Here is a 56,311-nt window from a genome sequence, read left to right on the forward strand (position 1 = left end):
TGCAAGTATGGGACAACTAGTGAAATTACCGACAAGAAGGGAAAGGGCCTTCCCGAGAGTGGTAAAGGAGAGGCCCTGGAAATACCCCACAGCCCCGAAAAAGAGCCAGTCAGTTGCTTAACTGACTGGCATTACAGCCCTGGTGCTGCGATTTTTTTTTGCAAAGGCTACTGACAGTACGCTGTCAGTAGCCCTGTTCTATGCTCTCTGTGAACTTATCCCTGACCCCGGAGGCTGTATGAACATCATTAACTGGTTTGAAATCCCCGTGTCCGATCTCGATCGTGCCGTCGCTTTTTATGAACCCGTGATGCAGGTGGCACTACGCCGCGAAAAAATGGAAGGCGCGCAGATGGCCGTATTCCCGCATGAAGAGACCGCTACTGGCGGTGCGCTGGTCAAATTCGACCATTTCTCTCCTTCTTCACAGGGCTGTATCATTTATCTCAGCACGCAAAATTTGCCCGCTACGTTAGAACGTATTGCCACGGCAGGTGGTGAGTGTGTGTTTGGTCCGCTGGTGCTGCCAAAGGGCATCGGGACTATCGCCTTATTTACTGACACTGAAGGCAATCGTGTTGGGCTGCATCAGCCCGAGGCCTGACAATCAGGAGTGACTATGTCCCGGCGCGCCGACCGTTTATTTCAGATAGTGCAAATCCTGCGCGGCAGGCGCTTAACCACGGCAGCGCTGCTGGCCGAACGGCTGGGCGTGTCGCTGCGTACCATTTATCGTGATATTCAGGATCTGTCGCTTTCGGGCGTGCCGGTAGAAGGGGAGGCCGGAAGCGGCTATCGCCTGCTGGAAGGTTATCATCTGCCGCCGCTGATGCTCACACCGCAAGAGTCGGAAGCCATGATGGTGGCGATTCGCCTGTTGCGGACCTGGGGCGGTGATTCACTCTCCCTTGCTCTGGAATCTGCGCAAGAAAAAATGCTGGCTATTTTGCCCGCCGAGAGCCGTCGGCGGGCAGAGCAGTCACGTATTTTTGCGCCTGATTTCGGCGAACAAGGCTTTTGTAAAAGCCGCTTCGATCTTATTCATCAGGCCATCTCCCGCCAGGATGTGCTGACGTTGCACTACCGTGACGAAGCCGGCCAACTCTCGTGGCGAGATGTGCAGCCGCTTGGTCTGTTCTTTTGGGGGGAGCGCTGGCTGTTGGTCGCCTGGTGCGAACGACGTGAGGATTACCGCAGTTTTCGCCTCGATCGCTGTCTGACCGTCACCCCTGCCGGAAGGCGATTCAGTGAACGCGCCGATCGTTCGCTGAGTGATTTTCTGCGCAAGGTTCGCTGCGAGGACAGGAACGGGCGTTGAGAGTCAAACTCTGGCACTTTTTTTCGCACAAGCCCCGGAGTTGCAGGTATGGTGAGGGTCTCACTCACAGCTCGGGAGCCACACGGAAATGCCCCACCATCACATTCACCTTCAGAACGTCCCGCAGCCGCAGTGCTGGACGGGTTTGTCTTCAGTCACGCTCAGCGATGCGACCCTTGCGCAGCGCAAGGCGAAAGTCCTCGCCGGGATGCAGCAGCAGAAGCTGGACACGCTGATTGTCTACGCGGATAAAGAGCACGGCGGTAACTTTGAATATCTCACCGGATTTATCCCGCGCTTTGAGGAGGCGCTGCTGGTAATTCACAGCGACGGCGAAGCGGTATTAGTGCTGGGTAATGAAAACCTCAAGCTGGCTGCTCACGCCCGGTTGCCCAGCCGCGTGGTGCATGCGCCGTGGTTCTCTTTGCCTAATCAGCCGATGGACAATACTCAGTCTCTGCCTGAGCTCTTGCAAAGCGCAGGGATCACGGCGAATAAACGGCTGGGCCTGGCAGGCTGGAAACTCTTCACCGGCGTGAAAGACAACACCCGTCAGATGTTCGATATCCCGGCGTTTATCGTTGATGCTATTCGTGAAGCGGCACCGCTTGCGGAGCTACAAAACGCCACCGGGCTATTTATTTCCCCGGCGGTTGGGGCGCGCGTTGTCAACAATGCCAACGAACTGGCGCACTACGAGTACGGCGCGAATCTCGCTTCTACCGCCATTCTCGGCGCCTTAAATGCGGTTGCAACGGGCAAAACCGAAAAGCAGATTGCCAGTTTGTTGGCCGCCGATGGTCAGCCGAATAACGTGGTGACGATCGCCGCGACGGGAGACCGTTTCGCTTACGCCAATCTGTATCCTGGCGATAAAGTCGTGCAGCAGGGGGATAAGTTCTCGCTGACGACGAGCTACAAAGGCGGGCTCAGCAGCCGTGCGGCTTACGTCGTGAAAGAGGCTTCTCAACTCCCTGAAGCAGTCAGGGATTATCTTGATGTGGTGGCGATTCCGTATTTCCGCGCGGTCGTCACCTGGCTGGAAAACATTCGCCCAGGCATGACGGGCGGCGAACTGTATCAGCTGATTGAAGATGTGCTGCCGAAGTCAGAATACCACTGGCATCTCAATCCTGGTCACCTGGTCGCGGACGAAGAGTGGTTATGCTCGCCAGTCGGTCCGGGATCTGACGTTCCATTAAAAAGCGGCATGCTGCTGCAAATCGATATTATTCCTTCTCGTACAGGCTACGCGGGCGCAAGTATTGAGGACACGGTGGCACTGGCAGATGACACGCTGCGTCAGCAATTGGCTGCTGAATACCCGGTGCTTTGGGCGCGCGTAGTGGCGAGACGTGAATATATTAAACGCGAAATTGGGATTCAGCTGCCGGAGTGTGTGCTGCCGTTCTCAAATACCGTGGGGTATTTACGACCGTGGCTGTTGGATCAGAGTAAAGCGTTGAGCGTGAGGTCATAAAATTGCCCGGTGGCGGTTTCGCCTTACCGGGCCTACGGTTTTCTGCATACCGTTGTAGGCCCGGCAAGCTCGCGCCGCCGGGCATTGCATCATCAGAAGTTATAACCCACAACCAGGTAACCACCCCAACCGGTGGAGCGAACGCTGAAGTTGCCGTCGCCGAAGTTCAGGCTGGCATCGTCGTTCCACTGGCCACCGTTGTGCCAGTAACGTGCCACGACAGAGTAGTGCCAGTGATCGTAGTTCAGCGCCAGGATGTGGCTGGAGGCGATGGAGTTGCTGGTGCGCGCGTGCTTCCCGTTCAGATCGTAGAAGTTGTCATCGCCCAGGTCAGAACCCCAGTCAAAGTTGGTGAAGCCGATATAGCTCAGCTGGCCGCCCCACAGTTGGGTGATTGGCACGAAGTACTTCACCTTGAAGCGGTAGCCATCCCACTCGTTTTCGTTGGACGCGCCATAGTTCTGCCACTGGTATTTCGCGTACACGTTCAGGGACAGGCTCATTGGCAAGCCGGTGTCGATGTCGGTGCCCAGACCCATGTACCAGGTGCTCTGCTTGCTGGCATCGTTGCCGTGAGCGCCCATGTCATAGATGTAGTTGTTCGCGAAGTACCACTCTTTGAACGGGCCGAATACCAGGCTGGTGCCGGTCAGTTTGTCGATGGAGAAGCGAGGTTCGATCTCCATGAACATGCGGGAACCGTCGTCCCAGACGCCAGTGTCATTGCCGTTACCCCAACCGAAGGTTTTTGGGATATCGATGTAGCCGTAGAAATCAAACCAGTCTTTTTTGGCAAACGCTTCGTACTCCAGGTACACGTCGTTATTGATTTTTGGTCCGAAGCGGGTGTGGTAGCTGCCTACCACGTTGACGCTCTGGTGCCACCAGTCAGAGACGTACTCTGGCTTAGAGGTTTCGGCAGCGTTTGCCGTGAAAGACGAGGAGAGCGCAAGCACTGCACTGGCTGCAAGTAATGTTTTTTTCATAAAGACGCCACTTTTTTAAAATCCCTTTCGGGGTGTGAAAAGACCCGCCGGAGCGTTTCTAAATGTAACTGTTTTTGCGAGGCCTATTATAAGAATCATTGCTCACAAAAATATGTGGTGTTTCACAGTTTTATCATATACGTAATCGATTGCGTTCACGTTTGCGTACATTAACGGCGGGCATTGTACGGATTCTCATGAATGTTTCCAGGGTTTTCTGGAAAAACAGGAAACATTGCAAAGGGTGTCAAAGCGTGAGGAAAGGGCGGGAAAGAGGCCGGATAACGGGCGTTATCCGGCAACAATCAGTTACTGGGCATTCACCGGTTGAATGTCGTGGATACGCACGAAGACCGGTTGCTTCGGATCGATGCCGTTTAACTGCAACGGAATATCGACATCGCTTGGGGCAAGGATGCTTGCCGGGGCGTTGATGAGCTGGTTTTTGACGTCAACTTCCTGGTAGTTGTCCGTGGTGCCCTGAATCAGGCCCCATTCGACCGTGCCGCTAAAGGCTGGCAACGGATCGTTGGATTCCCCCTGAATACGCAGCGTGGCACGCATTCCGTCAGCGTTTTGCGCAATATTGGTCAGCGACATGCGCAGGGTACCAATCTGGCTCTCGAGGCGTGCCGGGGTATTCGCGCCAGGCAGCAGATAAACACCGCTTGCAGATTTTGCATTCAGGGCATTTTGCTGGGTTATCCTGACCGTTTCCTGATTAAGTTTGGTCATGTCCTGCGAGAGGGCGCTCACGCTCTGCTGCATCTGGTGAACTTCGGTTTGCTGTGCACAGGCGCTAAGGGTAAACAGACTTCCCACGGCCAAAAGGCGTAAATAACGTCGTGTCATTGTCAGGGTTCCTTTCAGAGTTCTTTCGTCTTCAATGGTAGCAGTATCGCGCGCGTTGCCATCGGGGGGTTGTCTCAAAATGACGGCGCCGCCTGGGTCGTGGTAAAATAGGAAAATGTCATTCCCCTTTCGTCAGGACGCGCCATGCATTGCCCATTTTGTTTAGCCGTAGATACCAAAGTGATCGACTCTCGTCTGGTGGGAGAAGGCTCTTCTGTACGCCGCCGCCGACAGTGCCTGGTCTGTAATGAACGCTTCACCACCTTCGAAGTGGCTGAACTTGTGATGCCGCGAGTGGTGAAAAGCAACGATGTTCGCGAGCCGTTTAATGAAGACAAACTGCGCAGCGGCATCCAGAAAGCGCTCGAAAAGCGTCCTGTCAGTTCAGATGACGTCGAAATGGCGCTGAATCACATTAAATCGCAGCTGCGCGCCACCGGCGAGCGTGAAATCCCAAGCAAACAGATTGGCAATCTGGTGATGGAGCAGCTGAAAAAGCTCGATAAAGTGGCCTATATCCGTTTTGCCTCGGTGTATCGCAGCTTCGAAGACATCAAAGAATTCGGCGAAGAGATCGCCCGTTTACAGGACTGAGCCATGCACGACGAACAGTACATGGCGCGTGCGCTGAAGCTGGCGAATCAGGGCCGTTTCACCACTCACCCCAATCCACGTGTCGGCTGCGTGATAGTCAAAGACGGCGAGATTGTGGGAGAGGGCGCGCACTACCGAGCGGGTGAACCTCATGCGGAAGTGCATGCGTTGCGCATGGCGGGCGAAAAAGCCAAAGGGGCCACGGCGTACGTCACGCTTGAACCCTGCAGTCATCACGGGCGCACGCCGCCATGCTGTGAAGCTCTCATTGCGGCTGGCGTGAGCCGCGTTGTGGCAGCAATGCAGGATCCAAATCCACAAGTTGCAGGACGCGGGCTTTATCGCCTGCAGCAGGAAGGCATTGAAGTCAGCCATGGGCTGATGATGAGCGAAGCCGAAGCGCTGAACAAAGGCTTCCTGAAGCGGATGCGTACCGGTTTCCCCTATATCCAGCTAAAACTGGGCGCTTCGCTGGACGGGCGCACGGCAATGGCGAGCGGTGAAAGCCAGTGGATCACATCGCCACAAGCGCGCCGCGATGTTCAGCGTTTGCGCGCAGAAAGCCATGCCATTTTGACCAGCAGTGCAACAGTGTTAGCGGATAATCCGGCACTGACCCTACGCTGGGAAGAACTTAATGCCGACGTGCAGGCGCACTACCCGCAGGAAAACTTGCGTCAGCCAGTGCGCATCGTTATCGACAGCCAAAATCGTGTGTCGCCGGAACACCGCATCGTGCAGCAACCGGGCGAAACCTGGATTGCCAGAACCCAACCAGATCCCCGCGAATGGCCGGAAGCAGTGCGCACGCTGCAAATCCCGGAACACAACGGCCATCTCGATCTGGTGCTGCTGATGATGCAACTGGGCAAACAGCAGATTAACAGTATCTGGGTTGAGGCAGGTCCAACCCTGGCTGGCGCGCTGTTGCAGGCAGGACTTGTGGATGAGCTGATTGTTTACGTTGCGCCTAAACTGTTAGGCAGTGATGCCAGAGGATTATGTGTGTTGCCAGGGCTTGAGAAACTGGCCGATGCGCCCCAATTTAGTTTCAGCGAGATACGCCACGTTGGCCCGGATCTCTGTCTGCACCTGATACCCGCGTAAGTTGCTGTCAATAACCGAAGCAGCGCGCAAATTATTATGATAAAATCCGCCCCCCTCATGGGGTAAGTCGAATCCCAAAAGGAAAAGTATGAACATTATCGAAGCTAACGTAGCGGCTCCTGAAGCCCGCGTCGCCATCACCATTGCGCGTTTCAACAACTTCATCAATGACAGCCTGCTGGAAGGTGCGATTGACGCCCTGAAGCGCATTGGTCAGGTTAACGATAACAACATCACCGTCGTCTGGGTTCCGGGCGCATACGAACTGCCACTGGCAGCGGGCGCACTGGCGAAGACCGGTAAATATGACGCCGTTGTTGCACTGGGCACCGTTATCCGTGGCGGTACGGCTCACTTTGAATACGTCGCCGGTGGCGCAAGCAATGGCCTGCTGCATGTTGCACAGGACAGCGAAATTCCGGTCGCTTTTGGCGTATTGACCACCGAAAGCATCGAACAAGCCATCGAACGCGCTGGCACCAAGGCGGGTAACAAGGGTGCAGAAGCTGCACTGACCGCACTTGAAATGATTAATGTATTGAAGGCCATCAAGGCCTGAATTTTGTAAGGGGAATTCCGTGAAACCTGCTGCTCGTCGCCGCGCCCGTGAGTGTGCCGTCCAGGCGCTTTACTCCTGGCAGTTGTCCCATAACGACATCGCTGATGTTGAATATCAGTTCCTGGCGGAACAGGACGTGAAAGACGTCGACGTCGTGTACTTCCGTGAACTGCTGTCCGGGGTGGCGACCAACAGCGCGTATCTCGACGGCCTGATGAAACCTTACCTCTCCCGTCTGCTGGAAGAGCTGGGTCAGGTGGAAAAAGCCGTACTGCGTATCGCGCTGTTCGAGCTGGCGAAACGTGACGATGTGCCGTACAAAGTGGCCATCAACGAAGCCATCGAACTGGCGAAAACCTTCGGCGCCGAAGACAGCCACAAGTTCGTCAACGGCGTGCTGGACAAAGCAGCCCCGGTTATCCGTCCCCGCAAAAAATAGTCTGCAGGCCGACGAAGCGGTTTCTCCGCTTTTGTCGGCCTTTCTTCTTCCTTTCTCGAGGCCTGACGCATGGCATGCGGTGAATTCTCTCTCATTTCCCGTTATTTCGATCGCGTAAGAAGCTCCCGTCTTGATGTTGAAACCGGAATCGGTGACGACTGTGCGCTGCTCAGCGTGCCTGAGAAACAGACGCTGGCGATCAGCACCGATACGCTGGTATCGGGCATTCATTTTCTCCCGGACATCAACCCTGCCGATCTTGCCCGTAAAGCGCTTGCAGTCAATCTCAGCGATTTAGCGGCGATGGGGGCCGATCCAGCGTGGCTCACATTAGCGCTGACACTGCCTTCTGTGGATGAAGCCTGGCTGGAAACGTTCAGCAACAGCCTGTTCGAACAGCTCAATTATTACGATATGCAGCTGATTGGCGGCGACACCACCAAAGGCCCGCTGTCGATGACGCTGGGCATTCATGGTTTTGTGCCAGAGGGCCGGGCCCTGAAGCGTTCAGGCGCAAAACCCGGCGACTGGATTTACGTGACCGGCACGCCGGGTGATAGCGCGGCGGGTTTGGCGATTTTGCAGGACTGCATGAAGGTCAATGCGAAAGAAGACGCTGATTATCTGGTCAAACGGCATCTCAACCCGACACCACGCATTCTGAGCGGACAAGCCCTGCGTGGGCTCGCAAATTCGGCTATCGATCTTTCTGATGGGCTGATTTCCGACCTGGGGCATATCCTCAAAGCGAGCGAGTGCGGAGCAAGAATCGATCTGGATTCACTGCCGTATTCTGAAGCCATGACCCGCCACGTCGAGCCTGAACAGGCGCTGCGCTGGGCGCTGTCCGGCGGTGAAGATTACGAGCTGTGCTTTACCGTGCCAGAATTGAACCGGGGCGCACTGGATGTGGCGCTGGGGAATTTTGGTATGGCGTATACCTGCATCGGACAGATGACGGCCGATGTAGAAGGACTGCATTTTCAGCGTGACGGCAAGCCGGTGACGCTCGACTGGAAGGGGTACGACCATTTTGCGCAGTAAAGACGTCGCGAAAAGCCGCCTGAGTATGTTCAATCCCTGGCATTTACTCGCCACAGGATTTGGCAGCGGGCTCAGCCCAATCATGCCAGGCACAGCGGGCTCGCTGGCCGCCATCCCCTTCTGGTATCTGCTCACGCTTCTGCCCTGGCAGCTCTATTCGCTGGTGGTCATGCTGGGGATTTGTATCGGAGTCTACATTTGTCACCGCACCGCCAAAGACATGGGCGTGCATGACCATGGCAGCATCGTCTGGGACGAATTTGTCGGGATGTGGATAACGCTGATGGCGCTGCCGACAAACCAGTGGCAGTGGGTCGCCGCAGGCTTCGTGATTTTCCGCATTTTTGATATGTGGAAGCCGTGGCCGATTCGCTGGTTTGATCGCAACGTCCACGGTGGCATGGGGATCATGGTCGATGACATCATCGCCGGGATCATCTCCGCCGGGCTGTTGTATCTGATTGGCCACCACTGGCCGATTGGGATCATTTGATTTTACACAGTAGAGCGCTGCTCCACCCTCTCCCTAACCCTCTCCCTTAGGGAGAGGGAACACTGAAAGTGCGGGCGTTTATTCTCCCTCTCCCTTAGTGAGAGGGAACTCAGAAAGTACGGTCGCTTATTCTCCCTCTCCCCGCGGGAGAGGGCCGGGGAGAGGGGGTGGCACTTACTTAAACCCCACCACCGGATGCGGCTGATAAGGCGTTTCCAGCTCGGCAATCTGCTCTGGCTTCAGCGTAATATCTACTGCATTCAACAGGTCATCGAGCTGTTCTTCTCGCGATGTGCCGATAATCGGTGCAGCCACGCCGGGCTTGCTTAACAGCCACGCCAGCGCAACCTGCGCGCGGCTCACGTCCAACTCTTCCGCAATCGCCGCCAGCCGTTCAGCTATCTGGGCATCGTTCGCTTCGGTGGTGCTGTAGAGCGTTTTACCAAACTCATCAGACACCACTCGCGCCGTCGTTTCACCCCATGGTCGTGTCAGACGACCACGTGCCAGCGGGCTCCATGGGATCACCGCCACCCCCTCCTGATAGCACAGCGGCAGCATCTCGCGTTCTTCTTCACGGTAGATCAGGTTGTAGTGATCCTGCATGGTGACAAAGCGCGCCCAGCCGTGTTGTTTCTGCAATTCCAGGGCCTGAGCAAATTGGGAGGCGTGCATCGAAGACGCGCCGATATAACGCGCTTTCCCGGCTTTGACCACATCATTTAGCGCTTCGAGCGTTTCTTCAATCGGGGTGTTGTAATCCCAGCGGTGGATTTGCAGCAGGTCGACATATTCCATGCCAAGCCGGCGCAAACTGTCGTCAATGGAGCGCAGGATTTGCGCACGGGAAAGCCCTTGCGGCAGGTCGCCCGTCTGGTGATAAACCTTGGTCGCCACCACCACATCCTCGCGGCGGGCAAAATCACGTAAGGCACGCCCGACGATTTCTTCGCTGCTGCCGTCAGAGTAGCTATTGGCGGTATCAAAGAAGTTAATGCCGCCTTCCAGCGCGCGTTTGATGACAGGACGGCTGCTCTCTTCCGGCAGCGTCCAGGCGTGGTTGCCGCGATCGGGCTCGCCAAAGGTCATACAGCCGAGACAGAGCCGGGAGACGTTGAGGTTGGTCGTTCCTAATTTGTTGTATTGCATGGTTCCACTCCTGCGATGAACATAATAGTAAGCATAGCAGGAGCGGAAAGGGGGAAGGATCAGGCCAGCCAGGCGTTGATTTTGGCTTCGATGCCTTCGGCATCCAGGCCAATTTCGGCCCGGGCTTCTTCCTGCGTGCCCTGTGGGATAAAGAAATCAGGCAGGCCGAGGTTCAGCACAGGCACCGGTTTACGGTGTGCCATCAGCACCTCGTTCACACCGCTACCCGCCCCGCCCATAATGGCGTTTTCTTCCAGAGTGACCAGCGCTTCATGGCGCGCGGCCATCTCAAGAATCAGCGTTTCATCCAGTGGTTTGACAAAGCGCATATCGACCAGCGTGGCGTTAAGTTTTTCCGCCACAGTTTCAGCGTCTGCCAGCAAAGTCCCGAAGTTCAGCATCGCGATTTTCTCGCCCTGACGCTTCACAATGCCTTTGCCGAGCGGCAGTTTTTCTAAAGGCGCCAGTTCCGCGCCCGTGCCGCTACCTCGTGGATAGCGCACGGCGCTTGGGCCATCATTGTGGTGATAGCCGGTGAACAGCATCTGGCGGCATTCGTTCTCATCGCTCGGGGTCATGATGACCATATCCGGAATGCAGCGCAGATAAGAGAGATCGAACGCGCCCTGGTGCGTTTGCCCGTCAGCGCCGACAATCCCGGCCCTGTCGATAGCAAATAACACCGGCAGCTTCTGGATGGCGACGTCGTGGATAACCTGATCGTAGGCGCGTTGCAGGAAGGTGGAGTAAATCGCCACCACCGGCTTATAACCGCCAATCGCCAGGCCTGCGGCGAAGGTTACCGCGTGCTGTTCGGCAATCGCGACATCGAAATACTGGTCTGGATATTTCTTCGAAAACGCCACCATTCCGGAGCCTTCGCGCATCGCCGGGGTGACTGCCATCAGCTTGTTGTCTTTGGCCGCCGTTTCGCACAGCCAGTCGCCGAAGATCTTCGAATAGCTCGGCAGGCCGCCGCTGCTTTTCGGCAGCACGCCGCTGGTGTGATCGAATTTCGGTACGGCGTGGAAAGTGATCGGATCTTTTTCCGCTGGCTCATAGCCACGGCCTTTCTTGGTCATGATATGAAGGAACTGCGGGCCTTTCAGGTCCCGCATGTTCTTCAGGGTGCTGACCAGACCGAGCACGTCGTGACCGTCTACCGGGCCGATGTAGTTAAAACCGAGCTCTTCAAACAGCGTGCCCGGTACCACCATGCCTTTGATATGTTCTTCGGTGCGCTTCAGCAGTTCTTTAATCGGCGGTACGCCAGAGAAGACCTTCTTGCCGCCTTCACGCAGCGAGGAGTAAAGCTTGCCGGAGAGCAACTGCGCCAGATGGTTATTCAGCGCGCCCACGTTCTCAGAAATCGACATTTCGTTATCGTTGAGGATAACCAGCATGTCCGGTTTGATATCGCCCGCGTGGTTCATGGCTTCAAACGCCATGCCTGCGGTAATGGCCCCATCGCCAATCACGCAGACGGTGCGACGCTGTTTGGCTTCTTTTTCAGCGGCGACGGCGATGCCAATCCCGGCAGAAATGGAGGTCGATGAGTGGCCGACGCTCAGCACGTCGAATTCGCTTTCACCGCGCCACGGGAACGGGTGCAGGCCGCCTTTCTGACGAATGGTGCCAATTTTATCGCGACGACCGGTCAGGATTTTGTGCGGATAAGCCTGATGGCCTACGTCCCAGATCAGCTGATCAAACGGGGTGTTGTAGACATAGTGCAGCGCCACGGTGAGTTCCACCGTGCCAAGCCCGGAGGCGAAGTGTCCGCTGGAGCGGCTCACGCTGTCGAGCAGGTAGCGGCGCAGTTCGTCGCAGAGCTTCGGCAGGCTCTCTTTTGGCAACAGACGCAGTTCCTGAGTGGACTCCACCAGTGCCAGCGTCGGGTATTTGGCAATATCAAAACTCATCAGAGACTCATCGTGGTGTTTTTTTATTTATCGCGCTGAATAATGTAATTCGCTAGCGCTTCCAGTGCCGTGGTGTCCAGAGACTGCGCGGCCAGAACGGTCAATGCCTGGCGGGCTTCTTCAATCAGATCACGGGCTTTCGTTTGGGCTTGCTCAAGGCCCAGCAGGGCAGGGTAGGTGCTTTTGCCAAGTTGCTGATCGGCTCCCTGGCGCTTACCAAGGGTCGCAGTATCCCCTACCACATCCAGAATGTCATCCTGCACCTGGAAGGCCAGGCCGATGCATTCTGCGTATTTATCCAGTACCGGCAGCGCTGCGAGGCCTTTATCACCCGCACTCAATGCGCCTAAGCGAACGGCGGAGCGAATCAGCGCGCCTGTTTTATGGCGATGGATACGCTCCAGCGCCTGTAAATCAACCTGTTTACCTTCTGCTTCCAGATCCAGCGCCTGACCGCCACACATGCCCGCCACGCCGCTTGCTTGCGCCAGCTCGGAGACCATTTTCAGACGATAGCGATCGCTCACTTCCGGCATGGGCGCATCACTGAGTATAGAAAATGCCAGCGTTTGCAACGCATCTCCGGCCAGAATGGCATTGGCTTCGCCAAATTTAATGTGGCAGGTCGGCTGACCGCGACGCAGATCGTCGTCATCCATTGCCGGTAAATCGTCGTGAATCAAAGAATAAGCGTGAATACATTCCACCGCCGCAGCGGGCGCATCCAGCGTGGACAAACTGACGTTGAACATCTCGCCTGTGGCATACACCAGGAACGGGCGCAGGCGCTTTCCGCCTAAGAGTGCGCCATAGTGCATGGCTTCGACCAGTGGAGTGTTCTGAAACGGCTGCGGGGCGATGAACTGACGCAGCGCTTCGTTAGCTCGCGTCACGCAGGCCTGTAATTGTTGCGTGAAATCCATATTACTCAGCGTCCGGCGTGAAGGGGGTCAGTGGGGCGTCTTCGTTATCAGCCAGCAGGATTTGCACACGCTGCTCGGCTTGTTGCAGCTTCACCTGGCCCTGACGCGCAAGCCCGATGCCGCGTTCAAACTCGTTCAGCGCCTCTTCCAGCGGAAGGTCGCCGTTTTCAAGGCGCGAGACAATCTGCTCAAGTTCAGTCAGTGCGGTTTCAAAACTGGCTGGCGCTTCATTTTTCTTTGGCATGTGAATGGACTCTTAAGTTTTCAGCCCCGTCATGGTAACGGACTCGGGGCAATTATCAAATAACGCGCAATGTGCACAGGAGCCGCGCGAAGGTGGTATACTTGCGCGCCTGGATGCAGCCACCAAAGTGAGCTGCTGTACTCTTTTTCATCACAAGCCTTTGCGGGCTTGCCAAAGAACCATTGCCGCCATGAAGTTTATCATTAAATTGTTCCCGGAAATCACCATCAAGAGCCAATCTGTGCGCATACGCTTTATAAAGATGCTCACCGGGAACATCCGTAACGTTCTGAAGCAGTATGACGAAACCCTCGCCGTCGTGCGTCACTGGGATCACATTGAAGTGCGCGCCAAAGATGAGAATCAGCGCCCTGTCATTCGTGATGCGCTGACCCGCATTCCCGGCATCCATCATATTCTGGAAGTCGAAGATGTGCCTTTCACTTCGCTGCACGATATTTTCGAACAGACGCTGCCGCTGTGGCGTGAGCAGCTGGAAGGCAAATCCTTCTGTGTGCGCGTGAAGCGTCGTGGTAAGCACGAGTTCACCTCTATCGAAGTGGAACGTTACGTTGGCGGCGGGCTGAATCAGCATATTGAAACGGCGCGCGTGAAGCTCACCAACCCGGACATCACCGTACATCTGGAAATCGAAAACGATCGCCTGCTGCTGGTGAAAGGCCGCTATGAAGGCATCGGCGGTTTCCCGATTGGTACGCAGGAAGACGTGCTGTCGCTGATTTCCGGCGGCTTCGATTCCGGCGTCTCCAGCTACATGCTGATTCGCCGCGGTTGCCGCGTTCACTACTGCTTCTTCAACCTCGGCGGTGCTGCGCATGAAATCGGTGTTCGTCAGGTGGCTCACTACCTGTGGAACCGCTTTGGCAGCTCCCACAAGGTGCGTTTTGTGGCGATCAACTTTGAACCCGTGGTTGGCGAAATTCTCGAAAAAGTTGATGACGGCCAGATGGGCGTGGTCCTAAAACGCATGATGATGCGTGCCGCATCACAAGTTGCCGAGCGCTATGGCGTGCAGGCGCTGGTGACCGGCGAAGCGCTGGGCCAGGTCTCCAGCCAGACGCTGACCAACCTGCGTCTGATCGACAACGTCTCTGATACCCTGATCCTGCGTCCGCTGATCTCCCACGACAAAGAGCACATCATCGATCTGGCGCGTGAAATCGGTACCGAAGATTTCGCCCGTACTATGCCGGAATACTGCGGCGTGATTTCGAAGAGCCCAACCGTCAAAGCGGTGAAAGCGAAAATCGAAGCGGAAGAGCAAAACTTCGACTTCGCGATCCTCGACAAAGTGGTGGCTGAGGCCAGCAACATTGATATCCGTGAAATCGCGCAGCAGAGCCAGCAGGAAGTGGTGGAAGTGGAAACCGTCAGCGGCTTCAGCGCCAACGACGTGATCCTCGACATCCGTTCCATCGACGAGCAGGACGAAAAGCCGCTGAAAGTCGACGGTGTCGAGGTGGTGTCATTACCTTTCTATAAGCTCAGCACGAAGTTTGGCGACCTGGATCAGAGTAAGACCTGGCTGCTGTGGTGTGAGCGTGGGGTGATGAGCCGCCTTCAGGCTCTGTATCTGCGTGAGCAGGGCTTTGCGAACGTGAAGGTTTATCGTCCTGAATAATCTGAGCTGACGGTTCCCCCTCTCCCTAACCCTCTCCCTCAAGGGAGAGGGGACTGTTTGGCGCCGGTTTGCTCCCTCTCCCTGTGGGAGAGGGCCGGGGAGAGGGCATCAGATCGCTGAGTCGTGATAAAGCTAGCGCTTCACAATCCGGCAAGGCTGGCCAACGGCAATCGCGCCGCTGGGCATATCTTTGGTGACGACCGCCCCGGCACCCACTTTGGCACCCTCTCCCAGCGTTATCTCACCAATCACAATGGCCCCGGCCCCGAACTCGACGTTATCGCCAATTTTCGGGCAGCTGCCGTCGTCTGTGGCATTCCCGATAGTGACGCCGTGTCGCAGAATGCAGTTGTTACCGATAATCACATCGCGGTTGAGCACAATGCAGTGCGCATGATAGATCCGCAGCCCCGCGCCGATTTGGGTTTGCCAGGGGATCTCTACGCTGAAAAACCACTCGTTAATCACTTTGTTGAGGATCACAAAAGGGAGGCTCAGCAGCTTTAGCAGCGGATTTTTTCGGCGGCGCAGCGTCGCCAGCCGATACAGCACAATGACGATTTTCGCCTTGGCATTGCCATTTAGTTTTAACTCGCGGCGCAGCGAGTATTTTGCGTCAGACATGGTTAATTCTCTATGTTGAAGGTCGCCAGAGGGTACCAGCCGTCGGCGCTTCGCCCCTGATTGGCCAGGGCGATCCGCGGAGTGTCCTTCTCGTCAGTGATGGTTGCTTCCAGCTGCCAGCTGCCTGCTGTCAGGCTGGCTGGAAGGGCAAACTGCACGCGGCTGGGGTGCTCGCCCGGCAGCCACTGACGAAGATCGTCCTGGGTTCGTTGCTGTAGCACGACGTTCCCCCGGGCATCGGTAATTCGCCAGGCGACGTGATAAGGCAGATAGACGGGAGCCACGCCATCATTGCTCCAGGTGCTGTTGAGCACCAGCGTTGTCCCGGCTTTGACGGTACCCGGGAGTTCAAGGCGGCTGACGCGATAGCGATAGCCTATCTTCAGAAGCGCCTTGTCGACGATATCCCGATATTCCTGCGGCACCCGGCGGGATTTCAGGTTGAGCGTGCTGGCGTGCTGCTGGAGCGCCCAGTCGAAGGTGGCCTGCACCTGCTGTCGGGTGTAGTGCTGCACGCTTTGCCATTCGTCCATGTAGCCGCAAATCTCAAGGCTGACGGGCGCATGCTGCCAGCTGTTCGCGAAACCACTGTAGGAGGCCTGTGCCGCAGCCAGCCGCTGCGGGTAGTCATCGCGCATGTGGCTCCACTGTGCCGAAAAGTTGCTCCAGTCGCCCCAGCAGTCGGCTCGCCAGCCAGCACCGTGCTGTGCGGCATACGCCAGCGACTCCCCGCCGCTGATCAGCATGATTTTGGGCGTTTTGGGAAAGGCGGCCAGGTGCATGTCGATATAGCGATTAAGCTGCGCAGGCGTGTATTTCTCCGCCAGCGGCGGCACGTCGGTAAAGTTGGAGTTATGCCATTCTCCCCAGGAGCCCACCATGCCAATATCCACCAGCGCCAGTTCAGGATTGCCGTCATAGCGCTGACCCATCGCGGTCAGCAGCTTTTGGGCATAGCGCAGGAAAATCGGATCGCTCAGGTCCGGCACGAAGGTTTTGCCGTTCGCGACCCATTGGCCTTTGATCCCTTTGGCAATCAGCCAGTCGGGAATTCTGGAGCCGGACTGCGGCTCATCGAGCACCATAAAACGCAGGCCGACGTTCATCGCAGGCTGGTGTTGGGCCGCCACCGCAAAAGCATGATCGATGAGATCGAAGCGGTAAACGCCCTCCTGTGGCTCCAGCTCGCTCCAGTAAAAGCGATCGTACTCGATGCCGGTATCAGGATAGTCCGCCAGCGACAGCTTTTCGCCGTAGCCGTCGTGAAAGCTGGCGATCCCCATGCCCGGATTCGTCAGGAGCCCGTTGAACGCCGGGGGGGCCACGGTCTGGTTTGCGGCCAGCGCTGACGTTGTCAGCAGCAGTGTCGCAAGCGCAGTAAGAAGGCGGGCAGAGGGTAGAGTCATGGTGAGGTCGCTTTGTCGTGAAGATGGATAAACCAGTCCCAGATCCCCACGTGGAAATGTTTAAACACGTCAATGCCCAGCGCGGATTTCAGCATATAGAGCGCCAGCAGCATTGAGAGGATGCAGAACAAAATAAGGACAGTCACGCTGAGGGTGGTAAATATGCGGCTGAATGCCCCTGCTTCGCGCGGGCGTTTTCGCAGGTCCCGGCCAAGCAGGAACACCACAAAATAGCGCCGATGCAGAAACGGAAAACTGCGACGAAAATCGACAGGATGGCGGGTGGCGAGCGTGGCTTGAGTCAGCGCCTGCTCGATGCCGCTTTTCTGCTCTGGCGTCAGGGTCTTCCCGACGTCCGGGTCGAGGGCGGCATAAAAGCGGCCAATAACGAGGTCTGAGGTTGATTTTTGCACTTAGCTGTCCGTCTTCATGATTTTCTGATAAATCCGGAGGGTAGCATCTGCGATATCTGGCCAGCGATATTTTGATAACAAATTGCTGTAGTCCACGGTTTCGTGGCCGCGCCACGCCTGAAGTTTTTCAGCCAGAGCCGGAACGCTCCCGGTGGTGAAATAACAGCTGGCAGGCAGGCCAGGCTCAACGTTTGCCGGAATGTCGCTGACCACCACCGGCAAAGACCAGGACATCGCTTCCAGCAGCGCGATCGGCAGCCCTTCGTGGTAAGACGGCAGGACGAACAGCCCCGCCTGAGAGAAGATGGAATGCAGCGTCACGCCGTTCAGGAAACCGGTCGGAATGACATTTGGGGTATCCATTGCCTGTTTCTTAAGGCGTTCGCTGTAGGCATCAGGATGGTCAGCGTCTCCCACCAGCACCAGCGGCAGCTGGCAGTTGGCTTGCCTGTAGGCAGAGACAAGATCGTGCAGGCCTTTCTCTTCCACAAAACGCGCCACGGCGATGATGTACTCCCCCCGCTTCAGGCCAAAGTTATTGAGCGTCGTGTTGATAGCCTCTTCGGAAGGCAGCTCGGGCACCCGGACCCCGTTGTGGATCACGTGAGCATCGTGGCGGTTATGCTTTGTTTTCACGATCTGATTGATGACATGGGAGATAACAATCACTTCACTGGCGCACTTTACGGCCCACTTCTCACCCAGCTCCAGCATCCATTTGGCGAGCTTGCCCCATTTCTGACGGTCGTAATCTGGCCCATGATGAGTGAACACCACTTTTTTCCCGAGCAGACGCAGAAGCGGAACCACCAGCCCAGGGCCGACCGCGTGGACGTGCACAATCTCAGATCTGTCAAACAGGGTGCTGAAGGCGGCGAGGGTAGAGTGAACGATGGCCTCAAATTTACGGCTTTTCGGTGCCCAAAGGGTTTTCAGGCGCACGCCTTTGTACTCGCCGCGGCGATAGTTAACGTAGGGCGAGCGGGCGATGACGCAGATATCCGCGTCGTGCCGGGCTTTAATTTCCGGATATAAATTCTGGCAGTGGGTTTCCACGCCGCCCTGGACGTCGGGGATCCCCCGGGTGCCGAGTACGGTAATCTTTACTGTCATAATGTCTGACCATTGAGTTGCAAATAGAGCGCCTGCAGCGCCTGCATATGTTGGGAAAGCGAATATTTTTGTTCCAGCCGCAGTCGGGCGCTTTGGCCCATTTCACGCGCCTGCTCGGGATCGCGAACCAGCTGATCCAGAATAGTCGCCAGCGCCCCGGCGTCGCCCGGAGTAAACAGCCTGCCGTCCTGACCGTCGCGGATCTGTTCAGGGATCCCACCGATATTCCCGCCCACTACCGGACGGCCAAACGCCATCGCTTCCAGCACCGACATCGAGCAGTTTTCGTAATATTCGGAAGGAACGATCACCGCGCGGGCGTTGCGAATCAGCGCGTTCAGCCCTTCGCCCTGCTGCTGATAGCCGAGGAACTCTGGTTTGGGGTAGCGGGCGCGTAAATCGTCAAACAGCAGGCCGTCGCCGGCAATTTTGAGCGGCAGGCTCTCCTGCATTTTTTGATGCGCTTCGGCAAGAGTGGCTACGCCTTTCTCGCGGCTCAGGCGGCCGATATAGAGAAAGTAGTCGCCGGGGGTGTCGCCAGGCGTGGATGCGGTATCGATGCCGTTGACGATAACCTCAATGCGCGACTCAGGCAGCTTTCGCAGCAGCGTCTGGCGCATAAATTCGCTCGGGGCGACGATGACATCCAGCATCTGATAGTTGCGGGCTATCTTTTGCCAGAAGGCTTCAAGCGAGAGCAGCAGACTTTTCCCGCGTTCGCCTTCCTGACAGCGGTGTTTGTAAGCATTGAATACCGATCCGGTCAGGCACAGTTCGCACACTTTTCCTTCGCGCAGCATGGTGTAGGAGGGGCAGACAATTTTATAGTCGTGCGCCGTCAGCACCGTTTTGCAACCAAAGCGTTTCGCCACGCCGATAAGCGCGGGCGTCAGCTGGTGGTAGATATTGTGGAAGTGAACCACGTCCGGTTTTTCCGCCAGCAGCAGGGCATTGAACTTCTCCACCGCCCGGCTGTTGTAAATAAAGTCCTTCCCGGCCTGCACTTTATCCCACAGCGAATGGCTGCCGTGGTAGTCCACGTTATGCACGAAAAACTCGCTCCACTCAGACGGCGCGTTTTCAGGGTGCTGCATGCTGAAGTCGATGATCTGATGCCCGGCCTGGGCCATGGCATCGCGCTCCTGAAACAGAACCGTTTCCGCTCCGCCTTTAATAAAGAAGAACTTATTGACGTAAAGTATTTTCATTTTCGTCGTCGATATGTTGAGGGTGAGAGACAGTCACGGCAGGGCGGACCAGAGGATCTTTTGGTGAATTCAGCAGGCCGCGCACCAGGCCCGCAGAGAACAAAGAGAGGTTGATGACGCTCTGCACGCCGTCGCGCAGGGAGCTATTTTTATACGCTTTAGCGGCGATAAACAGCAGCAGCGGTAACAGGGTCACGCCAATCACGGCCGGGTTAAGCGAAACGATCGCCAGCAGCAGGAGCAGCAGGTAAAGAGTGAAGATCAGCTCATTGCGGACAATCTTAAAGGCCGCCGGAAAATGCTTCTTCCCCCAGGCGTTGCGTAATAACTCCCCCGGCGCCCACAAGAAGCCGTGCTTCCAGCGATAGGCCAGCATTTTAAACGTCGGCATGGTGTAAGAGGCATGGCGGAAGTAGGGCACGTCAAGGCGACGCAGCTTATAGCCCGCAGCTTGCAGCCGAATACCCAACTCGGCTTCTTCGTAACCGTGCAGATTCAGGTTGGTCAGGTAGCCGATCTTTTCAATGGCGCTGCGGCGGTAGAGGCCGCCGCCGCCAAGATGATCGGTGTCTCCCAGCGGGTAGATCAGATGGAGCCGCTGCTTACGCGATTTGAACTCATAGTTGGCCGCATCATCCATTTCGACGCTGCCTGCGACGCCCGCATAGTCTGGATTATTTTCCAGAAACGCTATCGCGGTAGTCAGGAAGCCGGGTTCCAGCTCCATGTCGCCATCCAGCAGCAGCAGATAATCCCCTTCGCTGTAGAGCCAGCCGAGCTGGTGGCCAACGCCGCAGCAGCGGTCGGCAGGGTTGTCGAGACACACCACCATCGCGCCTTTCGCCAGCGCCAGCTCGCGGGTGTTATCGGTGGAGAGACTGTCTGCGACGATGATCTGATGCGGGTAGCTCGCCAGTTGCTGACGAACGCTGTCGATGGTTTTTTCAATCCCTTCGGCTTCGTTCAGGGTCTTGATGCTGACAGTAATGGAGGGCAGTGGGGTCATAGTGGAGTACCGGAGTTTAAACGGACAGAGCGATGAATGACGATGAGCGAGCCCAGCGCCAGCCAGAACTGAAATTGCAGCATGGGGATGATCATCAGGATCTGGCTGTAGGGCAGGCTGAGCAAACAGCCGAGGGTAAAGACGTAAAACGCCGGCGCGGCACTGAGGAGCTGCAGATCCTCATGATTTAAGTCATTACGTGAAAAGGTTTCCCGTGGTCGCATGGCCTTCAGGATGCTGACCACGATGGTGGTCAGCAGCAGCAGACCGATAATGCCCACTTCCCACAGCAGCATGCTGAGCGAGGTCGAGTCGAGGATCAGGTTAAACCAGGTGCTGATGTAGCCCGGTGACACGGCGCTGCCGCTGTTGGTGGCGTTTAGCCCGTAGCCAAACAGCACGCTGCCGATGCCGTAGAGATCGTTATGCTTCAGCCAAAAGAAGATTGTCGTGAAGCGGCCGAGTTCACCGCTCGGCATGATGTAGTTGGTGTCGAAGATGTAGCCTAACGAATCCACAAACACCGAAAATGCGCTTTTGGTCGGATCGCCCCCAAAGGCGGAAGAGTAATTGGCGGCGAGGATGGTAATGGCGGCAAAAATCAGCACCACCATACCGACGGCGATAATCAGCAGGGAGCGCAAACTCACCTTGCTGACGCCGCTGACGTAGCCCGGCAGGATCCACAGCAGCGCCAGCAAAAACGGCGACAGCAGGATCACAAACTTCACTTCGCCCACCACGCACAGGACAAAAGCCAGAATGATGTGCAGGGCCATGGATTTAAACGAGCAGATGCCGTGCTTATATTCCGACACCTTCAGCAGCATGATAAGCAGACAGAACATCCCCATCGCTGCCGTGTTGCCGCCGCCCATCGGGTTACCGCCGAAAGTGCCGACCACCGAATCCCATTTTTCGTCTTCGCCGCGAAACGCGACGCGTTTGGGCACCACCACCAGCACCTGATAAATCACGAGCGGGAACTGAACGTAGAAGAACCAGTAAAAGAGCTGGATCAGACGATGAAGCTGGGATTCCCGGAACATGCCGAGCAGCATACAGAGCATGATAAGCGACAGCGCCAGCTCGTTTTTGAACCCCACAATGGTGACGACTGCGCCCCCCAGCAGGAACGTGCCCGCCAGCGTCATGACCAGAAAGGCAAGATAGAGCGTGAGGATCACTTTCTCAGCCGGGGTCATTTCCAGGGGCTGGCTGGACCTGTGCATAATGAGCAGCACGACCATCAGCAGCACCATGAAAAAGGGGATCCACAGCACCGCCAGCACGCCGGTAAAGTACTGGACGGTGCCGCAAATGACCAGGGTCATCAGTGCGAGCACCTCCAGATAACGGCCGGTATTAAGCTGCATCAGTGCTGCTCCTGCCTGGCGAGCGACCGGGCGCGCTTGTTCATAAACAGCAAAATGAACAGATAACGCAGGCTGGTGAGCAGCGAGAAGGTCAGGAGCGACACCTCATAGCTTTGCCCAAGCTTCGGCAGCGCCACAAAAGCCACCAGGATTATCAGCAGTTGCTCAATCTGAATGCGCAGGAAGTAGCGTTTCGAGCCGAAGATCAGCTCAATCACCGTCAGTGGGCTGACCGCCAGCGCGGCAAACAGGTAGGGAAGCATATAGCGTGAAGTGGGAATCGAGTTGAGCCACTCCTGGCTGAAGCCAAGGCGCATCACCAGCGGATAAAAAATCCAGATCCCGGCGATGCAAACCAGCGCCGCGCCCAGCAGCAGCAGGCGCACTTTCTTGTACTCTTCGTAGTTAAAGGTGCTGTGGCGAAAATCCATCGACCATTTGGAGAAAATGGAGTTGCGCACCGCGTTGCCAATGATCATCACCGGCGACAGGCAAAAACGGCTTACGACTGAGAAATAGCCTGCGACCAGCGGCGAAAAAAGCACGTTGATAAGCATCGTCGGCAGGTTGTTGCTGGCCATCGCCAGCACTTCAGCGCTGCCGACGCGGCTCAGATGCTGCCAGTGTTCCCGCATAAAATGCCAGTTTGCCGCCGGGGAAAAGTGGCTGGCCGTCAGGCTGCGGAAAGCAAACAGCCGCAGCAGACAGAGCGAAAGCAGGATCAGGATCCCCACCATCCACGCCAGATAGAACAGCGACGGGTTGGGCATGAGCAGCAGGGCAACGGCCACCACCAGCGAGACCGCAATACGCTGCACCGTGAGAAACTGATAGTTGCCGCCGCGAAGTGACAGGTTTTCGGCAATCAGCACCAGCGCGTAGCCAAAGGTCAACAGGTACAAAAAAGCGATATTCAGGTGGAAAATCAGCCCGGTGATCGCCGCCCAGGGCAGGGCGATAATCAGGCTTTGCAGCAGGCAAAACACCACGTTTTGCCCCAGTTCAGCATCGTCCTGACGCGGGATCAGCAGCTGGGAGGCAAAGGTGCAGACCTGCGCACCAATCAGCACATTGCTGTAAATCATCGCGTAGTGGCCGACCTCCGCCATACCGTAGCGGTGCGAAATCAGCCAGACGGAAAAGGCACCAATCAGTTGTGAAAGGACCGACGAGCTGGCAATGGAGGTAATGCTCTTAATTAAATTCATAGGGGCTGATTCGGAGATATAAGTTCGTCGATGGCACGTTCCGGCAGACGGCGGCCCTCAAGCGTTTCCAGATTTTCCTCCTGCACCTGGTTAAGCATCAGCGCCAGCGAGTGTTTGCCCCCGGCGCTGAGGCGCTCGAATGTGCTGGCAATTGGGCTGGCTGCATCGCCGGCCCTGGCGACCAGCAGCGTGATATCCACGTGGTTTTGCAACAGCAGGCTATCCTGGGCCTGGCTCAGGGAGGGGGTATTGACGATCAGCGTGTGCCAGCGCTGGTGCAGCGTTTCCAGCAGCGCAGGCAGGTTGTCTGAGGTCAGCAGCAGCAGCGAAGAGTCGCGCAGCTCGCCCCGTGGCAGCAGATCGAGGTTTTCCCCAAGATTCACCACGGCCTGCTCGACGGTACACTCGCCGTACAGGCAGCGAGAGAAGCCCAGCGCTGGCTCGCTGGTGGTCTGCGGTTTCAGGTAATCGAGATCGATCAGCAGCGTTTTGTGGGCTTTGCTGGCCGAACGGGCCAGCAGCTCTGCTATCAGCGTGCTGCCATCCTGTTGCTGCACGGCCGTGACCATCAGGCTTTGCGGCTCCCGGCGCTCGCCTTCGAGTGCCATGCGCAGGCTATGGATCATGTCGGCGTACAGCCGATCGTTAAAAATTTGCGCGGCTGATTTTGGCTGAGGGAGCAGGGGAAATTCGCCACTTCCGGCGATCCCGGCCTTGGCTTTCAGCTCGCTCAGGCTGTTGACGGTTTTATCCAGCGCCGTGGTGACAATCAGATACATGATGTACAGGCCGAGCACCAGAATGGAGATCATCACGATCAGCATTGAGCGTTTGGGTTTGGAGGCGTTAAGCGGCGGCGTAGCGGGATCGTAGATCTGCTCGTCCGCGACGGAGAAACTCTCCGACAGCGTCTGTTCGTTAGCGCGCTGGTAGAGGGATTTATACAGCTCTTCGGTCTTATTCAACGCGGTCATCAGGGTGTTGTAATGGTCACGTTTTGCCGCCAGCTGCTCGAAATTGCCTTTCTGGTCATCGAGCATTTTCTGGTAGTGGTGCTCATCGTCCAGGGCAATCTGGTACTGCTGGCGCAGGCCGTTGGTCAGTTCGCCCAGCACCTGACCAATCTGCCCGTTGACCGCCTGAAGCTGTGCCTGAGCCTGAAGGTATTTTGGATGCTGCGGGCCATAGTGTTTGGCGGCATCGGAGAGGTTGCGCTTCGCCTGGGTCAGGGCGATGCGCAGATCCTGAATTTGCGGATGACCCGAGATTTCCGGCAGCGAGATGATCATCTCCGGCGGCTTGCCCTGCTGACGGCGCACTTTGTCCCAGGTGGTCTGAGCCTGAAGACGGCGCTGCGTGGCATCGGCTAATCGATTGGTGACGATACCCAACTGCTCGGTTTCATAGCCATCAACGCCGCGGAAGGTCAGCAGCCCTTGCTGTTTGAGGTACGCATCGATATCCGCTTTCTGTTTGACCATGTTGTCTTTCAGGTCAGCCATCATCTTTTCGTTCCAGCCCTGGGCCTGAAGCAGCGCTTTCTGCTTCTGATGCAGGCTGTAGTCGATAAACGCCTGCGCCAGACCGTTTGCCACATCGGCGGCTTTCTGCGGTGAGGCGGCCTCCATGGAAACGGAGACCAGCTGGGTCGAACGCACGCCGTTGATGGCTACATTCTTTTGCAGGTAGCCGATGGCGTTGTTGATGCGGGTCGCTTGATCTTTGTCGTCCCCGCCGTTGAACTCAGGATCCTGCTCGAGCTTCAGGTTTTTCACCGCCTGTTCCAGTACTACCCGGGAGCTCATCTGCGCATATTTGGTTTCGTAGTAGTCGCTGCGCGTGGAATCATAGTTCTCCAGCCGCGGCAGCGGGGAGACATCAGCGGACTGGGCCTTAAACAGCACTGTGGCGGTGGCGACATAGCGGGAGGCCATAAAGCGTGTGCCAATAAAGGTCAGCACTGCCGCTGCCACGAAAACGACCAGGCACCAGAGCAGCTTGCGCTTGATCCTGTTGAGATAGGGCCCGAAGTCGACGAAGCCCTCTTTTTTCTTGCCGCTACCGACGAGTGAAATAGCCATCTCAGAAGAAACTCATGCCAACGATTACGGTATCTCCGGCCTGAATGGCGGAGTCAGAGGCCAGATTTTCCAGCAGTTTTCCGCTGTGGGCCTGGCGCAGGCGGATGTCATGCCGATCGGCCCGATCGGTAAAGCCGCCGGCCAGGGCAATGGCTTTTTCGGCGGTCATTCCTGGCTCCCAGGCGTAACCATCCGGTTTTTTCACTTCGCCCAGCAGGTAAATTTTGCGGAACTCCGCGACCGCGACGGTGACCATTGGGGCCTGGAGATAGCTGCCGCGCAGCTTATCGGCGATCTCTTTACTGACCTGGTCCGGCGATTTCCCTTTTAGCTGAACATCACCGATATAGGGGTAGTTGATGGTGCCGCTGGTATCTATCTTAAAGCGCATCGAGATGTCCTGCTCGCCGGACACCGTAATGGTGATTTCATCCCCGGCATCCAGCAGGTAAACCGCATCTGGCTGCGTTCTTACCGTTTTCGGCGGTGTGGAACACCCGGCCAGCAGCGCAGCCAGCAGGGGAAGAAGGGCCATGTTTTTGTTCTTCAGGATCATATCTGTACCTGTGTCATAAAAATAACCGCTGACTCGTCGTAACCGAGGGTCCGGTCCACTTCGCGGTCGTCGTTCGGGCCGATAAAAAAGGCATCCGTCTTTTTATTGGAATGGAGTGCGTCCCACTGAAATTTCAGTTTGAAATTGACCGAGGGGCGAAAATCGTAGTTGAAGGTCAGAGAGAGCAGATTTTTCTGGTCTTTGCGGCCGTCTGACTGGTTCTTATAGTCTTCGCTGATGTGGGAATAGTCGAGGATCGTGGAAAAGCGATCGACCCACCAGTGGTGCTCGTAAGAGAGGCCGTTGGTGGTCACGAGGATATACCCCCCTGCATCGGTTGGATCCTTAATGCGCTGTGCGCTGTGCAGGTTCATTTCGATCTGCTCCAGAGGTTTCCAGGTCGCTTCGATATTCCAGTTCAGGCCGCTGAACGATTGTGCGCCGGGATCGTTAATAAAGTCCTTATACAACCAGGCCACATTACCGTTAATTTCGGTTTTTCCGGACAGCTTGTTTTTCATGCCAACCAGCAGGTAATACTCATTACTGTCCTTGAGCGGGTTCAGCTCATAGCGGCGCTGGTTGGTAATAAAACTATAGCGGTAGCGTAAGGTTTTTGCTTTTTGGTCAAAGAGTTCTGCCACCAGGCTGTTCTCATGCCACTCCTGATCCCGCATGTAGTTGTAGAAGTCGACATCCGCTCGGTAAATGCTATCCAGGTCGGGAAAACGCAGCTGTTTGTGCTGTAAGGCGACCTCAACTTTTCCGCGACCTTCTGGCGCACCGTAGCTGTAACGCGCTTCGCTGTTAAAAAAACGGGTTGCGATGGGCTCATTGATGCCAAATTCGCGAAACTGCTCAGGCAGAAAGCCTTCGGTGGTGTCTTTACCGCGCTCTTCATGCCCAAGGGTTTCATCCACATCGAGCGAGAAGCCGTGCATCTGCCCGAAGCGCCAGTTGCCGTTGAACATGAAAAAATGATTGCTACGGTTGTCACCAGAGTCCGTGGTGTACTGACGGTAATCCCCGGAATACATCAGCAGGTAGCGATCTTCATAGCGCTCACCGATGACTTTGACGATCGGTGTCAGCTGCTGATAGCCCGAGCCAACCCGGTTGTCATCGTAATGTTGCCAGGTCACGTTATCGCTGTAGCCCACGTCATAACCGACCTGGCTTTCGACATCGATGCCGGCCACTCCCGTATGCTGCTTCGGCTGCAGGTCTGCCCAGGCGGCAGGAAAGTAAAGCAGGCCGGCGAGCACGGCGAGGCTAGAACGCATTTTTCCCCACAAAACCGCGGAAGAAGGTCAGAAACACTATCTTGATATCGAGCCACAATGACCAGGATTTGATGTAGTCCAGATCGTAAAGGACCCGCATTTCCATCTTGTCCAGCGTGTCAGTCTCTCCCCTGAAACCATTAATCTGTGCAAGCCCGGTGATCCCTGGTTTGACTTTGTGGCGAATCATGTAGTTCTCGACCAGCTTACGGTATTCCTCATTGTGCGCGACCGCGTGAGGGCGAGGGCCCACGATGGACATCGTGCCTTGCAGCACGTTAAAAAACTGCGGTAGCTCATCCAGCGAGGTACGGCGCAGGAAGGCACCAAAGCGGGTGACTCGCGGGTCGTTGCGGCTGGCCTGAGTTACGACGGTGCTGTTTTCCATCACGCTCATCGAGCGGAATTTCCAGATTTTGATCTCTTTGCCGTTCAGGCCGTAACGGCTCTGCTTAAACAGAATCGGTCCAGGTGAGGTGAGCTTGATCCCTATTGCGGCAAACAGCATCAACGGCAAACTCGCCAGCGTGAAAAGCGTGCCGAGAATAATATCTTCAATGCGTTTAATAATTGCGCCTTCATCTTCAAACGGAGAGGTAAATATACTGATGGTTTGAATGTTATCGAACATGCGCAATTGGGTGATATGTGAACTGTAAGAAAATAAATCCGGCACGAGGAAGATATCTATCGTCGAGTCGGAAAAGTCATGCAAAAACTTACGAATTCGCTCCTGAGCAATCATCGGTAAGGCAATATAGACCGCATCCACTTTTCCTGCTTTTGCCAGGGCCAGTAAATCACTGGCGCTGCCTGAGCATTTTGTATTCATAAAATGGCTGTCACGGATATTATTTCGGTCATCATAGAAACGAATATTCAGATGACCACGCTGGTACTCTTTTCGTAAAGCCTGTTCAATCGCCAGGCCAGACAGCGTGATGCCTAAAATGGCCACCTGAGTCGATTGTGCAAATAACAGGCGTGATACAGCAATTCGCAGTGCCAGCAGCAGTACAAATATCAACAGGACGACGCGGCTCAACCCCTTGACCAACACCACAACATCGAACTGCTGCTGAGCGTAAAACAGCATCACTGACGCGGAGTAGAGTGACACCGTCAGTATCCAGGAGATTGTCAGACACAAGAAAAGATAAAAAGCTTTGCTGAGATAACTGTATCTGAACTGCGAAGCGTAAATATTAAAAAACACGCCGCAGGTGATAAATATTAACGAGAAAGAGAGCCCAACCAACAAGGCTGAAATATACTCTTTTTGGGTGAATAAAGTCACATATAATAAGCATGTTAAATTAATGATAATGAAATCTAGCAGCTTTAGTAGATTGTAATAACGAGGTTTAAATATTTTTATTTTTTTATCGGCCATTTTATTGACTCATTCAAAGAAATGCCTGTTTGCACAAATATAATTGTAAGCTATGTGTCCAAATATGTCTAATGAGTGCCCGTCTTGCTAACCCGCAGATAAGGGAGTCATATCGCAGCGTTCTGACGTTAAAATTGGATGAATAATCCAATAATAATCAAAGGAATACCGGCATTCATCATAATGAAATGCTTGATGTTGGCCTTCATGGCAAACGCCATGTAAACCAGGCTGGTGACCGCACTCAGGCAACAGGCGAAAAACACAGAAATAAAGACGTAGAGATGGTAATACCAGCTATCTACGATGACGCCGTGCAAAAAAAGACTCATAAACAGCATGACCGCCCAGGGGAGAGCGCCCATCGCCGCAGGCACCGCTTCTGAGAAGGTGAGTGCTGGCAGTGAGCGTCCGGAAGAGGGCTTTATAAAATCAGACATCAGGGGCTCCAGTAAATAAGGAGCGTCATTATGAACAAATAATGACCAGAAGTGATCAAGCAGATGTAACAAATACTTTTTTGGATTGAAAGGGAGCGACGCCGCTGCGCTTTGCTGAGGTATAGGCCAGTGGTAAGGTAAGCGCATAACCAGGAGCGCAGCAGACCATGCAAAAGCCGCATAAGTACAGTGAAATAAAAGAAAGCCTGAAAGGCGACATTCTTAATCAACGCTATAAAAAAGGTGAAAGCATTCCCTCTGAGCGCGAACTGGCGACGCAGTATGGCGTCACTCGTGTCACCGTGCAGAAAGCGATAGACATTCTGGTGCAGGAAGGGTTTATCGAGCGTATTCACGGCAAAGGCATGTTCGTACTGAAGAATACCGACACCAGCGTTTATCTCCTCAATAACGAAACCAGCGACAGCATTCTTGGTTTTTCCCGCGAATTTCAGGGGCGGGTCAGGGTCAGCAGTCAGTTATTAAAGCTTGAGCTGATTCAGGCTGATGTCACGCTCGCACAGCATCTTGAAATCACCCCTGGCGACAACGTCTGGTTTATCCGCCGAATCCGTCTGCTGGACGGTAATCCAGTTCTGGTCGAAGACAGCAATATTCCGCAAAGCGTGATTGGCACTGTTCCTGAAAAAATTCTTCAGGAAGGCTCGCTGTATGGCTATGTCGAAGACTACACCGGGAAGAAAATTAAGGATGCGGATTCCATTATCGAAGCCGCTCTGTTTGATGCTGAGCTGGCCCCTTTACTGAACATTGCCAGCGGGCTACCGATGCTGAAAATTACCGAAGTGACGCGTCTGGCCGATAAAACGGCGTTTAACTTCTCCATCAGCTACAACCGAGCTGATATTTTCCGCGTTAAAAACCTGCGTATCGAACGCTAGCAGGCGCGTGAGCGCCTGCCAGAGTCAGACTACAGCGCGCTGGCTGCAGCCTTATCAACGTACAAACTTGCCTTGTGGGTTGTTTTGACCAGCGTCGACGGAATGGCGTTGCTGGCAGGCTGATTCACCGTCTGCGCCACAATCGACGCTTTCTTCTCACCGCTCGCCATCAGCACAATTTTCTTCGCTTCGAGAATCGTTTTCAGGCCAAGCGAAATCCCCTGTTTGACGTCCCGCGCTGTGCCGAAATATTTCACTGATACGGTCTGAGTGACGGGATCGAGATCGATAACGTGGCAGGTATTGTCCAGCGCCGCGCCTGGTTCGTTGAAACCAATATGCCCGTTCATGCCGATGCCCAGCACGATGCAGTCAATCGGGCCGTGTTGCCCGATATAGCGGTCGACGCGTTTGCACTCCGCGTGGGGATCGTTTGTCAGGCCGTCAAAGAAACAGATTTGCTCATCGCGTAACGTCAGCTTATCGAAGAAATGGCTCCAGACCATCTCCCGGCAGCTGCCTTTGTCCGCTTTGCCAAGCCCCAGCCATTCGTCGAGACCGAGGAATTGCGTGCGGGAAAAATCAACTCGGCCCTGGTTTTGCGCCCCGACCAGCGCGGCAAAGACCCCGAGAGGCGTATCGCCGCCCGCAATGCAGATCAGCGCATCCGGTTTCGCGTTCACACAATCGATAACGTTCTTCGCCACAGCCTCACACAGCTGCGGGTAATCCTGAGAGATAAACGTTTTCATTGCCGCTCCTTAGCGTTTGGTTTGATATTGCGGTAAATAGCGCTGATTCACTTCCAGATAGTCATCAAGAATTTTCTCCGCAAACGTGGCTGAAGGCACTAATGGGTTGATGGTCAGCGCCATCAGCGCGGTGCTGTAGTCGCCGGTGATAGCGGCTTCAACGGTCAGCTCTTCATAGGCTTTCACGCTCTGAATTAAGCCACGGATTTTCACTGGCAAGCGGCCATAAGCCAGAGGGTGGGCGCCGTGACGGTCGATCATTGCGTTGGTTTCCACGGTGACATGATCGGGCAGATCCGGTGTCGTCCCGTTGTTCACGGTGTTGACCACGTGGATCTCTTTCTTGTCGTTGTAAATCGAGCTGATAATCGAGCAGGCGGTATCGGAGTACCAGGCCCCGCCGCGCTTTTCCAGCTCTTTCGGCTTATGGGAAAGATGCTCGTCCTGATACAGCTCAAACAGGCGGTGTTCAATTTCGCGCGTTTGCTCACCGCGCGTGCCTTTGGTGGTCGCATCTTTTTGCGCAGCTTCCACCATTTCGCGGGTCAGGAAGAAGTACTTCAGATAGGAAATCGGGTACATGTGCAGCGCTTTGGCAAAGCGTGAAGAGAAGCCAATATCCGGGATATTTTTCAGCGAGTTGCTGGCGCTACCCTGAGCCAGTTTTGCCATAAAATCATCGGTGTGATCTTCCCCTTTAATGTAAATCTGGTCGGCGAAAATGAGATGGTTCAGCCCCATGATGCGGGCGTAGACGTCTTTCTTTTCCACCTCATAGGCTTTGGCGATATCCATCAGCATGCTGTTCGCGCCGCTGCAAATGCCGATACTTTTAATCTTTGAATGACGGGTGATGGCTTCGGTGACAATGCCTGCCGGGTTAGTGAAGTTAATCAGCCACGCCTCCGGGCAGTATTTTTCCATATCGCGGCAGATATCCATCAGTACCGGAATGGTGCGCTGAGCTTTCATAAATCCGCCGGGGCCGGTGGTTTCCTGGCCGAGTACGCCATATTTCAGCGGGATTTTTTCATCGTTGATGCGCGCGTCAAGGAAACCCACTCGCAGCTGGGTGGTGACGAAATCGGCATCTTTCAGCGCTTCTTCACGGTTGAGCAAGAGGTGGATGTTCATCGGAATGCCGGCTTCTTTCACCATGCGCTGCGCCAGTTTGCCGACAATCTCCAGCTTCTCTTTGCCTTCTTCAATGTCCAGCAGGTAGTAGTCGGTCACCGGCAGTTCATCGTAGCGTTTGATAAAGCCGTCGATCAGTTCCGGGGTGTAGCTTGATCCCCCACCGATGGTCACGATTTTTAACTTTTTCATAGTGATGTCCTTAAGAGGAAGCAGAGTCAGTGTTCAATACAGAGTCAGTAGCCGATTGGCTTTCCTGCGCTTCACGCGCCAGCTGTTGGCGTTCGAGCGCTTTGAAGAAGGGGAAGTAAATCGCCACCGAAATCACGATGGTGCAGACAGACCAGATGACCGCCGGGATATTGCCTCCCGTCACAAACCAGGCGGCCAGAATCGGCGGCATGGTCCACGGGATTTGCAGCACCGGGCGTCCGATAATGTCGAAGTACATCAGGCTGTAGGTGGAGATACACAGCAGCATCGGCGTCAGCGTGAAGGGGATCATCAGCAGCGGGTTGAAGACAATTGGCGTGCCGAAAATCACCGGTTCGTTGATACAGAAAACGGCGGAAGGCAGCGAGAGCTTGCCCACCGATTTATACATCTTGCTTCGGGAACGCAGCATCGCCAGCACCAGCCCGAGCGTTGCGCCAGTGCCACCGATGCACATAAAGACGATGTAGAAGCCATCCGCAGTAATGTGAGGGATTGGCTGGTGGTTCAAATAGGCCTGAGTATTTTCAGCGATATATTTCAGGAAGATTGGGCTGGTTATCCCTGACAGGACGTTATCGCCGTGAATGCCGCAGCACCAGAGCAGGGAAATCAGGAAAATCAGGACCAGCATACCCGGAAGTGAGCCAAGGCCGCTGACCAGCGGGCTGAGCACTTCGGTAAAAAAGCTATTGATATCAAAGTTCAGCATCACTCTGACAAACCACACCAGCGTGATCGTTACCGCCGCAGGCACCAGACTTGCAAAAGATTGTGCAACCGCAGGTGGCACGCCATCCGGCAGTTTGATGACGATTTCGCGGCCGACAAACCAGCGAATAATCTGCACGGTTACTATCGCAAGAATGATGGCGGAGAACAGGCCTGCCGCGCCGAGGTTGTCGACATTCAGCTGATACTTGTCGTTGAGCTGAGCCAGCAGGAACACCACCAGCGTCACGGCGGTGCAGGTAATGGCGTTGAGTTTGTACTCTTTCGCCAGGTTGTAGCTGATCCCGACGGCTGAAATCAGGCCAATCGCGCCAAACGTGACGGCCACCGGTGCGCTGATTTTTTCCGCCCACGGGCCGAGCCACTCGCTCCAGCCGGGGATGGGCAGGTTGGCAATAATCAGGAACAGACTGCCAGTAATGGTAAAGGGTAACGTCAGGGCAATTCCGTTTCTGACGGCGACCAGAATTTTGTTTTCACCGATCCGGATGAGTACAGGGACAACCTTGCTCTCAATAAATGTCACCACGGGCCACTCCTCTGATGAGGTTTTTATGCCTTCAGCGGTTGGATACTGAAGGTTATTTTTACTGGACTAGTCCAGTTGAGGTTGAGTTTTTCACGCATCACGAAGGCTGTCAAACAGACGATAACGTGACAAAAAACATCTCATCCAAATGAAATTTCAGGGGATTTTTGATTCGATTCGCGAAAGGGGATGCGCAGAAAAGATGAGAAGTGTGAGCGCTGGCACGCAAAACAGCCCCTGAGCAGATATTGATTAATTCTTAAAACGCCGTTTTCTGAAACGGCCTCGTAAATCAATAAAGTCATGATTTACAGCGAGTTATGCAAGGCATATAAAAACATCACCTCGCAATTTTTGTGTTGTGAATAAACAAAAAAGTTTATGCTCAGGGAGTGGTCGATGAAGCAAAGGGAATTTCGTCAGTGGCTGGCAAGGCAAGGGGCCTTCTTCGTTGAAGGTACCAATCACCTGAAGATTTACCTCCATCGTCGCCAGTCGGTTATGCCACGGCACCCGGGTAAAGAGCTGAACGAAAAGCTGCGCAAGGCCATCATTAAACAACTCAATCTGCGCGAGGAATAGACGATGAAATACAAAGTGGTGATTGATAAAGACGATGTTGAAGGAGGCTGGTTTGCCTCTTTTCCACAGATCCCGGAGGCGCTGACCTGTGGCGACACCCAAGAGGAAGCGTTGCAGATGGCCGAAGATGCCCTGGTCACTGCGCTGGATTTTTACTTTGAGGATGAGCGTGCGATCCCGCTTCCCGATGTGCTGGAGGCTGAGGATGATTTCGTGCAGCTTCCAGCCAGTATCACGGCAAAGGTGCTGTTGCTGAATGCCATGCTAAAGAGCGGCACCAGTCAGGCGGAGCTGGCGCGTAAACTGAAAACCCGCCCGCAGGAAGTGACACGTATCGTGAGGCTGGGGCACTCAACCAAAATCGATACTATCGCCGGAGCCTTATCGGCGCTGGGTTGGCAGTTGGAACTCACTCTTGTAAAACGTGGTTAACGGCAGGCTTTAGCAGGCCGGGTCAGGCGAAAGCCGCCACCCGGCGCATCAAGTGGTTACTCAGAGTAGTAGTTATAAATCCCGGCAGCCATCACCAGTTGTGAAGCGACTTCATACGCTTTTTCGCGTCCGACCAGCAGGTCGATAAGTTTTAAGCCAAAGTCGATGCTGGTGCCTGGCCCCTGGCTGGTCAGCAGGTTGACTCTCGGGTCCCAGACCACGCGTTTGTCCTGCCACTGGTCTTCCGGAATGGTGTCTTTCAACCCCGGGAAACCGGTCATGTTGCCGATGGGGAAGATATCGTGCGGCACGAAAACTGTGCCTGCGGCGGCGCAGATAGCGGCAACGATTCGCCCGGAGCGGTGAAATTGTTTCACCGTTTCGACCAGTAAAGGGCTGTCGCGGAAACATTCCGCTCCTTTCAATCCGCCGGGCAGCACAATCGCGTCATAGTCGCCGTCGGCGACCTGAACCAGCGGCGCATCCGCCAGCAGCTTTACGCCACGAGAGCAGACAATCGCCAGTTCGCCATCGCTGGCCACGCTCGCCGTGGTGACGCTGACGCCGCCGCGAACCAGCAGATCGATAGTGGTGACGGCTTCAGTCTCTTCACTCCCAGGGGCGAGACAAACCAGCGCTGATGCGCTCATACGCGTTCTCCTTACGTTTAATCAGTTCGAACAGACGGGCGTTTTCCGGCACCGGAATACCGTGCGCCCGGGCCCGTTTCAGCAGGTAGCCGCTGATATAGTCTATTTCAGTTTGTCGCTCGGCGCGGATGTCCTGCAGCATCGATGAGATGTTGGCGGCGGTGCTGTCGACAACTTGCCAGACGTAATACAGCAAATCTTCCTGCGAGGCATGATGCCCTTCGCGTTGCATCACGGCGGCGACTTCCGCACAAATACGTTCCACTTCCTGAGGATAGTCACGAAGCTGTCCGTTCGGGCAGTTATAAATCGCGGTCAGCGGGTTAATCACGCAGTTCACGGCGAGCTTTTTCCAGCTCGCATTCCCCATGTCGTTATGCCAGGCCACGTCGGGCATGGCGGCCTGCAACACGTCGGCAAGGTGGCTGTATTCCTGCGCCATGGCATTGGCCGGGCCAATGTGTGTGATACCGCTGGCGACGTGGATTATCAGGTTGCCATCGCGACGCGCCGCCTGGGTGGTCATCCCGACAAGCAGCGGCTGCTTCAGGGATTGCAGCTCTTCCACGGTGCCCATGCCGTTATGAATCAGCAGAATGGGGCAGCCCGGTGGCAGAAGGGGGGCCAGATTTTTGACGGCGGTAGAAATTTGCCAGGCTTTCAGCGTGACGAGTAAAAGGTCGCTGTGGGCGAGAAAATCGGGATCGTTGGCGGTCAGCAGTTCGTTGAAGATACTGCCGTCGCGCTGCTGGAGGTTAACGCTGCACCAGGGCGCTGGCACGCGTAACCAACCCTGAACCTCGTGGCCTTGCCGGAAAAGCGCAGTCAGCCATAATTGTCCAAGGGCGCCGCATCCGAGCACGGTAATCTTCATTATTCCTCCTCACCTGCTTAGGGATCAGGCGTTATGTTACTATTATAGCGCCGACCGCCTCCCCGCAGACACAGGTTGTGTTCTCTGATGTTGCGGGTATTATGCATCGCAACAAAAAGAGAGGGAGAATAAAACATGCCATCTTTCGATATTGTCTCTGAAGTTGATCTTCAGGAAGCCAAAAATGCCGTAGATAATGCGGCACGTGAAGTCGAATCTCGTTTTGATTTTCGCGGTGTAGAAGCCAGCATCGAGCTGAACGAAAAGAACGAGACCATCAAAGTCCTGAGCGAGTCAGATTTCCAGGTGAACCAGCTGCTGGATATTCTGCGCGCCAAGCTGCTCAAGCGCGGCATTGAAGGCAACTCCATTGAAGTACCAGAAGAGTTTGTCCACAGCGGCAAAACCTGGTTTGTGGAAGCGAAGCTGAAAACCGGCATCGAAAGCTCAGTGCAGAAGAAAATCGTTAAGCTGATTAAAGACAGCAAGGCGAAGGTGCAGGCGCAGATTCAGGGCGAAGAGATTCGCGTCACCGGGAAATCCCGTGATGACCTGCAGGCTGTCATGGCGCTGGTGCGCGGCGGCAATCTGGGCCAGCCGTTCCAGTTCAAAAACTTCCGCGATTAATTCCCGTCACGGGTACGCGCGGCACGTCGATAGAGCGTGCTGCGCGCCACGCCCAAAGCCTGAGCTGCCTTACTGATATTGCCGTTAAAGCGCGCCAGCGTACTGGTAATGAGCGCGGCGTCATGCTGTTTCAGATTATCCGTAGGTCCAGGAAGGGGCTGCCGGTACTCAGGCGGTAACGTCTCAACGCCCAGCGTTTCGCCGTCTTCAGCCAGCGCCAACAGCACTTTCATCAGGCTACGCAACTGGCGGATATTCCCCGGCCAGGCGAAGTGCGCCAGCGTGTCCAGCAGCGAGGGGGAAAGCGTGATGCGTCGTGCTTGTCCACCCAGCAGCAGCCACTGCTGATCGATAAATGCCGGAAGCATTGGCCACTCTCTCAGCGGTGGGAGGGTCAGGGTAAATTCCTGAAGCCGATAAAGCAGATCTTCGCGGAATTCGCCGTTAGCAACCAGCTGAGACAGATTGCGGTGTGTGGCGCAAATCACCGCAAAATTCACCGGCCAGCTGCGGCTTGATCCCAGCGGCGCAACCACCTTGTCCTGCAAGACTCTGAGCAGACGCGTTTGCAGAGCGAGCGGCATATCGCCAATCTCGTCAAGGAACAGAACCCCACCATCCGCTTCGCGGATTTTGCCGATATAGCCGTTTTTATTCGCCCCGGTAAAGGCACCGGGCTGATAGCCAAACAGCTCGGATTCAATCAGTGATTCCGGAATGGCTGCGCAGTTGATGGCGATAAATTTCCCTTCCCGCCAGCGGCTGTGCTGGTGCAGCGTCTGGCTGACGAACTCTTTCCCGCTGCCGGTTTCTCCCTGTACGCAGAGTGACACGCCCGCATTGAGCAGACGCACCATTTTTTCGCCTTCCTGTTGCAGCGAAAAAGGCCACGGGATGGCAGGTTTGGGCGGCACGCTGACGAGGTTTTGCGCCGGAGCACGCAGCCGGTAAAAATAAGTCTGATCATGACAGGTCACCGGCACGGGCACCGTACTGGCCGTTTGTTTCAGCAGAGGGAACAGCTGTCCAAACGTCATCTGACCGAGCCGAGCAGAATCGATGCCCAGTCTGCGCAGCGCCAGACGGTTGGCGGCAATCAGAATATTGTCGGAAAAGACCAGCAGGAGCTCGTCGACGCTGTCGAGCTTTTGCGGGTCGGGGTGCAAACTCATCAGCCACTGCTGCGGATGAAGACTCTGCTTAACCCACAGATACTCAATCTGTCTGGCGGCACTTTTGACCCACGCCAGCGTATGCGTGTGAGAGAAGTGCGCCGGGCCGGAGATATCCAGCACGCCTGCAACCTGACCATCCGGTGTTTGCAGGGGAACGGCGGCGCAATACAGGTTCTGATTGCTGGTGAGAAAATGCTGTTCCCCGTCGATTTCGCAACTGTCATCAATGGCCAGCGCCGTGCCAATCGCATTGGTTCCCCGGCCACTTTCGCTCCACAACGTGCCCGGTGACAAGGCAAAACGCTGCGCTTTTGCCATCGCGCTCAGGTCGCCGACCGTCTGCAACACGGTGCCTGAGGCATCCGTTAATACCACCACCGACTGGGTTGCCGTCAGGTTTTCCGCCAGATGGTTGACCGTGGGTAAGGCATAACGCTGTAAACCGGAATGACTGGCGAGACGATCGGCCAGCTCTCCCTGGCCCAGCTGCGGGAAATCTTCGGCGTTGCGTTCCAGGCCATACAGCTCACTGCGAAACCACGATTCGCGCAGCAGTGGGTTGTTGTGAGCCTGGCTCAGGCGGTCGGTTGATTTTCCCTGCATCGAACACCTCAATGGAACGAAAAGTGTTGCGATATTGTAGCTTAAAGGTTTCTTTGGTGTTGCGTTGTGCGACACGGAAGCGAACATTGCTGCGACAAATTCATGCGGTTTGCGGGTTTCGATGATTAACGATATGAAAATAAATGCATTTTTCAGGGTATGAAATTCTGGCATGCCCGATGCATTGGCTGAACACCAGTGCGCGAGACCAGCAAGAGTCACGCCGCTGTACCTCAACCCTACAGAAGGAGTTCGCCATGCGTTATGCACATCCTGGTAAGCCAGGTGCTCTGATCACCCTGCAGGCCACCTACGGCAACTACATTGACGGTCAGTTCGTCGAACCCGTTAACGGCGAGTACTTCATGAATACCTCTCCCGTAGACGGGAGCGATATCGGCAAGTTCCCACGCTCCGGCGCGGCGGATATTGACAAGGCGCTGGATGCCGCCCATCGCGCGGCGGCGGCCTGGGGAAAAACCTCGGCACAGCATCGCTCTAACCTGCTGTTGCAGGTCGCTGATCGGATTGCCGAGAATCTGGAGATGCTGGCGATTGCCGAAAGCTGGGACAACGGCAAGCCGGTGCGTGAAACCCTGAATGCGGATATTCCGCTGGCGGTGGACCATTTCCGCTACTTCGCCGGTTGTTTGCGTGCCCAGGAGGGCAGTACGGCGGAGATCGACGAAAATACCGTGGCTTATCACTTCTATGAACCGCTGGGCGTGGTAGGGCAGATTATCCCCTGGAACTTCCCTCTGTTGATGGCGGCATGGAAGCTGGCTCCGGCGCTGGCGGCGGGGAACTGCGTGGTGCTGAAGCCCGCAGAGCAGACGCCGTTAAGCATCACGTTGCTGATGGGCATCATTGGCGATCTCTTCCCGGCGGGTGTGGTGAACATTGTCCAGGGTTATGGCCGTGAAGCGGGTGAGGCGCTGGCGACCAGCAAGCGCATTGCAAAAATCGCCTTCACCGGATCAACGCCGGTCGGACGGCACATCATGGCCTGTGCGGCGGAAAATATTATTCCCTGCACCGTAGAGCTGGGCGGGAAATCACCCAATATCTACTTTGCCGATGTAATGAACGCAGAAGAGTCCTTCATAGAAAAAGCCGTTGAAGGGCTGGTGTTAGGCTTCTTCAACCAGGGCGAGGTGTGCACTTGTCCGTCGCGTGCACTGATCCATGAATCTATCTATGAGCCGTTCATGGAACGCGTGATGGCGAAGATTGCCAACATTCGCCGCGGCGACCCGTTTGATACCGATACCATGATTGGCGCACAGGCTTCACGGCAGCAGTACGATAAGATCATGTCATATATCAACATTGCCCGCGAAGAGGGCGGGAAAATCCTCACCGGCGGCGACCGGGCGGTCGTCAACGAGCTGGATAACGGCTTCTATATTCAGCCGACGCTGATCAAGGGCACCAACGCCATGCGCAGCTTCCAGGAGGAGATCTTTGGCCCGGTGATCGGCATTCTGACCTTTAAGGATGAAGCGGAAGCGCTGGCCCTGGCGAACGATACGCAGTATGGCCTGGGGGCCGGTGTCTGGACGCGTGACAGCAACCTGGCGTACCGGATGGGAAGAGGCATTAAAGCGGGACGAGTCTGGACGAACTGTTACCACGTCTACCCGGCGCATGCTGCGTTTGGCGGGTACAAGCAGTCTGGCGTAGGGCGTGAAACCCACAAAATGGCGCTCGACGCCTACCAGCACACCAAAAACATCCTGGTGAGCTACGGAACGGATCCACTGGGCCTGTTCTGAGTCTTCAGCTAAAAACGGCCTCCTGACGGGGGCCGTCTTGCTTTGTGCCGTGCCTGGCTTTTATTCCTCAACCCGCAGCCCGTAGCTCTGAAATTTCTCCAGCACAATCGCTATCTCTTCGTCCGGCAGCACGGGCACATGCTCGGTGACCGCTAACGTTGCCAGATAAAGCTTCGCCAGCACTTCCACTTCCTGCGCCAGCCACAGCGCTTTTTCCAGATTCTGTTCACAGGCAATCAGCCCATGATGTTGAAGCAGAGTCGCTTTCCGATCCCGCATCGCAACCGCCACGTGTTCTGACAGTGCTTTCGTCCCAAAAGTGGCATAAGGCGCACAGGGAATCGAATTGCCCCCGGCGGCGGCAATCATGTAGTGAATGGCCGGAATAGGGCGGTTCAGAATCGACACGGCGGTGCAGTGAACCGCGTGGTTGTGCACCACGGCATTTGCTTCCGGGCGTGTCTGATAAACCGCCTGGTGGAAGCGCCATTCGCTGGAAGGCAGCTTGCCCTCTTCGTGACGGCCTTGTGCGTCGACATACACAATGTGGCTTTCGGTGAGTTTTTCGTAAGGAATGCCCGTGGGCGTAATCAGCATACCGTTATCGTATCGGGCGCTGATGTTGCCCGCGGTGCCCTGATTCAGGCCAAGACGGGTCATTTCCAGACAGGTTTCGATGATTTCGCGTGACAGCTGTGATCGTTCCATTTCTTTCTCCGGGTGACGCGAGGCAAAAGGAAGCCACTGGAGAAGCGCGAGCCTCTCCAGACAACGGCATAACAGGCGTAATTAACGTTAAGCGCGACGCGCGCGTTTAATCAGTTTCATTTTTACTTTCACGGTTTCAGTAACCGGGTCGCCTTCGATGGCGCGCTGCATAATTTCAAACGCCTTTTCGGCCCAGGTATGTTCATCCTGTTGCATCGACCAGACGTTATTAGCCAGAAACCCCAGCATGGGGTGTTCATCGAAGGTGCCGATGTTGATGTCGGGCGGCACTTCCCCGAATTTGTCGCGAAGGGCTTCAATCGCACCTTCCAGAACCGGCAACGACGAGGCAATAAAAGCTTCAGGCGCAGGATGGGCATCCAGCAGTTGAGTCATGATGTGATGGCCGCCTTCCGGGGTGTTTTCTGCCCCGCGCTGAACCCAGTCCTGATGCTCAATTCCGTGTTTTTTCAATGCAGTCAGATAGCCCGTAAGACGATCGCTGATGCTCGGCAGTTCGGCATCGCCCACCAGGAACCACAGCGGTGATTTACCCGCTGCCAGTAGCGCTTCGGTGAGTTTCTGCCCGCCTTCTGCGTTGTGACTTTCAACCAGCGCGTTATCGGTAAATTTAAAATCTCGGTCCAGCAACACCAGCGGCTTTTTCACCAGCCTTAAGTGATGCTGCTGGTTTTCCAGTGAGGTCGGCACAATAAACAGCCCGTCGAGATTACGGGCAATCAGCGACTGCACCAGCTTATTCTCGTAATCAATATCGTTATAGGTACAGCTGATGGTCAGCTGATAGCCCGAACGGCGACAGCGCAGCTCCAGCTTTTCGGCCAGCGTGGCGAAGAAGACGTTGGAAATGTTCGGCACGATGAGGCCCAGCGTCTCGGTTTTGTTCAGCTTCAGGCTGCGGGCGGAATGATTGAGCACGTAGCCATAGCGCTCCACGTGCTGGTTAATCCGGGTCTGGGTTTTCACGCTGATCCGGTACTGTTCCGCTTTTCCTCCCAACACCAACCGGACGGTGGTCACCGACAGGTTAAGGTCGTTGGCAATTTGTTCCACTGTTTTGGCCATCACTGAGCTCCGCAGGCTTCCATAAAGAAAAACATAGCCGACATCATAAAAGGATTAGGCATCATAGTCGTTATTCATCAGGTGGTTAAGCTGCTGTTGGTGATCCCAAAGGGTCAGGTACACCTGATATTTGCGTTGATGAAACGCCCGGCGGGCCGGGTTCGCCGCAACGAGTTGCCCCGGTTGAACCATGGCTTCTGCGGCGGCGGACATATCGGGATAGGTACCGCTGGCCACCGCGCCGGTAATGGCGGCACCCAGCGTGACGGCATCTTCTTCCGCCATGAGCTGGATATCGCACCCGGTGACATCGGCATATTCCCGCAGCCATAAAGGATTATGGCTTGCGCCACCGCACAGTGCGATGCGTTCCACGCTATGCCCGTTTTCGCGCATCACTTCCAGAATATGACGTGTGCCGTAGGCGATGGCCTGTAACGTTGCCAGATAAAGCCGGGCGAGGGCGCTTTCGCCTTGCTCTAAGGTCAGCCCGGAAACCGTACCGCGTGCGTCTGGTCGTGCTCGCGGCGAGCGATTACCGTGATGATCGGCAAGCACATGAAGATATTGAGTCGGGTCTTTTTCTGCGGCTTCCAGTGCCGCCACCCACTCATTGAGGAGTTCCACAGGGTGGCAATCCCGTGCTTTGGCTTTGGCGAACAATTCTGCGCCGGGGTAATGCTCTTTCAGCGTCCAGTCGACCAGTGCGCCTGCCGCGCTTTGGCCCCCCTCGGTTAACCAAAAATCTGGCAGCATTGCTGACCAGTATGGGCCCCAGACGCCGCGTGTCATTAACGGTTGAGGGTGGCTTATCATGTGGCAGTTCGACGTACCGCTTATCAGGGCGACGGTGCCAGATGGATTTGCAGCCGTCAGCGCCACGCCGCCTGCGTGGGCATCAATCATCCCTGTGGCGACAACCACATTTGTCGACAGACCAAGTTCCGCAGCAGCCTGTGGCGTTAACTGCCCGGCACGAGCGCCTGGCGGAAGAATACGTGTTGGCACTTTATCCAGCAGCGGCGTAAGCCCAACGGCGGAGAGCAAAGACTCGCTAAAACGCTGCTCGTGCGCCAGGTAGTTCCATTTGCAGGTGAGGGTACACAGGCTGGCGACATCCTCGCCGGTGGCTTTCCAGACCATAAAATCGGCGAGGTCGAAAAAGCGGTGTGCCTGCTCCCAGGTTTGCGGATGGTGATGTTTGAGCCAAAGGACTTTCGGCAGCTCCATTTCGATACTGATTTCACCGCCGACATAGCGTAGCGCCGGGTCGCCGGTGCGATTGAGCCGACGGGTTTCTTCATCGGCGCGATGATCCATCCACATGATGATATCGTGGTCAGGGCTGCCGTGAGGCGAGACCGACAGCCCTTTTCCCTGGGCATCGACAGCCACCAGTGAACAGGTGGCATCGAAGCCAATGGCGCAAACGAGAGCCGCGTCAATACCTGCCAGAGAGACGCTTTCACGCACTGCCTCGCAGGCATGTTGCCAGATTTCAGCGGACGACTGCTCCACGCGTTCCCCGCCGGGACGAAACTGAGACAGCGGGCGGGTAGCGAAAGCCAGGCGCTTGCCCTCACGGTTGTATATTCCAGCCCGAACGCTGCCTGAGCCGACATCCACACCCACAACATAGCTGTTTGTCATTTTCATTCCTCAACGGGGGAAGTTGTTATTTTTTACCCAGCGGGTAGAGCAGTTTGTCGACTTCCGGGGTATCGATATTCTTCGCGTTCACGTATTTCACCGGGATATCGATTTGCTTCGGCACGCTTTGACCCGCCACGGCTGCATTCAGCGCTTTAAGCCCCTGATAGCCAATCTGGTAAGCATCCTGCACCATAAAGCCCTGAATCACGCCGCTCTTCAGGAAACCAATGATAGCTTCAGTGCTGTCAAAACCGATGACTTTCACTTTGCCCTTCAGGCTCTGGCTGTCAATGGCATTTGCCACGCCCAGCGTAGCGCCTTCATTGGTGGCGTAAATCCCTGCCAGGTCAGGGTTGGCCTGCACCATATCGATAGTCTTATCCATCGCTTTTTGCGGGTCGCCATCGCTGTATTGCACCGGCAGTACCTGAATATTAGGGTACTTCGCTTTCATTTCTGCGGAAAAACCTTCAGAACGTTCGATGGCTGACGTGGTACCTGCGACGTGGGCAATGATCCCAACTTTGCCTTTACCACCCACCTGTTCAGCCAGCGCATCAGCAGCCTGTGCTCCGGCTTTGCGGTTGTTGGTGGCGACGAAGCTTGCCGGAATGTCGGATTCCACACCGGAGTCAAACGTCACGACTTTAATGCCACGGCTGTTGGCTGTTTCGACCAGCGGAGCCAACGCATTCGCATCGAGTGCCGCCAGCAGCAGGCCATTTGGCTTCTGCGCCATGGTGTTTTCCACTAACTGAATCTGTTCTGCAATCTGAGTCTCATCCGCCGGGCCAACGTAGCTGGTTTTATCGCCCAGCTCTTTCGCCGCGGCTTCTGTTCCCATTTTGACTGTCTGCCAGAATTCATGCTGGAAGCCTTTGCTGACCACCGGCAGGTTGTAATCTTTTGCCAGCGCGCTGCTGGTCATTACGGCGACGAGAGAGAGTGCATACAGAAATTGCCTGGTTTTCATTTTTGTACTCCGTACTGAGGGAAGAACCCTATACGTCAGGGCAGGTAAAGGTGTCCGGCATCAAGGGCGGACGCTGTTTCAACGCATTTTTTTACGCAACGTATCGAGATACACCGCAGCGATCACCACCACGCCCATCGCCACCATCTGCCAGAACTGCGAGACGCCCATCAGGTTGAGGCCGTTTTTCAGCACGCTCATGATGAACGCGCCGATGATGGTCCCGCCGATGGTGCCGATACCGCCCATCAGGCTGGTGCCACCAATCACGACGGCGGCGATCGCCTCCAGTTCATAGCCCACACCGACAGTTGGCTGGCCGGAGTTGAGGCGCGAGGCGAGGATCACGCCTGCGATACCGGTTAGCAGGCCGCAGAAGGCGTAAACAAAGATTTTGACCCGGCGTACTTTGATACCGGAAAGGTGTGCCGCCGTTTCATTGCTGCCCACGGCGTAGACATAGCGACCAATGACGGTTTTTTTCAGGATGTAGGCGGAGAACAGCGCCACAATCACCAGGTAGAACACCGGGTAAGGCAGAACATCAAGCAGGCGGCCCTGAGCCAGCAGTTTGAACATCGGGTATTCAGAGAAGTAAATGGCGCGCCCGTCGGTCATGACCATGTTGATGCCGCGTACCGACATCATCAGCCCCAGAGTGGCAATAAAAGGGGGGATTGCCGCGCGGGTAACAAGGAACGCGTTGACGTAACCGCACAGGCCGCCAGCTAAAACACCCGCCAGCACACACAACGGCAGCGGCAAGCCAAAACCCGCGCAGATGCCGACGACGACGCCGGAGAAGGCCACGACCGAGCCGAGCGACAGGTCTATCCCGGCGGTGATAATCACAAACGTCACGCCGATGGCCATGATGCCAATCACCGAGGTTTGCAGGGCGATGGTCATCAGGTTTTCGGTGTTAAAGAAGAACGGTGAGCTGAAGCTGAAGAAAAGCACCAGCAGGATCAGGCTGAACAGCGGCGCCAGACGCATCAGCAGGGCTTTGTTCACTTTCATTTTGTGATGCTCACTTTTTGCAGGGGTGGCAGTGATGCTCATGGTTAATCCTCCAGCGTCGCGTATTGCATGATTTTTTCCTGGGTGGCGCTTTGTGCCTGAACTTCACCGGTAATTCGGCCGCCGCGCATAACCAGAATACGGTCGCACATGCCTAAGACTTCCGGTAATTCAGACGAAATCATGATGATGGATTTGCCTTTAGCGACCAGCCGGTTCATTAACTCGTAAATTTCCAGCTTCGCGCCGACGTCGATGCCGCGGGTCGGTTCATCAAAAATCAGGATCTCAGTGTCTTTGCAGACCCAGCGGGCAATGATGATTTTCTGTTGATTGCCGCCGCTTAAGTTCAGCGCGGCCTGTTGCAGGTGTGGCGTTTTGATGCGCAGGGCTTTGACTAATTCGCTGCTGGTTTTCTCGCAGGATTTTTCATCCACGTTGCCAAAGCGGCTGCTGAATTCGGGGTAGTTGCCGAGCATGATGTTCTCTTCCACCGACAGCCCGAGCGCCAGCCCCTCTTTTTTACGGTCTTCCGTGAGATAGCTGATGCCCTGACGAATGGCATCGGCGACGTCTTTGATCACGATGTTTTTGCCGTTGAGCGTTAGGGTGCCGCCGTCAATCGGGTCGGCGCCAAAAATCGCGCGGGCAAGTTCGGTACGTCCTGCTCCCATCAGCCCGGCAAGGCCAAGGATTTCACCGCGATGCAGGGTGAAACTGATGTCGTTAAGCACGTCCTTGCGTTGCAGGTTTTTGACTTCCAGCACCGGGACTTTCCCGGTTTGTGGTGGGCGTTTGGGGTAGATATTGCCCAGATCGCGGCCGACCATCATCGCAATAAGCTCGCTTATCTGCACCGTTTCGTAATCGACGGTGGCAATAAACTGGCCGTCGCGCATCACCGTGGCCCGGTCGGCAATCAGCGCCAGCTCTTCGAGGCGGTGCGAGATATACACAATGCCGGTGCCGCGAGATTTAAGCAGACGCGTGACCTTAAACAGACTCTCGATTTCACTCTCAGTCAGCGCAGCCGTGGGTTCATCCATAATCAGGACTTTGGCGTTAACGGAAATCGCCTTCGCAATTTCCACCATCTGCTGCTGGGCAACGGTTAAATCCGCCACGCGAGTTTGCGGTGAAATCGAAAGATTAAGCTGCGCCAGAATATCGATGACTGCCTGGCGCTGGCTTTTCTCATCCAGCCGCCAGCTCGTGTTCTTACGAAACTCGCGGCCGATATAGATATTTTCCTCAACGGTCAGGTCAGGGAAGAGGTTAAATTCCTGATGAATGATGGTAATTCCGGCGTGCTGCGCACTGAGCGGATCGCTGAACGTCACCTTATTGTTTTCAAAAACGATCTCACCTTCATCGGGCTGATAAACGCCGGAGAGAATTTTCATCAGCGTCGATTTTCCGGCGCCATTCTCCCCCAGCAGCGCATGCACTTCACCGGGCCGCAGGTTAAAACTGACGTTGCTGAGCGCCAACACACCGGGAAAACGCTTGGTGATGTTGCTCATCTGCAAGAAAGTCTCTGACATCATTAGGTTTTCTCCGGATGTTATCGCAATCACTTTTTAGCTAATTCGAATTAGCTTGTGCTGATAAAAGCTATTTCACGGTGGAATTTTCGCCAAATTATTTGTTTTTAAATTGTGACGGGCTGCAAGTGAATTTGTTTAACGTGATGAATTTTAATTATTTATTGTTTTTTAGCTGAAACGAATTATCTGACGCTGATCGAATTTTGACCTCTGATCGTGAAGGTGTTCACAGAACAACCACAAAGTAGTTGAGCAAAATTTCAATGCGCTTCTAAGCTAATTCGAGTTAGCAATTTCTGGTTTTTATGCTCAATCGGCCTGCCGGGTCCACCGCGCCGCGCCTGTACGGGCAATAGCCATCACGAGGAGTGAAGATGAAATCGAAAAAACTGTTACCGAGAATTGGCATTCGTCCGGTGATCGACGGGCGTCGGATGGGCATTCGCGAATCGCTGGAAGAGCAGACCATGAATATGGCGAAGGCCACGGCGGCGCTGCTACAGGAGAAGCTACGCCATCCTTGCGGAAGCCAGATTGAGTGCGTGATTGCCGATACCTGCATTGCTGGCATGGCGGAGTCTGCCGCCTGTGAAGAGAAATTCTCGGCGCTGAATGTCGGGCTGACGATCACCGTTACGCCTTGCTGGTGTTACGGCAGCGAAACGATCGATATGGATCCGCTGCGACCTAAAGCCATTTGGGGCTTTAACGGCACTGAGCGTCCGGGCGCGGTTTACCTGGCTGCTGCGCTGGCAGCGCACAACCAGAAGGGCCTCCCGGCGTTTTCCATCTATGGTCATGAGGTGCAGGACGCGGGCGACACTTCTGTTCCGGCTGATGTGGAAGAAAAACTGCTGCGATTTGCTCGCGCAGGGCTGGCGGTGGCCAGCATGAAGGGCAAAAGCTATCTGTCACTGGGCGGCACCTCGATGGGGATTGCCGGGTCCATTGTCGATCATAACTTCTTCGAATCCTGGCTGGGGATGAAAGTGCAGGCGGTCGACATGACTGAGCTGCGCCGTCGCATGGATAACCAGATTTATGACGAAGAGGAACTGGCGCTGGCGGTGAGCTGGGCGCAGGAGAAATTCCGCTTTGGCGAAGACAAAAATGCCGCCAAATATCGCCGCAGCGAAGAGCAAAATCGTGAAATTCTGCGCGAAAGTTTGCTGATGGCCATTTGTATTCGCGACATGATGCAGGGCAACCCTAAGCTTGCCGAAAAAGGCCGCGAAGAAGAGGCGCTGGGCTACAACGCTATTGCGTCGGGCTTCCAGGGCCAGCGTCACTGGACGGATCAATATCCCAATGGTGACACCGCAGAAGCGCTGCTCAACAGTTCGTTTGACTGGCACGGCGTGCGTCAGCCCTATGTGGTCGCCACGGAAAACGACAGCCTTAACGGCGTGGCGATGCTGTTCGGTCATCTGATGACCGGCACCGCGCAGATTTTTGCCGACGTGCGCACCTTCTGGTCGCCGGAAGCGGTTAAGCGCGTCACCGGGAAAGAGCTCACCGGTCATGCGCAGCACGGCATTATCCACCTGATTAACTCTGGTTCAGCGGCGCTGGACGGCGCGGCTCAGCAAACCGATGCTGAAGGCAAACCCACCTTAAAACCGCACTGGGAAATCAGCCAGAAAGAGGCCGATGCCTGCCTGGAAGCCACGCGCTGGTGCCCGGCGGTGCATGAATATTTCCGCGGCGGCGGCTACTCCTCTAACTTCCTGACCCGTGGCGGCGTGCCGTTCACCATGACGCGCGTGAACATCATCAAAGGCATTGGCCCGGTGCTGCAAATTGCTGAAGGCTGGAGTATCGAATTGCCTGCCGATGTGCATAAAACGCTGGATCAACGCACCGACTCCACCTGGCCGACCACCTGGTTTGCGCCACGTCTGACGGGCAACGGCCCGTTCAAGGATGTCTGGTCGGTGATGTCGAACTGGGGCTCCAACCACGGGGTGCTGACGGTTGGGCATGTGGGGGCGGAGTTTGTCACGCTGGCGGCGATGCTGCGTATTCCGGTCTGTATGCACAACCTCGAAGAGGAGCAGGTCTGGCGTCCCACTGCGTGGGCGGCACACGGCATGGATCTGGAAGGGCAGGATTACCGCGCCTGTCAGAATTACGGCCCGCTCTACAAACGTTAATGGAGCAGAGCGCGGGGTGATGCCTCGCGCTCATCTGGAGGGACGATGAAAGACTGTTTTCTGGTTCTCGATTGCGGGGCGACCAACGTGCGGGCGATGGCCCTGGATCTGAACGGTTCGATTGTCGCACGTGCGAGCATCGCCAATGCCAGTGAGCCTGCAACGGAAGATCCTGCCTGGCACCAGTGGTCGCTGGATGCCATTATGCAGCGTTTTGCGCATTGTTGCCGTGAGGTTCAGGCCCAGCTTATCGACTACCGAATTGCCGGGCTGACTGTCACCACCTTTGGCGTCGACGGGGCGCTGGTGGATAGCTGCGGGGAATTGCTTTATCCCATCATCAGCTGGAAATGTCCGCGCACAACGCCGGTGATGAACACCTTCCTGCAGCAGGTTTCCCCTGAGTGGCTGCAAAAAACCAGCGGCGTCGGGCATTTCAGTTTTAACACCCTCTACAAGCTATTCTGGTTGAAGCAACACCATCCGGATCTGCTGGCAAAAGCGCACCGCTGGCTGTTTATCTCTTCGCTGATTAACCAACGCCTGACGGGAGAATTCACCACCGATCGCACCATGGCGGGAACCAGCCAGCTGTTGTCGTTGCAGAGCCACGATTTCAGTGCATCCCTCCTCGATTTAGTGGGTATCCCGGAGTCGCTCTTTCCGCCACAAATCACACCAGGGGAGTGCGTCGGTCAGCTACTTCCAGCGATGGCGGCGTTTCTTGGGTTACCGCCTGCTTTGCCGGTCATCTCCTGTGGCCACGATACGCAGTTCGCGCTGTATGGCGCAGGGGCAGATATCGATCAGCCGGTGCTTTCTTCCGGCACCTGGGAAATCCTGATGGTACGCAGCCGCAAAATCGACAGTCAGAAACTGGCGGCTTGCCAGGGCTCGACCTGCGAACTCGACAGCGAACCCGGCGTGTACAACCCGGGCATGCAGTATCTGGCCTCTGGCGTGCTGGAGTGGTTACGCACGCTGCTGGGCGATGCGCAAACGCCGTGGCAAGACATCGTGGAGCAAGCGCGTCGTATTCCTGCGGGTTGCGAGGGCGTGAGGATGAATTGCGAGCTGTTAACACACCCGCAGGCGGGCTGGGAAGGCGTGAATTTAGGCACCACGCGCGGGCATCTGTGTCGCGCTGCGCTGGAGGGATTAACGCGCCAGCTGAAAGACAATCTTGCCAGGCTGGAGCAGGCTGCGGGTTTCAAAACCCGTGAATTGCTGCTGGTGGGCGGGGGAAGCCGCAATACGCTCTGGAATCAGATGAAAGCCGATGCGCTGGGCATTCCGGTGAAAGTGCTGGATGAGGCCGAAACCACCGTGCTCGGCGCTTCTTTTTACGGCTGGAGCGGTGTCGGTTTCTATCCGACGGCCAGTGCCGCACGAGCCGCTGTCGAGTATCGCTACCGCGTTTATACGCCACAGGAAAACTGACATGCTGAAAACACTCTCGCCTTTGATTTCGCCTGACTTGCTGAAAACGCTGGCCGAAATGGGGCATGGCGATGAAATCATTTTCGCCGACGCGCACTTCCCCGCACACAGCATCGGGCCACAGGTCATTCGCGCGGATGGTCTGAAAATCGATGCTTTGTTGAAAGCGGTCATTCCGCTGTTTGAACTCGACAGCTATGCCGATCCGCTGGTGATGATGGCTCCGGTGGCAGGTGATCAGCTCGACCACAGCGTCGAGGCTCGCTACCTGAAAGCGCTGTTTGGCGAAGGGGAGGGGAGGTCAGTGAGCCGAATCGATCGCTTTGCCTTTTACGAGCGAGCGCAGAAAGCCTCTGCGATTGTGGTCACCGGAGAAACAGCGAAGTATGGGAATATTTTATTGAAGAAAGGGGTTACGCCGGAGTCGTGATTTGGGGATCGTAGGCCGGGTAAGGCAACGCCGCCACCCGGCAATCCTTGAATCAAACGGCTTTGATAACCTGCTCCACTTCAAAGCGGTTGGTCACTTTGCTGTCGATTTTGACATAGGCAGAACGTTCCGCCGCCACCACCAACACTTCCTTCACGCCTTCTTTTGCCAGCAGGCGAGACTTCAGCGCTTCGTCTGCGTCCACATCATCCGGGAGGGTGACTCGCAGGCTGCTGACGTAAGGCGGTTCCTGCATGGTCATGGCGACTAATAGCCAAACCGTTGCCAGCAGTGCTCCCATCAAAAAGACGGTTTGCGAATCAAAGAAGCCATCGACCCAGCCGCCCAGTGAGCCGCCAATCGCCACGCCGAGGAACTGGCTGGTGGAGTAGATACCCATCGCAGTCCCTTTGTACCCGGCCGGGGATTCCTTGCTGATAAGCGAGGGCAGCAGGGCTTCCATCAGGTTAAACGCCAGGAAGAACAGCTGCACGCCTGCGACCAGCTCCCAGAAGTAAGAACCGGAACCCCACAGCACGATCTCTGCGATCAGGATCAGGGCGATGCACACCAGGAACACGCGCTTCATGCGGCGTTTCACTTCGGCGTAGATGATAAACGGCACCACCGAAACGAATGAAATCACCATGGTCACCAGATAGATTTTCCAGTGCCCGGCGGCGGGAAAACCTGCGGCTTCGAGCTGACCAGGCAGGGCGACAAACGTCGACATCAGCAGGATGTGCAAACACATAATGCCGAAGTTCAGCTTCAGCAGCTTTGGCTCCATCAGCACTTTGCTGAAGCAGCCTTTTACCATGCCTGATTCGCGGTTCAGCACATGGTTTTCGCTGTTGGGGACTACCCAGATGGTCAGCAGAATGCCGAGCGTCGCCAGGCCGGAAATCATCCAGAAGAGGGCGTGCAGACCGAGCTTGTGGGTGACGATGGGGCCAAGCACCATCGCAATAGCAAAAGTGACCCCGAAGCTGACGCCGATAAAGGCCATCGCTTTGGTGCGGTTCTGTTCCCGAGTGAGGTCAGACAGCAGCGCCATCACCGCGGCGGCAATCGCGCCAGAGCCCTGCAATGCGCGGCCAAGAATAATGCCCCAGATAGAATCCGAGAGGGCGGCAATCACGCTGCCGAGGACAAAAATCAGTAATCCGCCGACAATCAGCGGCTTGCGACCGATGCGGTCGGAGAGCAGGCCGAAAGGGATTTGAAAAACAGCCTGTGCCAGGCCGTAAATACCGATAGCCAGGCCAATCAGCGCTTCGCTCGCGCCCTGAAGCGCCATGCCGTATGTGGTCAGAACAGGCAGGACCATAAACATGCCGAGCATGCGCAATGAGAAAACGGTCCCTAAACCCCAGGTTGCGCGCAGTTCCCCCGGTGTCATTTTAAAATCGTTCATTTCCACCTCAATATAAAAGCAGCGCTTAGTGTAAGGCCGGGGAAGGGCAGGGTAAACAAGCCGTTGATTAGCAAATATTACATCGGGAGTTTATTGATTACATGAATAAAAAAGGGTGCCGAAGCACCCTTTTATTCATTTCGTCCGATTTACCAGAGGTAAGCCAGAGCGGAATGAGAATCCGGCACCATAAAGTCGACGGACATCATCACGGAAAGGGCTGTAATCGCGATGATAGAGAAACCGAACAGCTTGCGCGCCCAGATCCTGTCATCAGCGACTTTATAGCCGCGTAATGCCATGCCCAACCACCAGACGCTGACCGCGGCAGCCACAATCAGGTATTTATAACCTGCATAGCCGCCGAGGGTGAGCATCAGGGTCGCCACAGCAAAAGCGATGATGTAGAGCGTGATGTGGTTTTTGGCAACGGAGATCCCTTTCACCACCGGCAGAACCGGGATGTTCGCCGCCTGATAATCCTTAAAGCGGAAAATCGCGATGGCGTAGGAGTGAGGCATCTGCCACAGGCTGAAGATCGCCAGCAGAATCGCCGCACCGCTGTCAAAGTTGCCGGTGACGGCACAATAGCCAATCACCGGCGGCGCTGCGCCCGACAGGGAACCAATCAGCGTGCCGTACACGGAGTTGCGCTTCATGTACAGGCTGTAAACGCCGACATAAACCACGAACCCCATGACGCCAAGCCAGCAGGCCAGCGGGTTAGCACCGAACCACAGCAGCGCGAAGCCAGCAACACCCAACAGAGTGGCATACACCAGCGAAACGTTCGCAGAAATCAGGCCTTTGACCAGCACCCGATTTTTGGTTCGTTCCATCTTCTTGTCGATATCCCTGTCGATGTAGTTGTTGAAAACACAACCGGATGCAACGACCAGGGATACGCCAACCAGGGTGTAGATAAACAGCGGGTAATCGATGTGGCCTTTGGAGGCCAACAGGAAACCGCCGATCACCGAGATCAGGTTACCGAAGATGATGCCGGGTTTTGTAACTTGCAGGTATTGCTTAAACATACGCGACGCTCTTATCGAACCATCATGTTGTAGTTAAGGTTCCACATGATCCAGATGGAGCCTATCACCACAATGGCGATGATCAGTACAGTAAAGATGAAGGCCGTCAGGTTCCAGCCCTCATCAGACTTGCTGTTCATGTGCAGGAAGCACACCAGATGCACCAGAATCTGCACCACAGCGGTCAACAGCACAGTGCCAATCAGCACAACGTGGGACGCAGAGCCGTTCATCACCATCGCAAACGGGATAGCCGTCAGGATGATCGACAGGATAAACCCTGTCATGTAGGTTTTTACGCTGCCGTGAGACGCGCCATGATCGGTTGAATGACTCATTACATCGCCCCCATCAGATAGACTACAGAGAACACGCAGATCCACACTACGTCCAGGAAGTGCCAGAACAGGCTCAGGCACAGGATACGAGTACGGTTAGTGCTGGTCAGGCCGCGACGGCTAATCTGGAACATCAGGACGGCCATCCAGATAAGACCAGAGGTCACGTGCAGACCGTGGGTACCGACCAGCGCGAAGAACGCGGACAGGAAACCACTGCGATCCGGACCCATACCTTCTACGATCAGGTGATGGAATTCATAGATTTCCATCGCGATGAAGCCTGCACCGAACAGCCAGGTCAACGCCAGCCAGGAGATAACCTGGCTTTTGTTGTTCTTATACATGGCGATCGCCGCCATGCCATAAGTGATGGAGCTGAACAGCAGCAGAGCTGTCTCGACCAGAACGAATGGCAGCTCGAAAATGTCCTTCCCTGCCGGGCCACCGGCGGTGTTGTTGACCAACACCGCGTAGGTCGCGAACAGGATGGAGAACAGAACGCAGTCGCTCATCAGGTAGATCCAGAAGCCGAAGACTTTGGTCGGCCCTGAATCGTGATGCCCATGGTCGTGCGCGTGGGCGTGCGCGTTAGTCAGAGTATCAGTTGCCATTTTTCAGCCCTGCCTTAGAGATCTCATCGAAATGCTGATTTTCCAGTTTTTCGATTTCTGCTACCGGCACGTAGTAATCCACGTCCTCGTCGAAGCTTTTCACAATCCAGCTGATCACGATGCCGAGGAAGCCGACAATCGCCATCCACCAGATATGCCAGATCATGGCAAAACCGAATACCGTTGCGAAAGCGGCAATGACGATGCCCGCACCGCTGTTTTTCGGCATATGGATTTCTTCATAGCTTGCAGGTTGCTTGTACGCTTCGCCTTTCTCTTTCATTTCCCAGAATGCGTCACGCTCATGAATCTGCGGCACAATGGCAAAGTTATAGAACGGAGGTGGAGAGGAGGTTGCCCACTCCAGCGTACGCGCGCCCCATGGGTCACCGGTCAGGTCACGGTTCTGCTCGCGGTCGCGAATAGACACGTAGTACTGAATTAGCTGGCAGGCGATACCACAGGCAATCAGCGCCGCACCACAGGCTGCAACAACCAGCATAGGGTGGAACTGCGGATCAATCTGCTGGCTCAGGCGACGGGTCATACCCATGAAGCCCAGCACGTACAGCGGCATAAACGCCACGAAGAAGCCGATGATCCAGAACCAGAAGGCGCGTTTGCCCCAGGTCTCGTTCAGGGTGAAGCCAAAGGCTTTCGGCCACCAGTAGGTGATACCCGCGAAGCAACCGAACACCACACCACCGATAATCACGTTATGGAAGTGGGCGATCAGGAACAGGCTGTTGTGCAGCACGAAGTCCGCACCTGGCACCGCCAGCAGAACGCCAGTCATACCGCCAACCGAGAAGGTCACGATAAAACCGATGGTCCACAGCATCGCAGAGTGGAACACGATACGGCCCTGATACATGGTGAACAGCCAGTTGAAGATCTTAACCCCGGTTGGGATCGCGATAATCATGGTCGCAATACCGAAGAAGGCGTTTACGTTCGCGCCCGCACCCATGGTGAAGAAGTGGTGCAGCCAAACGATGAACGACAAAACGGTAATACAGACGGTTGCCCACACCAGTGAGGTGTAACCAAACAGACGCTTACGGGAGAAGGTGGCCGCCACTTCGGAGAACACACCAAACACCGGCAGCACCAGAATGTATACTTCCGGATGGCCCCAGGCCCAGATCAGGTTGATGTACATCATCATGTTGCCGCCCATTTCATTGGTGAAGAAATGGGTACCGATATAACGGTCAAGGGTCAGCAGCGCGATGGTGACAGTCAGGATTGGGAAGGAGGCAATAATCAGGACGTTAGCGCACAGAGAAGCCCAGGTGAAAACAGGCATCTTGAACATGGTCATGCCAGGCGCACGCATCTTGATGATGGTCACAAAGAAGTTGATCCCGGTCAGCGTCGTACCAATACCGGAGAGCTGAAGCGCCCAAATCCAGTAGTCGACCCCTACGCCCGGACTGTACTCAATGCCCGACAGCGGTGGATAGGCCAGCCAGCCGGTCTGTGCGAATTCGCCCACACCGAGAGACAGGTTAACCAGGATAACGCCGACGACAGTGAACCAGAAGCTCAGGTTGTTCAGGAACGGGAACGCAACGTCGCGCGCGCCGATCTGCAAAGGAACAACCACGTTCATCAGGCCGATAACCAGCGGCATCGCCACGAAGAAGATCATGATAACGCCGTGAGCGGTAAAGATCTGATCGTAGTGGTGCGGCGGCAGGAAGCCTGCTTCACCGGCTGAGGCAAGAACCTGCTGGCTACGCATCATGATGGCGTCAGCAAAGCCACGAATCAGCATCACGATACCTACGATGCAGTACATGATACCGAGCTTTTTATGGTCGACAGACGTCAGCCACTCTTTCCACAGGTAGGTCCACTTACCGAAGTAAGTAATCAAGCCCAGTAAGGCCGCCCCACCGATGATAATGGCAGCCACCGTAACCACGATAATGGGTTCGTGGTAGGGCACTGCATCCAGTGTTAATTTTCCGAACATCGTTTCTTCCTCGGCCCCTTAGTGAGCGGTTTCCGCGTGACTCATGTCCATGCCTTCCATCCCTTCGTGTGAGGC

Annotated in this window: 55 protein-coding genes; 19 read left to right on the plus strand and 36 right to left on the minus strand. The window is 55.5% G+C overall.

Annotation, left to right across the window (positions count from 1 at the left end):
• The 4 genes from ACRCWW_RS07780 to ACRCWW_RS07795 form a co-directional block, all read left to right on the plus strand.
• Window positions 1-121: hypothetical protein (locus ACRCWW_RS07780; protein ID WP_233432058.1), on the plus strand; the 121-nt coding region annotated here is incomplete at its 5' end.
• A gap of 117 nt (window positions 122-238) precedes the next feature.
• Window positions 239-604: a VOC family protein gene (locus tag ACRCWW_RS07785; RefSeq protein WP_438681898.1), complete on the plus strand. Its 366-nt coding sequence runs from the start codon at window positions 239-241 to the stop codon at window positions 602-604.
• Window positions 605-619: 15 nt separating this feature from the next.
• Window positions 620-1,318: a helix-turn-helix transcriptional regulator gene (locus tag ACRCWW_RS07790; protein WP_438681899.1), complete on the plus strand. Its 699-nt coding sequence runs from the start codon at window positions 620-622 to the stop codon at window positions 1,316-1,318.
• Between the two features lie 88 nt (window positions 1,319-1,406).
• Window positions 1,407-2,798 carry a M24 family metallopeptidase gene (locus ACRCWW_RS07795; protein ID WP_438681900.1) on the plus strand — a complete coding sequence of 464 codons (1,392 nt, stop codon included), beginning with the start codon at window positions 1,407-1,409 and terminating at the stop codon, window positions 2,796-2,798.
• Window positions 2,799-2,890: 92 nt separating this feature from the next.
• Here ACRCWW_RS07795 and ACRCWW_RS07800 read toward each other — a convergent pair whose 3' ends face one another.
• Both ACRCWW_RS07800 and ACRCWW_RS07805 read right to left on the minus strand, forming a co-directional pair.
• Window positions 2,891-3,784, minus strand: a complete 894-nt coding sequence (locus ACRCWW_RS07800) for a nucleoside-specific channel-forming protein Tsx (protein ID WP_438681901.1) — start codon at window positions 3,782-3,784, stop codon at window positions 2,891-2,893.
• A gap of 309 nt (window positions 3,785-4,093) precedes the next feature.
• Entirely contained in the window at window positions 4,094-4,636 is a 543-nt protein-coding gene (locus ACRCWW_RS07805) for a DUF3251 domain-containing protein (protein ID WP_438681902.1), read from the minus strand.
• 144 nt (window positions 4,637-4,780) lie between these two features.
• Here ACRCWW_RS07805 and nrdR point away from each other — a divergent pair, with 144 nt between their 5' ends.
• The 6 genes from nrdR (at window position 4,781) to pgpA (ending at window position 8,872) form a co-directional block, all read left to right on the plus strand.
• On the plus strand, window positions 4,781-5,230 hold the full coding sequence (gene nrdR, locus ACRCWW_RS07810) for a transcriptional regulator NrdR (RefSeq protein WP_330983082.1): 450 nt from the start codon (window positions 4,781-4,783) through the stop codon (window positions 5,228-5,230).
• Window positions 5,231-5,233: 3 nt separating this feature from the next.
• Window positions 5,234-6,337 (plus strand): bifunctional diaminohydroxyphosphoribosylaminopyrimidine deaminase/5-amino-6-(5-phosphoribosylamino)uracil reductase RibD, encoded by a 1,104-nt coding sequence (ribD, locus tag ACRCWW_RS07815; RefSeq protein ID WP_438681903.1) that lies wholly within the window; start codon window positions 5,234-5,236, stop codon window positions 6,335-6,337.
• Between the two features lie 88 nt (window positions 6,338-6,425).
• The gene (gene ribH / locus ACRCWW_RS07820; protein ID WP_438681904.1) at window positions 6,426-6,896 is read left to right on the plus strand and encodes a 6,7-dimethyl-8-ribityllumazine synthase; all 471 of its coding nucleotides are present in this window, start codon (window positions 6,426-6,428) and stop codon (window positions 6,894-6,896) included.
• A gap of 19 nt (window positions 6,897-6,915) precedes the next feature.
• A complete protein-coding gene (gene nusB, locus ACRCWW_RS07825; RefSeq protein ID WP_312624796.1) occupies window positions 6,916-7,335 on the plus strand; it encodes a transcription antitermination factor NusB in 420 nt (139 codons plus the stop codon).
• Between the two features lie 69 nt (window positions 7,336-7,404).
• Window positions 7,405-8,379, plus strand: a complete 975-nt coding sequence (gene thiL, locus ACRCWW_RS07830) for a thiamine-phosphate kinase (protein ID WP_438681905.1) — start codon at window positions 7,405-7,407, stop codon at window positions 8,377-8,379.
• Window positions 8,366-8,872, plus strand: coding sequence for a phosphatidylglycerophosphatase A (gene pgpA, locus ACRCWW_RS07835; protein ID WP_438681942.1), 507 nt, complete (start codon window positions 8,366-8,368; stop codon window positions 8,870-8,872). Before thiL ends, pgpA begins: the two co-directional genes overlap by 14 nt.
• Window positions 8,873-9,046: 174 nt before the next feature.
• Here the strand turns inward: pgpA and ACRCWW_RS07840 are convergent, their stop codons facing one another.
• The 4 genes from ACRCWW_RS07840 to xseB are packed head-to-tail and all read right to left on the minus strand — an operon-like array spanning window position 9,047 to window position 13,110.
• Window positions 9,047-10,021 carry an aldo/keto reductase gene (locus ACRCWW_RS07840; protein ID WP_438681906.1) on the minus strand — a complete coding sequence of 325 codons (975 nt, stop codon included), beginning with the start codon at window positions 10,019-10,021 and terminating at the stop codon, window positions 9,047-9,049.
• A 59-nt stretch (window positions 10,022-10,080) separates the two neighbouring features.
• Complete coding sequence (dxs, locus tag ACRCWW_RS07845) at window positions 10,081-11,943, minus strand: 1-deoxy-D-xylulose-5-phosphate synthase (RefSeq protein ID WP_438681907.1); 1,863 nt, start codon at window positions 11,941-11,943, stop codon at window positions 10,081-10,083.
• A gap of 23 nt (window positions 11,944-11,966) precedes the next feature.
• Window positions 11,967-12,866, minus strand: a complete 900-nt coding sequence (gene ispA, locus ACRCWW_RS07850; RefSeq protein WP_438681908.1) for a (2E,6E)-farnesyl diphosphate synthase — start codon at window positions 12,864-12,866, stop codon at window positions 11,967-11,969.
• Window position 12,867: 1 nt separating this feature from the next.
• On the minus strand, window positions 12,868-13,110 hold the full coding sequence (xseB, locus tag ACRCWW_RS07855; RefSeq protein ID WP_330983092.1) for an exodeoxyribonuclease VII small subunit: 243 nt from the start codon (window positions 13,108-13,110) through the stop codon (window positions 12,868-12,870).
• 190 nt (window positions 13,111-13,300) lie between these two features.
• Here xseB and thiI point away from each other — a divergent pair, with 190 nt between their 5' ends.
• On the plus strand, window positions 13,301-14,752 hold the full coding sequence (gene thiI, locus ACRCWW_RS07860) for a tRNA uracil 4-sulfurtransferase ThiI (protein ID WP_438681909.1): 1,452 nt from the start codon (window positions 13,301-13,303) through the stop codon (window positions 14,750-14,752).
• A 132-nt stretch (window positions 14,753-14,884) separates the two neighbouring features.
• On the opposite strand, the gene ACRCWW_RS07865 is transcribed toward thiI, so the two are convergent.
• From ACRCWW_RS07865 to ACRCWW_RS07925, 13 genes are all read right to left on the minus strand, one after another.
• The gene (locus ACRCWW_RS07865) at window positions 14,885-15,376 is read right to left on the minus strand and encodes a serine acetyltransferase (RefSeq protein WP_438681910.1); all 492 of its coding nucleotides are present in this window, start codon (window positions 15,374-15,376) and stop codon (window positions 14,885-14,887) included.
• 2 nt (window positions 15,377-15,378) lie between these two features.
• Window positions 15,379-16,782 (minus strand): DUF4832 domain-containing protein, encoded by a 1,404-nt coding sequence (locus ACRCWW_RS07870; RefSeq protein WP_438681911.1) that lies wholly within the window; start codon window positions 16,780-16,782, stop codon window positions 15,379-15,381.
• Window positions 16,779-17,195, minus strand: a complete 417-nt coding sequence (locus ACRCWW_RS07875) for a hypothetical protein (protein ID WP_438681912.1) — start codon at window positions 17,193-17,195, stop codon at window positions 16,779-16,781. The genes ACRCWW_RS07870 and ACRCWW_RS07875 overlap by 4 nt, the downstream gene beginning before the upstream one ends.
• Window positions 17,196-18,308: a glycosyltransferase family 4 protein gene (locus tag ACRCWW_RS07880; protein ID WP_438681913.1), complete on the minus strand. Its 1,113-nt coding sequence runs from the start codon at window positions 18,306-18,308 to the stop codon at window positions 17,196-17,198.
• Complete coding sequence (locus ACRCWW_RS07885) at window positions 18,305-19,516, minus strand: glycosyltransferase family 4 protein (protein ID WP_438681914.1); 1,212 nt, start codon at window positions 19,514-19,516, stop codon at window positions 18,305-18,307. Before ACRCWW_RS07885 ends, ACRCWW_RS07880 begins: the two co-directional genes overlap by 4 nt.
• Entirely contained in the window at window positions 19,494-20,522 is a 1,029-nt protein-coding gene (locus ACRCWW_RS07890) for a glycosyltransferase (protein WP_438681915.1), read from the minus strand. The genes ACRCWW_RS07885 and ACRCWW_RS07890 overlap by 23 nt, the downstream gene beginning before the upstream one ends.
• A complete protein-coding gene (locus ACRCWW_RS07895) occupies window positions 20,519-21,898 on the minus strand; it encodes a capsular biosynthesis protein (protein WP_438681916.1) in 1,380 nt (459 codons plus the stop codon). Before ACRCWW_RS07895 ends, ACRCWW_RS07890 begins: the two co-directional genes overlap by 4 nt.
• Window positions 21,898-23,106, minus strand: coding sequence for a lipopolysaccharide biosynthesis protein (locus ACRCWW_RS07900; RefSeq protein WP_438681917.1), 1,209 nt, complete (start codon window positions 23,104-23,106; stop codon window positions 21,898-21,900). The genes ACRCWW_RS07895 and ACRCWW_RS07900 overlap by 1 nt, the downstream gene beginning before the upstream one ends.
• The gene (locus tag ACRCWW_RS07905; protein WP_438681918.1) at window positions 23,103-25,187 is read right to left on the minus strand and encodes a GumC family protein; all 2,085 of its coding nucleotides are present in this window, start codon (window positions 25,185-25,187) and stop codon (window positions 23,103-23,105) included. The genes ACRCWW_RS07900 and ACRCWW_RS07905 overlap by 4 nt, the downstream gene beginning before the upstream one ends.
• Before the next feature lies 1 nt (window position 25,188).
• Window positions 25,189-25,743, minus strand: coding sequence for a polysaccharide biosynthesis/export family protein (locus tag ACRCWW_RS07910; RefSeq protein ID WP_438681919.1), 555 nt, complete (start codon window positions 25,741-25,743; stop codon window positions 25,189-25,191).
• Complete coding sequence (locus ACRCWW_RS07915; RefSeq protein ID WP_438681920.1) at window positions 25,740-27,026, minus strand: outer membrane beta-barrel protein; 1,287 nt, start codon at window positions 27,024-27,026, stop codon at window positions 25,740-25,742. The genes ACRCWW_RS07910 and ACRCWW_RS07915 overlap by 4 nt, the downstream gene beginning before the upstream one ends.
• Window positions 27,016-28,419: an undecaprenyl-phosphate glucose phosphotransferase gene (locus ACRCWW_RS07920; protein ID WP_438681921.1), complete on the minus strand. Its 1,404-nt coding sequence runs from the start codon at window positions 28,417-28,419 to the stop codon at window positions 27,016-27,018. The genes ACRCWW_RS07915 and ACRCWW_RS07920 overlap by 11 nt, the downstream gene beginning before the upstream one ends.
• 128 nt (window positions 28,420-28,547) lie before the next feature.
• A complete protein-coding gene (locus ACRCWW_RS07925; protein WP_438681922.1) occupies window positions 28,548-28,859 on the minus strand; it encodes a hypothetical protein in 312 nt (103 codons plus the stop codon).
• A gap of 167 nt (window positions 28,860-29,026) precedes the next feature.
• Between ACRCWW_RS07925 and ACRCWW_RS07930 the strand changes: the two genes are divergently transcribed.
• The gene (locus ACRCWW_RS07930; protein WP_438681923.1) at window positions 29,027-29,761 is read left to right on the plus strand and encodes a GntR family transcriptional regulator; all 735 of its coding nucleotides are present in this window, start codon (window positions 29,027-29,029) and stop codon (window positions 29,759-29,761) included.
• A gap of 29 nt (window positions 29,762-29,790) precedes the next feature.
• Here the strand turns inward: ACRCWW_RS07930 and ACRCWW_RS07935 are convergent, their stop codons facing one another.
• From ACRCWW_RS07935 to ACRCWW_RS07945, 3 genes are read right to left on the minus strand one after another with little or no spacing between them, the layout of a single operon-like run.
• A complete protein-coding gene (locus tag ACRCWW_RS07935) occupies window positions 29,791-30,513 on the minus strand; it encodes a glucosamine-6-phosphate deaminase (protein ID WP_438681924.1) in 723 nt (240 codons plus the stop codon).
• 9 nt (window positions 30,514-30,522) lie between these two features.
• Window positions 30,523-31,839, minus strand: a complete 1,317-nt coding sequence (locus ACRCWW_RS07940; protein ID WP_438681925.1) for a 6-phospho-beta-glucosidase — start codon at window positions 31,837-31,839, stop codon at window positions 30,523-30,525.
• 10 nt (window positions 31,840-31,849) lie between these two features.
• Window positions 31,850-33,121 carry a PTS sugar transporter subunit IIC gene (locus tag ACRCWW_RS07945; RefSeq protein ID WP_438681926.1) on the minus strand — a complete coding sequence of 424 codons (1,272 nt, stop codon included), beginning with the start codon at window positions 33,119-33,121 and terminating at the stop codon, window positions 31,850-31,852.
• A 399-nt stretch (window positions 33,122-33,520) separates the two neighbouring features.
• On the opposite strand from ACRCWW_RS07945, the gene ACRCWW_RS07950 reads away from it, so the two are divergent.
• Together ACRCWW_RS07950 and ACRCWW_RS07955 are read left to right on the plus strand one after the other, a co-directional pair.
• Entirely contained in the window at window positions 33,521-33,703 is a 183-nt protein-coding gene (locus ACRCWW_RS07950) for a type II toxin-antitoxin system HicA family toxin (RefSeq protein ID WP_438681927.1), read from the plus strand.
• A 3-nt stretch (window positions 33,704-33,706) separates the two neighbouring features.
• Window positions 33,707-34,135, plus strand: coding sequence for a type II toxin-antitoxin system HicB family antitoxin (locus tag ACRCWW_RS07955; protein WP_438681928.1), 429 nt, complete (start codon window positions 33,707-33,709; stop codon window positions 34,133-34,135).
• 56 nt (window positions 34,136-34,191) lie between these two features.
• Here the strand turns inward: ACRCWW_RS07955 and yajL are convergent, their stop codons facing one another.
• Both yajL and panE read right to left on the minus strand, forming a co-directional pair.
• Window positions 34,192-34,785, minus strand: coding sequence for a protein deglycase YajL (yajL, locus tag ACRCWW_RS07960; protein WP_438681929.1), 594 nt, complete (start codon window positions 34,783-34,785; stop codon window positions 34,192-34,194).
• A complete protein-coding gene (gene panE, locus ACRCWW_RS07965; protein ID WP_438681930.1) occupies window positions 34,745-35,659 on the minus strand; it encodes a 2-dehydropantoate 2-reductase in 915 nt (304 codons plus the stop codon). The genes yajL and panE overlap by 41 nt, the downstream gene beginning before the upstream one ends.
• 135 nt (window positions 35,660-35,794) lie before the next feature.
• Between panE and ACRCWW_RS07970 the strand changes: the two genes are divergently transcribed.
• A complete protein-coding gene (locus ACRCWW_RS07970) occupies window positions 35,795-36,286 on the plus strand; it encodes a YajQ family cyclic di-GMP-binding protein (protein WP_154160252.1) in 492 nt (163 codons plus the stop codon).
• Here the strand turns inward: ACRCWW_RS07970 and ACRCWW_RS07975 are convergent.
• On the minus strand, window positions 36,283-38,064 hold the full coding sequence (locus tag ACRCWW_RS07975; RefSeq protein WP_438681931.1) for a sigma-54-dependent Fis family transcriptional regulator: 1,782 nt from the start codon (window positions 38,062-38,064) through the stop codon (window positions 36,283-36,285). The genes ACRCWW_RS07970 and ACRCWW_RS07975 overlap by 4 nt on opposite strands.
• A gap of 257 nt (window positions 38,065-38,321) precedes the next feature.
• Between ACRCWW_RS07975 and exaC the strand changes: the two genes are divergently transcribed.
• Window positions 38,322-39,839: an acetaldehyde dehydrogenase ExaC gene (exaC, locus tag ACRCWW_RS07980; RefSeq protein ID WP_438681932.1), complete on the plus strand. Its 1,518-nt coding sequence runs from the start codon at window positions 38,322-38,324 to the stop codon at window positions 39,837-39,839.
• Between the two features lie 60 nt (window positions 39,840-39,899).
• On the opposite strand, the gene fucA is transcribed toward exaC, so the two are convergent.
• From fucA to ACRCWW_RS08010, 6 genes are all read right to left on the minus strand, one after another.
• Complete coding sequence (fucA, locus tag ACRCWW_RS07985) at window positions 39,900-40,547, minus strand: L-fuculose-phosphate aldolase (protein WP_438681933.1); 648 nt, start codon at window positions 40,545-40,547, stop codon at window positions 39,900-39,902.
• 87 nt (window positions 40,548-40,634) lie between these two features.
• Window positions 40,635-41,633, minus strand: a complete 999-nt coding sequence (locus ACRCWW_RS07990) for a LacI family DNA-binding transcriptional regulator (RefSeq protein ID WP_438681934.1) — start codon at window positions 41,631-41,633, stop codon at window positions 40,635-40,637.
• A gap of 54 nt (window positions 41,634-41,687) precedes the next feature.
• Window positions 41,688-43,283, minus strand: coding sequence for an FGGY-family carbohydrate kinase (locus tag ACRCWW_RS07995; RefSeq protein WP_438681935.1), 1,596 nt, complete (start codon window positions 43,281-43,283; stop codon window positions 41,688-41,690).
• 25 nt (window positions 43,284-43,308) lie between these two features.
• Window positions 43,309-44,259, minus strand: coding sequence for an ABC transporter substrate-binding protein (locus ACRCWW_RS08000; RefSeq protein ID WP_404657894.1), 951 nt, complete (start codon window positions 44,257-44,259; stop codon window positions 43,309-43,311).
• A gap of 78 nt (window positions 44,260-44,337) precedes the next feature.
• Window positions 44,338-45,321, minus strand: coding sequence for an ABC transporter permease (locus ACRCWW_RS08005; protein ID WP_438681936.1), 984 nt, complete (start codon window positions 45,319-45,321; stop codon window positions 44,338-44,340).
• Between the two features lie 2 nt (window positions 45,322-45,323).
• Window positions 45,324-46,823, minus strand: coding sequence for a sugar ABC transporter ATP-binding protein (locus ACRCWW_RS08010; RefSeq protein WP_438681943.1), 1,500 nt, complete (start codon window positions 46,821-46,823; stop codon window positions 45,324-45,326).
• A 377-nt stretch (window positions 46,824-47,200) separates the two neighbouring features.
• On the opposite strand from ACRCWW_RS08010, the gene ACRCWW_RS08015 reads away from it, so the two are divergent.
• Genes ACRCWW_RS08015 through fucU form a run of 3 tightly spaced genes read left to right on the plus strand, consistent with a single transcriptional unit; the run spans window position 47,201 to window position 50,849 of the window.
• The gene (locus ACRCWW_RS08015; RefSeq protein ID WP_438681937.1) at window positions 47,201-48,979 is read left to right on the plus strand and encodes an L-fucose isomerase; all 1,779 of its coding nucleotides are present in this window, start codon (window positions 47,201-47,203) and stop codon (window positions 48,977-48,979) included.
• Window positions 48,980-49,024: 45 nt separating this feature from the next.
• Window positions 49,025-50,419: an L-fuculokinase gene (gene fucK / locus ACRCWW_RS08020; protein ID WP_438681938.1), complete on the plus strand. Its 1,395-nt coding sequence runs from the start codon at window positions 49,025-49,027 to the stop codon at window positions 50,417-50,419.
• Between the two features lies 1 nt (window position 50,420).
• Entirely contained in the window at window positions 50,421-50,849 is a 429-nt protein-coding gene (gene fucU, locus ACRCWW_RS08025) for an L-fucose mutarotase (RefSeq protein ID WP_438681939.1), read from the plus strand.
• Window positions 50,850-50,901: 52 nt separating this feature from the next.
• On the opposite strand, the gene ACRCWW_RS08030 is transcribed toward fucU, so the two are convergent.
• The 5 genes from ACRCWW_RS08030 to cyoB form a co-directional block, all read right to left on the minus strand.
• On the minus strand, window positions 50,902-52,266 hold the full coding sequence (locus ACRCWW_RS08030; protein ID WP_438681940.1) for an MFS transporter: 1,365 nt from the start codon (window positions 52,264-52,266) through the stop codon (window positions 50,902-50,904).
• A 149-nt stretch (window positions 52,267-52,415) separates the two neighbouring features.
• Complete coding sequence (gene cyoE / locus ACRCWW_RS08035; RefSeq protein ID WP_438681941.1) at window positions 52,416-53,303, minus strand: heme o synthase; 888 nt, start codon at window positions 53,301-53,303, stop codon at window positions 52,416-52,418.
• A gap of 11 nt (window positions 53,304-53,314) precedes the next feature.
• Window positions 53,315-53,641 carry a cytochrome o ubiquinol oxidase subunit IV gene (locus ACRCWW_RS08040; RefSeq protein WP_330983114.1) on the minus strand — a complete coding sequence of 109 codons (327 nt, stop codon included), beginning with the start codon at window positions 53,639-53,641 and terminating at the stop codon, window positions 53,315-53,317.
• A complete protein-coding gene (locus tag ACRCWW_RS08045) occupies window positions 53,641-54,255 on the minus strand; it encodes a cytochrome o ubiquinol oxidase subunit III (RefSeq protein ID WP_404657903.1) in 615 nt (204 codons plus the stop codon). Before ACRCWW_RS08045 ends, ACRCWW_RS08040 begins: the two co-directional genes overlap by 1 nt.
• Window positions 54,245-56,236 carry a cytochrome o ubiquinol oxidase subunit I gene (gene cyoB / locus ACRCWW_RS08050; RefSeq protein ID WP_330983116.1) on the minus strand — a complete coding sequence of 664 codons (1,992 nt, stop codon included), beginning with the start codon at window positions 56,234-56,236 and terminating at the stop codon, window positions 54,245-54,247. The genes ACRCWW_RS08045 and cyoB overlap by 11 nt, the downstream gene beginning before the upstream one ends.
• Window positions 56,237-56,311: the final 75 nt, after the last annotated feature.

It is taken from the genome of Scandinavium sp. (assembly GCF_051650185.1).
In the GTDB taxonomy this organism is placed as follows: domain Bacteria; phylum Pseudomonadota; class Gammaproteobacteria; order Enterobacterales; family Enterobacteriaceae; genus Scandinavium.

Bases quoted from the DNA above. Each gene is read 5' to 3' on its own strand.
- ACRCWW_RS07975 (WP_438681931.1), bottom strand. From the start codon at position 38,064: ATGCAGGGAAAATCAACCGACCGCCTGAGCCAGGCTCACAACAACCCA.
- thiL (WP_438681905.1), top strand. From the start codon at position 7,405: ATGGCATGCGGTGAATTCTCTCTCATTTCCCGTTATTTCGATCGCGTA.
- cyoE (WP_438681941.1), bottom strand. From the start codon at position 53,303: ATGTTTAAGCAATACCTGCAAGTTACAAAACCCGGCATCATCTTCGGT.
- fucU (WP_438681939.1), top strand. From the start codon at position 50,421: ATGCTGAAAACACTCTCGCCTTTGATTTCGCCTGACTTGCTGAAAACG.
- ACRCWW_RS07970 (WP_154160252.1), top strand. From the start codon at position 35,795: ATGCCATCTTTCGATATTGTCTCTGAAGTTGATCTTCAGGAAGCCAAA.
- ACRCWW_RS07885 (WP_438681914.1), bottom strand. From the start codon at position 19,516: ATGAAAATACTTTACGTCAATAAGTTCTTCTTTATTAAAGGCGGAGCG.
- ACRCWW_RS08015 (WP_438681937.1), top strand. From the start codon at position 47,201: ATGAAATCGAAAAAACTGTTACCGAGAATTGGCATTCGTCCGGTGATC.
- ACRCWW_RS07880 (WP_438681913.1), bottom strand. From the start codon at position 18,308: ATGACAGTAAAGATTACCGTACTCGGCACCCGGGGGATCCCCGACGTC.
- ACRCWW_RS07915 (WP_438681920.1), bottom strand. From the start codon at position 27,026: ATGCGTTCTAGCCTCGCCGTGCTCGCCGGCCTGCTTTACTTTCCTGCC.
- ACRCWW_RS07920 (WP_438681921.1), bottom strand. From the start codon at position 28,419: ATGGCCGATAAAAAAATAAAAATATTTAAACCTCGTTATTACAATCTA.
- ACRCWW_RS07865 (WP_438681910.1), bottom strand. From the start codon at position 15,376: ATGTCTGACGCAAAATACTCGCTGCGCCGCGAGTTAAAACTAAATGGC.
- ACRCWW_RS07940 (WP_438681925.1), bottom strand. From the start codon at position 31,839: ATGAAAAAGTTAAAAATCGTGACCATCGGTGGGGGATCAAGCTACACC.
- thiI (WP_438681909.1), top strand. From the start codon at position 13,301: ATGAAGTTTATCATTAAATTGTTCCCGGAAATCACCATCAAGAGCCAA.
- dxs (WP_438681907.1), bottom strand. From the start codon at position 11,943: ATGAGTTTTGATATTGCCAAATACCCGACGCTGGCACTGGTGGAGTCC.
- ACRCWW_RS07800 (WP_438681901.1), bottom strand. From the start codon at position 3,784: ATGAAAAAAACATTACTTGCAGCCAGTGCAGTGCTTGCGCTCTCCTCG.
- ACRCWW_RS07890 (WP_438681915.1), bottom strand. From the start codon at position 20,522: ATGACCCCACTGCCCTCCATTACTGTCAGCATCAAGACCCTGAACGAA.
- ACRCWW_RS07795 (WP_438681900.1), top strand. From the start codon at position 1,407: ATGCCCCACCATCACATTCACCTTCAGAACGTCCCGCAGCCGCAGTGC.
- yajL (WP_438681929.1), bottom strand. From the start codon at position 34,785: ATGAGCGCATCAGCGCTGGTTTGTCTCGCCCCTGGGAGTGAAGAGACT.
- ACRCWW_RS07950 (WP_438681927.1), top strand. From the start codon at position 33,521: ATGAAGCAAAGGGAATTTCGTCAGTGGCTGGCAAGGCAAGGGGCCTTC.
- nrdR (WP_330983082.1), top strand. From the start codon at position 4,781: ATGCATTGCCCATTTTGTTTAGCCGTAGATACCAAAGTGATCGACTCT.
- ACRCWW_RS07935 (WP_438681924.1), bottom strand. From the start codon at position 30,513: ATGAAAACGTTTATCTCTCAGGATTACCCGCAGCTGTGTGAGGCTGTG.
- ACRCWW_RS07840 (WP_438681906.1), bottom strand. From the start codon at position 10,021: ATGCAATACAACAAATTAGGAACGACCAACCTCAACGTCTCCCGGCTC.
- ribH (WP_438681904.1), top strand. From the start codon at position 6,426: ATGAACATTATCGAAGCTAACGTAGCGGCTCCTGAAGCCCGCGTCGCC.
- ACRCWW_RS07955 (WP_438681928.1), top strand. From the start codon at position 33,707: ATGAAATACAAAGTGGTGATTGATAAAGACGATGTTGAAGGAGGCTGG.
- ACRCWW_RS08040 (WP_330983114.1), bottom strand. From the start codon at position 53,641: ATGAGTCATTCAACCGATCATGGCGCGTCTCACGGCAGCGTAAAAACC.
- ribD (WP_438681903.1), top strand. From the start codon at position 5,234: ATGCACGACGAACAGTACATGGCGCGTGCGCTGAAGCTGGCGAATCAG.
- xseB (WP_330983092.1), bottom strand. From the start codon at position 13,110: ATGCCAAAGAAAAATGAAGCGCCAGCCAGTTTTGAAACCGCACTGACT.
- ACRCWW_RS08000 (WP_404657894.1), bottom strand. From the start codon at position 44,259: ATGAAAACCAGGCAATTTCTGTATGCACTCTCTCTCGTCGCCGTAATG.
- ACRCWW_RS07925 (WP_438681922.1), bottom strand. From the start codon at position 28,859: ATGTCTGATTTTATAAAGCCCTCTTCCGGACGCTCACTGCCAGCACTC.
- ACRCWW_RS07870 (WP_438681911.1), bottom strand. From the start codon at position 16,782: ATGACTCTACCCTCTGCCCGCCTTCTTACTGCGCTTGCGACACTGCTG.
- ACRCWW_RS08005 (WP_438681936.1), bottom strand. From the start codon at position 45,321: ATGAGCATCACTGCCACCCCTGCAAAAAGTGAGCATCACAAAATGAAA.
- ACRCWW_RS08030 (WP_438681940.1), bottom strand. From the start codon at position 52,266: ATGAACGATTTTAAAATGACACCGGGGGAACTGCGCGCAACCTGGGGT.
- ACRCWW_RS07790 (WP_438681899.1), top strand. From the start codon at position 620: ATGTCCCGGCGCGCCGACCGTTTATTTCAGATAGTGCAAATCCTGCGC.
- ACRCWW_RS07910 (WP_438681919.1), bottom strand. From the start codon at position 25,743: ATGATCCTGAAGAACAAAAACATGGCCCTTCTTCCCCTGCTGGCTGCG.
- ACRCWW_RS07900 (WP_438681917.1), bottom strand. From the start codon at position 23,106: ATGAATTTAATTAAGAGCATTACCTCCATTGCCAGCTCGTCGGTCCTT.
- fucK (WP_438681938.1), top strand. From the start codon at position 49,025: ATGAAAGACTGTTTTCTGGTTCTCGATTGCGGGGCGACCAACGTGCGG.
- ispA (WP_438681908.1), bottom strand. From the start codon at position 12,866: ATGGATTTCACGCAACAATTACAGGCCTGCGTGACGCGAGCTAACGAA.
- exaC (WP_438681932.1), top strand. From the start codon at position 38,322: ATGCGTTATGCACATCCTGGTAAGCCAGGTGCTCTGATCACCCTGCAG.
- panE (WP_438681930.1), bottom strand. From the start codon at position 35,659: ATGAAGATTACCGTGCTCGGATGCGGCGCCCTTGGACAATTATGGCTG.
- ACRCWW_RS07990 (WP_438681934.1), bottom strand. From the start codon at position 41,633: ATGGCCAAAACAGTGGAACAAATTGCCAACGACCTTAACCTGTCGGTG.
- ACRCWW_RS07805 (WP_438681902.1), bottom strand. From the start codon at position 4,636: ATGACACGACGTTATTTACGCCTTTTGGCCGTGGGAAGTCTGTTTACC.
- cyoB (WP_330983116.1), bottom strand. From the start codon at position 56,236: ATGTTCGGAAAATTAACACTGGATGCAGTGCCCTACCACGAACCCATT.
- ACRCWW_RS08010 (WP_438681943.1), bottom strand. From the start codon at position 46,823: ATGTCAGAGACTTTCTTGCAGATGAGCAACATCACCAAGCGTTTTCCC.
- ACRCWW_RS07895 (WP_438681916.1), bottom strand. From the start codon at position 21,898: ATGCAGCTTAATACCGGCCGTTATCTGGAGGTGCTCGCACTGATGACC.
- ACRCWW_RS07905 (WP_438681918.1), bottom strand. From the start codon at position 25,187: ATGGCTATTTCACTCGTCGGTAGCGGCAAGAAAAAAGAGGGCTTCGTC.
- ACRCWW_RS07995 (WP_438681935.1), bottom strand. From the start codon at position 43,283: ATGACAAACAGCTATGTTGTGGGTGTGGATGTCGGCTCAGGCAGCGTT.
- ACRCWW_RS07785 (WP_438681898.1), top strand. From the start codon at position 239: ATGAACATCATTAACTGGTTTGAAATCCCCGTGTCCGATCTCGATCGT.
- ACRCWW_RS08045 (WP_404657903.1), bottom strand. From the start codon at position 54,255: ATGGCAACTGATACTCTGACTAACGCGCACGCCCACGCGCACGACCAT.
- ACRCWW_RS07930 (WP_438681923.1), top strand. From the start codon at position 29,027: ATGCAAAAGCCGCATAAGTACAGTGAAATAAAAGAAAGCCTGAAAGGC.
- fucA (WP_438681933.1), bottom strand. From the start codon at position 40,547: ATGGAACGATCACAGCTGTCACGCGAAATCATCGAAACCTGTCTGGAA.